56 protein-coding genes, 1 pseudogene and 1 riboswitch (2 of these 58 only partly in view) are annotated in these 56,756 nt (G+C 72.5%); of the genes and pseudogenes, 46 read left to right on the top strand and 11 right to left on the bottom strand.

Going from position 1 to position 56,756, the window contains the following annotated elements; all coding sequences use genetic code 11:
• Together P3T27_RS26965 and P3T27_RS26960 are read left to right on the top strand one after the other, a co-directional pair.
• A protein-coding gene (locus P3T27_RS26965) for an adenine phosphoribosyltransferase (protein ID WP_280682964.1) crosses the window boundary here: on the top strand, positions 1–236 show its end. The gene continues 316 nt to the left of window position 1, outside the view; 236 of the gene's 552 nt are visible here — the last part of the coding sequence; the start codon falls outside the window, past its left edge; the stop codon is at positions 234–236.
• Positions 237–540: 304 nt separating this feature from the next.
• Positions 541–2,844: pseudogene (locus P3T27_RS26960) on the top strand (bifunctional (p)ppGpp synthetase/guanosine-3',5'-bis(diphosphate) 3'-pyrophosphohydrolase); the annotation flags it as partial.
• 63 nt (positions 2,845–2,907) lie between these two features.
• Here the strand turns inward: P3T27_RS26960 and P3T27_RS26955 are convergent.
• A complete protein-coding gene (locus P3T27_RS26955; protein WP_280682962.1) occupies positions 2,908–4,137 on the bottom strand; it encodes a DUF349 domain-containing protein in 1,230 nt (409 codons plus the stop codon).
• Positions 4,138–4,400: 263 nt separating this feature from the next.
• Positions 4,401–5,225 carry a peptidylprolyl isomerase gene (locus tag P3T27_RS26950; protein ID WP_280682956.1) on the bottom strand — a complete coding sequence of 275 codons (825 nt, stop codon included), beginning with the start codon at positions 5,223–5,225 and terminating at the stop codon, positions 4,401–4,403.
• 273 nt (positions 5,226–5,498) lie between these two features.
• On the opposite strand from P3T27_RS26950, the gene P3T27_RS26945 reads away from it, so the two are divergent.
• The 4 genes from P3T27_RS26945 to P3T27_RS26930 all read left to right on the top strand — a co-directional run bounded on the left by P3T27_RS26945 (position 5,499) and on the right by P3T27_RS26930 (position 9,860).
• Positions 5,499–6,206, top strand: coding sequence for an MBL fold metallo-hydrolase (locus P3T27_RS26945; RefSeq protein ID WP_280682954.1), 708 nt, complete (start codon positions 5,499–5,501; stop codon positions 6,204–6,206).
• Positions 6,207–6,217: 11 nt separating this feature from the next.
• Complete coding sequence (gene hisS / locus P3T27_RS26940; protein WP_280682951.1) at positions 6,218–7,480, top strand: histidine--tRNA ligase; 1,263 nt, start codon at positions 6,218–6,220, stop codon at positions 7,478–7,480.
• Positions 7,477–9,258, top strand: a complete 1,782-nt coding sequence (gene aspS / locus P3T27_RS26935; protein WP_280682947.1) for an aspartate--tRNA ligase — start codon at positions 7,477–7,479, stop codon at positions 9,256–9,258. Before hisS ends, aspS begins: the two co-directional genes overlap by 4 nt.
• Before the next feature lie 152 nt (positions 9,259–9,410).
• Positions 9,411–9,860: an N-acetyltransferase gene (locus P3T27_RS26930; RefSeq protein ID WP_348534138.1), complete on the top strand. Its 450-nt coding sequence runs from the start codon at positions 9,411–9,413 to the stop codon at positions 9,858–9,860.
• A gap of 52 nt (positions 9,861–9,912) precedes the next feature.
• Here P3T27_RS26930 and P3T27_RS26925 read toward each other — a convergent pair whose 3' ends face one another.
• Positions 9,913–10,830 carry a LysR family transcriptional regulator gene (locus P3T27_RS26925; protein WP_280682944.1) on the bottom strand — a complete coding sequence of 306 codons (918 nt, stop codon included), beginning with the start codon at positions 10,828–10,830 and terminating at the stop codon, positions 9,913–9,915.
• A gap of 229 nt (positions 10,831–11,059) precedes the next feature.
• Here P3T27_RS26925 and ppk2 point away from each other — a divergent pair, with 229 nt between their 5' ends.
• From ppk2 to rpsD, 3 genes are all read left to right on the top strand, one after another.
• The gene (gene ppk2 / locus P3T27_RS26920) at positions 11,060–11,878 is read left to right on the top strand and encodes a polyphosphate kinase 2 (RefSeq protein ID WP_280682943.1); all 819 of its coding nucleotides are present in this window, start codon (positions 11,060–11,062) and stop codon (positions 11,876–11,878) included.
• A gap of 64 nt (positions 11,879–11,942) precedes the next feature.
• Positions 11,943–13,340 carry a replication-associated recombination protein A gene (locus tag P3T27_RS26915; protein WP_280682941.1) on the top strand — a complete coding sequence of 466 codons (1,398 nt, stop codon included), beginning with the start codon at positions 11,943–11,945 and terminating at the stop codon, positions 13,338–13,340.
• Between the two features lie 310 nt (positions 13,341–13,650).
• On the top strand, positions 13,651–14,265 hold the full coding sequence (rpsD, locus tag P3T27_RS26910) for a 30S ribosomal protein S4 (protein WP_218200264.1): 615 nt from the start codon (positions 13,651–13,653) through the stop codon (positions 14,263–14,265).
• 88 nt (positions 14,266–14,353) lie between these two features.
• Here rpsD and P3T27_RS26905 read toward each other — a convergent pair whose 3' ends face one another.
• Complete coding sequence (locus P3T27_RS26905; RefSeq protein ID WP_280682936.1) at positions 14,354–14,680, bottom strand: tetratricopeptide repeat protein; 327 nt, start codon at positions 14,678–14,680, stop codon at positions 14,354–14,356.
• 50 nt (positions 14,681–14,730) lie between these two features.
• Positions 14,731–16,959: a regulator gene (locus P3T27_RS26900; protein WP_280682933.1), complete on the bottom strand. Its 2,229-nt coding sequence runs from the start codon at positions 16,957–16,959 to the stop codon at positions 14,731–14,733.
• Positions 16,960–17,189: 230 nt separating this feature from the next.
• Here P3T27_RS26900 and P3T27_RS26895 point away from each other — a divergent pair, with 230 nt between their 5' ends.
• The 5 genes from P3T27_RS26895 to mltG (P3T27_RS26875) all read left to right on the top strand — a co-directional run bounded on the left by P3T27_RS26895 (position 17,190) and on the right by mltG (P3T27_RS26875) (position 22,676).
• The gene (locus P3T27_RS26895; protein ID WP_280682930.1) at positions 17,190–17,669 is read left to right on the top strand and encodes a DUF948 domain-containing protein; all 480 of its coding nucleotides are present in this window, start codon (positions 17,190–17,192) and stop codon (positions 17,667–17,669) included.
• A 4-nt stretch (positions 17,670–17,673) separates the two neighbouring features.
• Complete coding sequence (locus P3T27_RS26890) at positions 17,674–18,096, top strand: DUF6167 family protein (protein WP_280682927.1); 423 nt, start codon at positions 17,674–17,676, stop codon at positions 18,094–18,096.
• Positions 18,096–20,765, top strand: coding sequence for an alanine--tRNA ligase (alaS, locus tag P3T27_RS26885; RefSeq protein WP_280682924.1), 2,670 nt, complete (start codon positions 18,096–18,098; stop codon positions 20,763–20,765). The genes P3T27_RS26890 and alaS overlap by 1 nt, the downstream gene beginning before the upstream one ends.
• Positions 20,765–21,244 (top strand): Holliday junction resolvase RuvX, encoded by a 480-nt coding sequence (gene ruvX / locus P3T27_RS26880; protein ID WP_280682922.1) that lies wholly within the window; start codon positions 20,765–20,767, stop codon positions 21,242–21,244. The genes alaS and ruvX overlap by 1 nt, the downstream gene beginning before the upstream one ends.
• A gap of 94 nt (positions 21,245–21,338) precedes the next feature.
• Complete coding sequence (gene mltG, locus P3T27_RS26875; protein WP_280682920.1) at positions 21,339–22,676, top strand: endolytic transglycosylase MltG; 1,338 nt, start codon at positions 21,339–21,341, stop codon at positions 22,674–22,676.
• A 160-nt stretch (positions 22,677–22,836) separates the two neighbouring features.
• Here the strand turns inward: mltG (P3T27_RS26875) and P3T27_RS26870 are convergent, their stop codons facing one another.
• Complete coding sequence (locus P3T27_RS26870) at positions 22,837–23,385, bottom strand: hypothetical protein (protein WP_280682918.1); 549 nt, start codon at positions 23,383–23,385, stop codon at positions 22,837–22,839.
• A gap of 63 nt (positions 23,386–23,448) precedes the next feature.
• Between P3T27_RS26870 and mltG (P3T27_RS26865) the strand changes: the two genes are divergently transcribed.
• The 9 genes from mltG (P3T27_RS26865) (at position 23,449) to P3T27_RS26825 (ending at position 33,036) form a co-directional block, all read left to right on the top strand.
• A complete protein-coding gene (gene mltG / locus P3T27_RS26865; protein ID WP_280682912.1) occupies positions 23,449–24,801 on the top strand; it encodes an endolytic transglycosylase MltG in 1,353 nt (450 codons plus the stop codon).
• A 34-nt stretch (positions 24,802–24,835) separates the two neighbouring features.
• Entirely contained in the window at positions 24,836–25,666 is an 831-nt protein-coding gene (locus P3T27_RS26860) for a shikimate dehydrogenase (RefSeq protein WP_280682910.1), read from the top strand.
• A gap of 207 nt (positions 25,667–25,873) precedes the next feature.
• Positions 25,874–27,058 carry a chorismate synthase gene (gene aroC / locus P3T27_RS26855; RefSeq protein WP_280682908.1) on the top strand — a complete coding sequence of 395 codons (1,185 nt, stop codon included), beginning with the start codon at positions 25,874–25,876 and terminating at the stop codon, positions 27,056–27,058.
• The gene (locus tag P3T27_RS26850; RefSeq protein WP_280682906.1) at positions 27,055–27,576 is read left to right on the top strand and encodes a shikimate kinase; all 522 of its coding nucleotides are present in this window, start codon (positions 27,055–27,057) and stop codon (positions 27,574–27,576) included. Before aroC ends, P3T27_RS26850 begins: the two co-directional genes overlap by 4 nt.
• Positions 27,569–28,660, top strand: a complete 1,092-nt coding sequence (gene aroB / locus P3T27_RS26845) for a 3-dehydroquinate synthase (protein WP_280682904.1) — start codon at positions 27,569–27,571, stop codon at positions 28,658–28,660. Before P3T27_RS26850 ends, aroB begins: the two co-directional genes overlap by 8 nt.
• An 8-nt stretch (positions 28,661–28,668) precedes the next feature.
• Positions 28,669–29,097 carry a type II 3-dehydroquinate dehydratase gene (aroQ, locus tag P3T27_RS26840; protein WP_280683026.1) on the top strand — a complete coding sequence of 143 codons (429 nt, stop codon included), beginning with the start codon at positions 28,669–28,671 and terminating at the stop codon, positions 29,095–29,097.
• 85 nt (positions 29,098–29,182) lie between these two features.
• Positions 29,183–30,064 (top strand): AAA family ATPase, encoded by an 882-nt coding sequence (locus P3T27_RS26835; RefSeq protein WP_280683025.1) that lies wholly within the window; start codon positions 29,183–29,185, stop codon positions 30,062–30,064.
• Between the two features lie 83 nt (positions 30,065–30,147).
• Positions 30,148–30,957, top strand: coding sequence for a DNA-formamidopyrimidine glycosylase family protein (locus P3T27_RS26830; RefSeq protein WP_280682902.1), 810 nt, complete (start codon positions 30,148–30,150; stop codon positions 30,955–30,957).
• A 72-nt stretch (positions 30,958–31,029) separates the two neighbouring features.
• The gene (locus P3T27_RS26825) at positions 31,030–33,036 is read left to right on the top strand and encodes an ATP-binding protein (RefSeq protein WP_280682900.1); all 2,007 of its coding nucleotides are present in this window, start codon (positions 31,030–31,032) and stop codon (positions 33,034–33,036) included.
• 8 nt (positions 33,037–33,044) lie between these two features.
• Here the strand turns inward: P3T27_RS26825 and P3T27_RS26820 are convergent, their stop codons facing one another.
• Positions 33,045–34,736 carry a hypothetical protein gene (locus tag P3T27_RS26820; protein ID WP_280682898.1) on the bottom strand — a complete coding sequence of 564 codons (1,692 nt, stop codon included), beginning with the start codon at positions 34,734–34,736 and terminating at the stop codon, positions 33,045–33,047.
• A gap of 69 nt (positions 34,737–34,805) precedes the next feature.
• Entirely contained in the window at positions 34,806–35,189 is a 384-nt protein-coding gene (locus tag P3T27_RS26815; RefSeq protein ID WP_280682896.1) for a metalloregulator ArsR/SmtB family transcription factor, read from the bottom strand.
• An 81-nt stretch (positions 35,190–35,270) separates the two neighbouring features.
• Positions 35,271–35,485, top strand: a riboswitch (cobalamin riboswitch).
• Positions 35,486–35,516: 31 nt separating this feature from the next.
• Between P3T27_RS26815 and P3T27_RS26810 the strand changes: the two genes are divergently transcribed.
• Positions 35,517–36,629, top strand: coding sequence for a HoxN/HupN/NixA family nickel/cobalt transporter (locus P3T27_RS26810; protein WP_280682894.1), 1,113 nt, complete (start codon positions 35,517–35,519; stop codon positions 36,627–36,629).
• A 67-nt stretch (positions 36,630–36,696) separates the two neighbouring features.
• On the opposite strand, the gene P3T27_RS26805 is transcribed toward P3T27_RS26810, so the two are convergent.
• Together P3T27_RS26805 and rpmG are read right to left on the bottom strand one after the other, a co-directional pair.
• On the bottom strand, positions 36,697–36,945 hold the full coding sequence (locus P3T27_RS26805; protein ID WP_280682892.1) for a type B 50S ribosomal protein L31: 249 nt from the start codon (positions 36,943–36,945) through the stop codon (positions 36,697–36,699).
• A 26-nt stretch (positions 36,946–36,971) separates the two neighbouring features.
• The gene (rpmG, locus tag P3T27_RS26800) at positions 36,972–37,136 is read right to left on the bottom strand and encodes a 50S ribosomal protein L33 (protein WP_280682890.1); all 165 of its coding nucleotides are present in this window, start codon (positions 37,134–37,136) and stop codon (positions 36,972–36,974) included.
• 140 nt (positions 37,137–37,276) lie between these two features.
• Here rpmG and rpmB point away from each other — a divergent pair, with 140 nt between their 5' ends.
• The 10 genes from rpmB to P3T27_RS26750 all read left to right on the top strand — a co-directional run bounded on the left by rpmB (position 37,277) and on the right by P3T27_RS26750 (position 43,936).
• Positions 37,277–37,513 (top strand): 50S ribosomal protein L28, encoded by a 237-nt coding sequence (rpmB, locus tag P3T27_RS26795; RefSeq protein WP_280682888.1) that lies wholly within the window; start codon positions 37,277–37,279, stop codon positions 37,511–37,513.
• Positions 37,513–37,818, top strand: a complete 306-nt coding sequence (gene rpsN / locus P3T27_RS26790; RefSeq protein ID WP_280682886.1) for a 30S ribosomal protein S14 — start codon at positions 37,513–37,515, stop codon at positions 37,816–37,818. Before rpmB ends, rpsN begins: the two co-directional genes overlap by 1 nt.
• Positions 37,815–39,026 carry a GTP-binding protein gene (locus P3T27_RS26785; protein WP_348534137.1) on the top strand — a complete coding sequence of 404 codons (1,212 nt, stop codon included), beginning with the start codon at positions 37,815–37,817 and terminating at the stop codon, positions 39,024–39,026. Before rpsN ends, P3T27_RS26785 begins: the two co-directional genes overlap by 4 nt.
• Before the next feature lie 6 nt (positions 39,027–39,032).
• Positions 39,033–39,275: a 30S ribosomal protein S18 gene (rpsR, locus tag P3T27_RS26780; RefSeq protein ID WP_280683021.1), complete on the top strand. Its 243-nt coding sequence runs from the start codon at positions 39,033–39,035 to the stop codon at positions 39,273–39,275.
• Positions 39,276–39,357: 82 nt separating this feature from the next.
• Positions 39,358–39,489 carry a 50S ribosomal protein L32 gene (locus tag P3T27_RS26775; protein ID WP_280682884.1) on the top strand — a complete coding sequence of 44 codons (132 nt, stop codon included), beginning with the start codon at positions 39,358–39,360 and terminating at the stop codon, positions 39,487–39,489.
• 124 nt (positions 39,490–39,613) lie between these two features.
• A complete protein-coding gene (locus tag P3T27_RS26770; RefSeq protein ID WP_280682881.1) occupies positions 39,614–40,720 on the top strand; it encodes a M24 family metallopeptidase in 1,107 nt (368 codons plus the stop codon).
• 79 nt (positions 40,721–40,799) lie between these two features.
• On the top strand, positions 40,800–41,363 hold the full coding sequence (gene efp, locus P3T27_RS26765; protein WP_280682879.1) for an elongation factor P: 564 nt from the start codon (positions 40,800–40,802) through the stop codon (positions 41,361–41,363).
• 4 nt (positions 41,364–41,367) lie between these two features.
• Entirely contained in the window at positions 41,368–41,805 is a 438-nt protein-coding gene (nusB, locus tag P3T27_RS26760; RefSeq protein WP_280682877.1) for a transcription antitermination factor NusB, read from the top strand.
• 162 nt (positions 41,806–41,967) lie between these two features.
• Positions 41,968–42,795 (top strand): thioesterase family protein, encoded by an 828-nt coding sequence (locus P3T27_RS26755; protein WP_280682874.1) that lies wholly within the window; start codon positions 41,968–41,970, stop codon positions 42,793–42,795.
• 199 nt (positions 42,796–42,994) lie between these two features.
• Positions 42,995–43,936 (top strand): hypothetical protein, encoded by a 942-nt coding sequence (locus P3T27_RS26750; protein WP_280682872.1) that lies wholly within the window; start codon positions 42,995–42,997, stop codon positions 43,934–43,936.
• 133 nt (positions 43,937–44,069) lie between these two features.
• Here the strand turns inward: P3T27_RS26750 and P3T27_RS26745 are convergent, their stop codons facing one another.
• A complete protein-coding gene (locus tag P3T27_RS26745; RefSeq protein WP_031072501.1) occupies positions 44,070–44,573 on the bottom strand; it encodes a transcriptional regulator in 504 nt (167 codons plus the stop codon).
• Positions 44,574–44,901: 328 nt separating this feature from the next.
• On the opposite strand from P3T27_RS26745, the gene pyrR reads away from it, so the two are divergent.
• The 12 genes from pyrR to coaBC form a co-directional block, all read left to right on the top strand.
• Positions 44,902–45,525: a bifunctional pyr operon transcriptional regulator/uracil phosphoribosyltransferase PyrR gene (pyrR, locus tag P3T27_RS26740; RefSeq protein WP_280682866.1), complete on the top strand. Its 624-nt coding sequence runs from the start codon at positions 44,902–44,904 to the stop codon at positions 45,523–45,525.
• Positions 45,526–45,530: 5 nt separating this feature from the next.
• Positions 45,531–46,505: an aspartate carbamoyltransferase catalytic subunit gene (locus P3T27_RS26735; RefSeq protein WP_280682864.1), complete on the top strand. Its 975-nt coding sequence runs from the start codon at positions 45,531–45,533 to the stop codon at positions 46,503–46,505.
• Positions 46,502–47,806: a dihydroorotase gene (locus tag P3T27_RS26730; protein ID WP_280682862.1), complete on the top strand. Its 1,305-nt coding sequence runs from the start codon at positions 46,502–46,504 to the stop codon at positions 47,804–47,806. Before P3T27_RS26735 ends, P3T27_RS26730 begins: the two co-directional genes overlap by 4 nt.
• Positions 47,803–48,369 (top strand): hypothetical protein, encoded by a 567-nt coding sequence (locus P3T27_RS26725; protein ID WP_280682856.1) that lies wholly within the window; start codon positions 47,803–47,805, stop codon positions 48,367–48,369. The genes P3T27_RS26730 and P3T27_RS26725 overlap by 4 nt, the downstream gene beginning before the upstream one ends.
• Positions 48,366–49,556: a glutamine-hydrolyzing carbamoyl-phosphate synthase small subunit gene (gene carA, locus P3T27_RS26720; protein ID WP_280682854.1), complete on the top strand. Its 1,191-nt coding sequence runs from the start codon at positions 48,366–48,368 to the stop codon at positions 49,554–49,556. The genes P3T27_RS26725 and carA overlap by 4 nt, the downstream gene beginning before the upstream one ends.
• On the top strand, positions 49,549–52,857 hold the full coding sequence (gene carB, locus P3T27_RS26715) for a carbamoyl-phosphate synthase large subunit (protein ID WP_280682852.1): 3,309 nt from the start codon (positions 49,549–49,551) through the stop codon (positions 52,855–52,857). The genes carA and carB overlap by 8 nt, the downstream gene beginning before the upstream one ends.
• Positions 52,858–52,962: 105 nt before the next feature.
• On the top strand, positions 52,963–54,078 hold the full coding sequence (locus P3T27_RS26710; protein ID WP_280682851.1) for a quinone-dependent dihydroorotate dehydrogenase: 1,116 nt from the start codon (positions 52,963–52,965) through the stop codon (positions 54,076–54,078).
• Positions 54,079–54,112: 34 nt separating this feature from the next.
• Positions 54,113–54,946: an orotidine-5'-phosphate decarboxylase gene (pyrF, locus tag P3T27_RS26705; protein ID WP_280682850.1), complete on the top strand. Its 834-nt coding sequence runs from the start codon at positions 54,113–54,115 to the stop codon at positions 54,944–54,946.
• A 366-nt stretch (positions 54,947–55,312) separates the two neighbouring features.
• Positions 55,313–55,639 carry an integration host factor, actinobacterial type gene (gene mihF, locus P3T27_RS26700; RefSeq protein ID WP_030056187.1) on the top strand — a complete coding sequence of 109 codons (327 nt, stop codon included), beginning with the start codon at positions 55,313–55,315 and terminating at the stop codon, positions 55,637–55,639.
• Positions 55,640–55,687: 48 nt separating this feature from the next.
• On the top strand, positions 55,688–56,245 hold the full coding sequence (gmk, locus tag P3T27_RS26695) for a guanylate kinase (RefSeq protein WP_280682845.1): 558 nt from the start codon (positions 55,688–55,690) through the stop codon (positions 56,243–56,245).
• A 37-nt stretch (positions 56,246–56,282) separates the two neighbouring features.
• Positions 56,283–56,549 (top strand): DNA-directed RNA polymerase subunit omega, encoded by a 267-nt coding sequence (gene rpoZ, locus P3T27_RS26690; RefSeq protein WP_030240625.1) that lies wholly within the window; start codon positions 56,283–56,285, stop codon positions 56,547–56,549.
• 154 nt (positions 56,550–56,703) lie between these two features.
• A protein-coding gene (gene coaBC, locus P3T27_RS26685) for a bifunctional phosphopantothenoylcysteine decarboxylase/phosphopantothenate--cysteine ligase CoaBC (protein WP_280682841.1) crosses the window boundary here: on the top strand, positions 56,704–56,756 show its 5' portion. The gene runs 1,192 nt beyond the window's last position; only the first 53 of its 1,245 coding nucleotides appear in the window; the start codon lies at positions 56,704–56,706; its stop codon lies off the right edge, out of view.

The raw sequence follows: 56,756 nt of genomic DNA, 5'->3' as shown, positions 1-56,756 counted from the left end.
GCTCGGCGACGCTGGAGGTGCAGTGCGACGCCTTCGCCCCCGGTGAGCGGGTGCTGGTGGTGGACGACGTGCTGGCCACCGGTGGCACCATAGGCGCCTCGCTGGACCTGGTGAAGGAGGCCGGCGCCGAGCTGGTGGGCGTCGTGGTGCTGATGGAGCTGGGCTTCCTGGACGGCCGGGAGCGGCTGGCCGGGCACCTGAACGGCGCCCCGCTGGAGACGCTGGTCACGGTCTGAGGGACCTGAGCGCAGGGCGGTGGTCGGATCATCCGACCACCGCCCTTCCGTTTCCGGGCCGGGCGGATGAACACCGGGGCGCCCGGCTCGGTACCATGAAGATTCATCCCCTCCCGGTTGCGTCGCACCGTACGGGCCGCGGCAGGGGTCGGCCCCGGTGCCCCGAGGAGAGTCCTTGCCCGACGAGGTTGTGCCCACGGCCGAAGCGGCCGCCCCCGACGACCGTCCCACGCCCTCGGGGGCCACCCCGGCACGCCCGGCGCCGACCTCCTCGCGACCGATCGGCCCCACCGGCCGCGGCTCCTCCTCGGGCGGCATGCGCGCCCGCCTGGCCCGCCTCGGCGGTCAGCGCACCAGCGTGCTCAACCCCGTCCTGGAACCGCTGTTCCGGTCGATCCGGGCGAACGACCCGAAGGCCGACCCGGCGCTGCTGCGGGACATCGAGCGGGCCTACGCCGTCGCCGAGAAGTGGCACCGTGGGCAGAAGCGCAAGAGCGGCGACCCGTACATCACCCACCCGCTGGCGGTGGCCACCATCCTGGCCGAGCTGGGCATGGACGCCCCGACCCTGATGGCCGGGCTGCTGCACGACACCGTCGAGGACACCGACTACGGCCTGGAGACCCTGCGCAAGGACTTCGGCGACTCGGTGGCCCTGCTGGTGGACGGCGTCACCAAGCTCGACCGGGTCAAGTTCGGCGAGGCCGCGCAGGCCGAGACCGTCCGCAAGATGGTCGTCGCGATGGCCAAGGACCCGCGGGTCCTGGTGATCAAGCTGGCCGACCGCCTGCACAACATGCGCACGATGCGCTACCTCAAGCGGGAGAAGCAGGAGAAGAAGGCCCGCGAGACGCTGGAGATCTACGCCCCGCTGGCGCACCGGCTGGGCATGAACACCATCAAGTGGGAGCTGGAGGACCTCGCCTTCGCGATCCTCTACCCCAAGATGTACGACGAGATCGTCCGGCTGGTCGCCGAGCGCGCCCCCAAGCGGGACGAGTACCTGGCGACCGTCATCGACCAGGTCCAGGGCGACCTGCGCGGCGCCCGGATCACCGCCTCCGTCACCGGGCGGCCGAAGCACTACTACTCGGTCTACCAGAAGATGATCGTCCGGGGCCGGGACTTCGCCGAGATCTACGACCTGGTGGGCATCCGGGTCCTGGTCGACACCGTCCGCGACTGCTACGCGGCGCTGGGCACCATCCACGCGCGGTGGAACCCGGTGCCGGGGCGGTTCAAGGACTACATCGCGATGCCCAAGTTCAACATGTACCAGTCGCTGCACACGACGGTGATCGGCCCCGGCGGCAAGCCCGTCGAGCTGCAGATCCGCACCTTCGACATGCACCGCCGGGCCGAGTACGGCATCGCCGCGCACTGGAAGTACAAGCAGCGCGCGGTGGCCGGCGCGTCCAAGGTCCGCACCGACACCCCGACCCAGGTCCGCAAGGACGACAAGGCCGGCGCCGTCAACGAGATGGCCTGGCTGCGGCAGCTGCTGGACTGGCAGAAGGAGACCGCCGACCCGGGCGAGTTCCTGGAGTCGCTCCGCTTCGACCTGGCCAGCAACGAGGTCTTCGTCTTCACGCCCAAGGGCGACGTGATAGCCCTGCCGGCCGGTGCGACCCCGGTCGACTTCGCCTTCGCGGTGCACACCGAGGTCGGCTACCGGACGATAGGGGCCCGGGTCAACGGGCGGCTGGTGCCGCTGGAGTCGACGCTGGAGAACGGCGACACCGTCGAGGTGTTCACCTCCAAGGCGGAGAATGCCGGCCCGTCCCGGGACTGGCTGGGCTTCGTCAAGTCGCCGCGCGCCCGCAACAAGATCCGCGCCTGGTTCTCCAAGGAGCGCCGCGAGGAGGCGATCGAGCGCGGCAAGGAGGCGATCGTCCGGGCGATGCGCAAGCAGGGCCTGCCGATCCAGCGGATCCTGACCGGCGACTCGCTGGTCACCCTGGCCCACGAGATGCGCTACCCCGACATCTCCTCGCTCTACGCCGCGATCGGCGAGGGCCACGTCGCCGCGCAGAACATCGTCCAGAAGCTGGTCCAGGCACTCGGCGGCGAGGAGGGCGCCACCGAGGACCTCGCCGAGACCGCGACCCCGACGCACGACAACCGCCGGGCGGTGCGCCGCCGGGCCAAGGGCGATCCGGGCGTGATCGTCAAGGGCGTCGAGGACGTCTGGGTCAAGCTGTCCCGCTGCTGCACCCCGGTGCCGGGCGACCCGATCGTCGGCTTCGTGACCCGCGGCAACGGCGTCTCGGTGCACCGCGCCGACTGCGTCAACGTCGAGTCGCTGAGCCAGCAGCCGGAGCGGATGATCGACGTCGAGTGGGCGGCCACCCAGTCCTCGGTCTTCCTGGTGGCCATCCAGGTCGAGGCGCTGGACCGCTCCCGGCTGCTCTCGGACGTCACCCGGGTGCTCTCGGACCAGCACGTCAACATCCTGTCGGCGGCGGTGCAGACCTCCCGCGACCGGGTCGCGATGAGCCGCTTCACCTTCGAGATGGGCGACCCGAAGCACCTCGGCCACGTGCTCAAGGCCGTGCGCGGCGTCGAGGGCGTGTACGACGTCTACCGCGTGACCTCGGCCCGCAAGTAGCACCGCACGCGAAAGGCCCCCGGGGAGCCCCGGGGGCCTTTCGCGTTCAACGGGCCCGGACGGTCAGCCGCTGAACTCCTCCTGGCTCTTGTGCGCCTGCTCCAGCAGGGTCTGCACGCCGGCCAGCTCGTTCTCCAGCTTGGCGATCCGGCCGGCGTTCCCGGCGGCGCGGGCCTTGGCCAGGTCGGCCTGGATCTTGTCGGCCTTCGCCTGGAACAGGCCGACCATGCCGGCGGCACGGGCCTTGGCCTCCGGGTTGGAGCGCTTCCACTCGGCGTCCTCGGCCTCGCGGATGGCCCGCTCGACCGTGTTCAGCCGGCCGTCCAGCTTCGGACGGGCGTCGCGCGGCACGTGCCCGATCGCCTCCCAGCGCTCGTTGACCTCGCGCAGCGCGGCCTTGGCGGCCTTCAGGTCGGTGATCGGCAGGATCGCCTCGGCCTCGACGGCCAGCGCCTCCTTGAGCTTCTGGTTGGCCACCTGCTCGGCGTCCCGCTCGCTGAACACGGCGGAACGGGCCTGGAAGAAGACGTCCTGCGCGCCGCGGAACCGCGCCCACAGCTCGTCCTCGACGTCCCGCTGGGCCCGGCCGGCGGCCTTCCAGCGCGCCATCAGGTCGCGGTAGCCGGCCGCGGTGTCGCCCCACTCGGTGGACGAGGACAGCGCCTCGGCCTCGGCGACCAGCGCCTCCTTGGTCTGCCGGGCCTGCTCGCGCTCGGCGTCCAGGGTCGCGAAGTGCGCCTTGCGGTGCTTGGAGAAGACCGAGCGGGCGTGCGAGAAGCGGTGCCACAGCTCGTCGTCGCTCTTGCGGTCCAGCCGGGGCAGGCCCTTCCAGGTCTCCACCAGGGCGCGCAGCCGGTCGCCGGCCTCCCGCCACTGGGTGGACTCGGCGAGCTGCTCGGCCTCGGAGACCAGGGCCTCCTTGGCGGTGCGGGTCTCGTCCTGGGCCTTGGCGCGGGCGGCCTTGCGCTCCTCGCGCCGGCTCTCGATCTCGCCGGCGAGCGTGTCCAGCCGCTTGGCCAGGGCGTCCAGGTCGCCGACCGCGTGCCCCTCGGTCACCTGCGCGCGCAGGTGGTCCAGCGCGGCCTGGGCGTCCTTCGCGGCCAGGTCGGTGGTGCGCACCCGCTTCTCCAGCAGGCCGATCTCCACCTCGATGCCCTGGTACTTGCGCTCGAAGTAGGCGAGGGCCTCCTCGGGCGAGCCGGCCTGCCAGGAACCCACGACGCGTTCGCCGTCGGCCGTCCTGACGTAGACCGTGCCCTGCTCGTCGACACGGCCCCACGGGTCGCTGCTCATAGCGCGTCCTCCACATGACGTCGCGCCCGCGCCGGGGCGGCGCGCGTCCGTCGTCCACAGTTGATGTGCGGCGGACCGATGAGTCCGCCGTCCCCGTCCGCCGTGTCTTGCTGCCGAGGGTGACGGCTAGGCGGGTCCGGGCACCCTATACAACGCCAACATAGGCGACCAGCCCCGGTGCTGTCCGCATCCGGGCCGGGCGATTTCGGGCCGGGGCCGCGCGAAGGCGCCGCGGGCGCCTTCGCGGGCGGCCCCGGGATCGGTCAACCCTTCGTGGTGGTCACCGAGTTGAAGGTGACGTCGGCCATCGGGTGGCCGTCCGGGGCGCCCTCCAGGGTGCCCGCGGCGGCGATCTTCTGGACCACGTCCAGGCCGCCGGTGATCTTGCCGAAGGGGGTGTAGCTCGGGGGCAGACCGGTGTCCTTGTAGACCAGGAAGAACTGGCTTCCGTTGGTCCCCGGACCGGAGTTGGCCATCGCCACGGTGCCCGCCGGGTAGGTCGCGCCGGTCAGGTTCTCGTCCGCGAACTTGTAGCCGGGGCCACCGGTGCCGCCCGGGACGGTCGCGCTGGCGGTCGGGTCGCCGCACTGCAGCACGAAGATGCCGTCGGTGGTGAGGCGGTGGCACTTGGTGTGATCGAAGTACTTCTCGCCGGACAGGAAGGCGAAGGAGTTCACCGTGTGCGGGGCCTTGGCCGCGTCGAGCGCGATCGTCACCTTGCCGCAGTTGGTCTCCAGCGTCGCGGTGTACGAGGCGCCCGGGTCGACCGACATCGCCGGCTCGGCCTGCCACTGCTTGCCGTTCGGCGCGCCCGGCGCCGGGTCGGCGCAGCCCGCTACCGGCTTGCGGGTCGGGGTGGTCGGCTCGGTGCTCTGGGACGCGGCCTGGGCGGACTTGTCCTTGCCGTCCGAGCTGAACGCACCGGTGCCGACCAGCGCGCCGCCGCCGGCCAGCACCACGACGGCGAGCGAGGCGCCCAGGATCGTGTTGCGGCGCCTGCGCGCGGTCCGTGCCGCGTTCCGGCGCTCCATCTGGCGCTCGTACTTCTCGCGGGCGAGCTGCCGCCGCCGCTGTTCGCTGCTGACCACCGGCCGTGTCTCCTACGGATGTGCTGGAAAAGTGGATGGGATACCGAAGCGGATCATCGCATCCATCGGCGGCCAAGTGTAGGGACCGGGCCTGTAAGAACGCGGTGAACCTGCCGGTGCGAACCGCGCCCGCCACCGGCATCTGGTTCGCAACCGGACCCGCACCGCCGGTAGGCTGCCCCTACATCACTGGTAGCCGCACCACCGGCCGGCCGCATCGCCGGCAGTCACACCCCGTAGCCGCCACTGCCGACCGCATCACGAAGGACGCGCGTGTTCATCGCCGGATTCCCCGCTGGAGCCTGGGGCACCAACTGCTACCTGGTCGCTCCGGCGGCGGGCGAGGAGTGCGTCATCGTCGACCCCGGCCACCAGGCGGCGCGCGGCGTCGAGGAGATGGTCCGCGAGCACCGGCTCAAGCCGGTCGCCGTGCTGCTCACGCACGGCCACATCGACCACGTGGCCTCGGTGGTCCCGGTCTGCGGCGCCCGCGGTGTCCCGGCCTGGATCCACCCCGAGGACCGGTACATGATGTCCGACCCGGAGAAGGCCCTCGGCCGCTCGCTGGGCACCCAGCTGATGGGCGAACTCACCGTCGGCGAGCCCGACGACGTGCGCGAGCTCACCGACGGCGGCGTGCTGGAGCTCGCCGGCCTGCAGCTCACCGTGGACCACGCCCCGGGCCATACCGGGGGGTCGGTGACCTTCCGGACGCCCGGTGCCGAGGACCTCCCCCCGGTGCTGTTCTCGGGCGACCTGCTGTTCGCCGGCTCCATCGGGCGTACCGACCTCCCGGGCGGGGACAGCGAGGCGATCATGCGGTCGCTGGCCCGGGTGTGCCTGCCCCTCGACGACACCACCGTGGTCCTCTCCGGCCACGGCGGACAGACCACCATCGGCCGCGAGCGCGCCACCAACCCCTACCTCCGACAGGCAGCGGGGGCGGCCGGCGCCCCGGCTTTCCCGCGACGAGGAATGTGACGGAAGAGAAGTTGAGCACCTTCACCGCCCCCAAGGGCACCTACGATCTGCTGCCCCCCAGCTCCGCGACCTTCCTGGCGATCCGCGAGCGCATCGCCGCGCCCGCCCGCCGGGCCGGGTACGGCTACATCGAGACCCCGGTCTTCGAGGACGTGAAGCTCTTCTCCCGCGGCGTCGGCGAGTCCACCGACATCGTCAGCAAGGAGATGTACAACCTCACCACCCGCGGCGGCGACGAGCTCGCGCTGCGTCCGGAGGGCACCGCCTCGGTGCTGCGCGCCGCCCTCCAGGCCAACCTGCACAAGCAGGGCAACCTGCCGGTGAAGCTCTGGTACTCCGGCTCGTACTACCGCTACGAGCGGGCCCAGAAGGGCCGCTACCGCCAGTTCTCCCAGGTCGGCGCCGAGGCGATCGGGGCCGAGGACCCGGCGCTGGACGCCGAGCTGATCATCCTCGCCGACGACGCCTTCCGCTCGCTCGGCCTGAGCGACTACTCGCTGCTGCTCAACAGCCTCGGCGACAAGCAGTGCCGTCCGGTCTACCGCGCCGCCCTGGTCGAGTTCCTGGCCGGACTGGACCTGGACGAGGACACCCGCCGCCGCGCCGAGATCAACCCGCTGCGCGTCCTGGACGACAAGCGCGAGTCGGTGCAGGCCCAGCTCGTCGAGGCGCCCAGGCTGCGCGACTACCTGTGCGAGGAGTGCAAGGCGTACGACGAGAAGGTGCGCGAGCTGCTCACCGCGAACGGCGTCGCCTTCGTCGACGACCCGAAGCTGGTCCGCGGCCTGGACTACTACACCCGTACCACCTTCGAGTTCGTGCACAACGGCCTCGGCGCCCAGTCCGCGATCGGCGGCGGCGGCCGCTACGACGGCCTGTCCGAGATGATCGGCGGCCCGGCGCTGCCGTCCGTCGGCTGGGCCCTCGGCGTGGACCGCACCTTCCTGGCGATGGAGGCCGAGGGCGCCGCCCTCGACCTGCCCGCCGCCACCTCCGTGTACGCCGTCGCGCTCGGCGAGGAGGCCAAGAACGTCCTGTTCGCCAAGGTCGTCGAGCTGCGCCGGGCCGGCGTCGCCACCGACCTGGCCTTCGGCGTCAAGAGCATCAAGAACGCCATGAAGTCCGCCGACCGATCCGGCGCCCGCTTCGCCCTCGTCGCCGGGGAGCGGGACCTCGCCGACGGCGTCGTCCAGCTCAAGGACCTGACCACCGGCGAGCAGAACCCCGTCGCCCTCGACGCGCTCGTCACCACCCTGAAGGAGAAGCAGCTGTGATCCGCACGCACGACGCGGGCACGCTCCGCCCGGAGCACGCAGACACCACCGTCACCCTGGCCGGCTGGGTCGCCCGCCGCCGCGACCACGGCGGTGTCGCCTTCATCGACCTGCGCGACGCCTCCGGCACCGTGCAGATCGTGGTCCGCGACCTGGACTCGGTGCACGGCCTGCGCGCCGAGTACTGCGTCAAGGTCGTCGGCGACGTCCGGGTGCGCCCCGAGGGCAACGAGAACCCCGACATCCCGACCGGTGCGGTCGAGGTCGTCGTCAGCGAGATCGAGGTCCTCTCCGAGGCCGCCCCGCTGCCGTTCCCGGTCGCCGAGTACGAGCCCGGCACGGTCAACGAGGAGGTCCGGCTGCGCTACCGCTACCTGGACCTGCGCCGCGAGGGCCCGGCCAAGGGCCTGCGGCTGCGCTCCAAGGTCAACAACATCATCCGCCGGGTGATGGAGGAGAACGACTACCTCGACATCGAGACGCCGTACCTCACCCGCTCCACCCCCGAGGGCGCCCGCGACTTCCTCGTCCCGGTCCGCCTGCAGCCCGGTCACTGGTACGCGCTGCCGCAGTCGCCCCAGCTGTTCAAGCAGCTGCTGATGGTGGCCGGCATGGAGCGCTACTACCAGATCGCCCGCTGCTTCCGTGACGAGGACTTCCGCGCCGATCGGCAGCCGGAGTTCACCCAGCTCGACATCGAGGCCTCGTTCGTCGACCAGGAGGACATCCTGGCCCTCGGCGAGAAGATCGTCGGCTCGATCTGGCGCGAGGTGCACGGCTACGAGCTCCCCAACCCGCTGCCCCGGATGACCTACGCGGACGCCATGGCCCGCTACGGCTCCGACAAGCCGGACGTCCGCTTCGGCCAGGAACTCACCGACCTCACCGAGTACTTCACGGGCACCGAGTTCCGCGTCTTCCAGGCCCCGTACGTCGGCGCCGTGGTGATGCCCGGCGGCGCCTCGCAGCCCCGCAAGGCGCTCGACGCCTGGCAGGACTGGGCCAAGGCGCGCGGCGCCCGCGGCCTGGCCTACGTCGTCATCGACGCCGAGACCGGCGAGCTGCGCGGCCCGGTCGCCAAGAACCTCTCCGCGGAGCACCTGGCCGGCCTGGCCGCCGCCGCGGGTGCCAAGAACGGCGACGCGATCTTCTTCGCGGCCGGCAAGCAGCGCCCCTCGCAGGAGCTGCTGGGCGCCGCCCGCCTGGAGATCGGCCGCCGCTGCGAGCTGATCGACGAGTCGCAGTGGGCCTTCCTCTGGGTCGTCGACTTCCCGATGTTCGAGCCGATCGAGGACGACAAGGGCGAGTTCCAGGGCTGGCACGCGGTGCACCACCCGTTCACCGCCCCGACCGCCGAGTCGCTGGCCACCTTCGACACCGACCCGGGCTCGGCCCTGTCCAACGCCTACGACCTGGTCCTCAACGGCTCGGAGCTGGGCGGCGGTTCGATCCGTATCCACCAGCGCGAGGTGCAGAAGCGGGCGTTCGACGCGATCGGCCTCTCCGAGGAGGAGGCGGCCTCGCAGTTCGGCTTCCTGCTGGACGCCTTCAACTACGGCCCGCCGCCGCACGGTGGCGTCGCCTTCGGCCTCGACCGGATCGTCACGCTGCTCGGCGGGTACGACACCATCCGCGACGTCATCGCCTTCCCGAAGACGTCCACCGGCGGTGACCCGCTGACCGGCGCCCCGACCCCGATCACCCCGGCGCAGCGCCGGGAGGCCGGCGTGGACGCCAAGCCCAAGGTGCGCGAGGACGCCGCCAAGTCCGAGTCCTGACACCGGATCCGCTAACCTTCAACGGCCCCGGACGGTCCACCCACCGTCCGGGGCCGGTCCACGACGACGTGTGACACAGGGAGGGTTGACTCATGCAGGTGACGACAAGGGTCGAATGTCCGGACGACGCCCCGGCGACCAGACGCGTTCACATGGCCGCGTTCCCCGGCCCGGACGAGGCGGACCTGGTGGACGCGCTGCGCCGCGATCCGGCCTGGCTGCCCGCGCTGTCGCTGGTCGCGGTCGACGAGGCCGGGCTGGTGATCGGGCACGCGCTGCTGACCCGGCTGCGGGTCGGCGAGGACGGCGAGGGCCTCGCGCTCGCGCCGGTCGCCGTCGCGCCCGAGTGGCAGCGCAAGGGCGTCGGCGAACTCGTCGTCCGGGCCGCGCTGTCGGCGGCCGAGGAAGCGGGCGAGCGGCTCGTGGTCGTCCTCGGTGACCCGGACTACTACGGACGGTTCGGCTTCAGCGCGGCCGGGCGGCACGAGGTCAGCGGCCCGTTCGAGGTGCCGGACGCCTACTTCCAGGCGCTGCCGCTGCCCGCGTACGACGGCGCTCCACGCGGGCTCTGCCGCTATCCCGAGCCCTTCGTGGCGGTCTAGTTCCCCCGGTTCGGTTCTCCCGGCCTGGTTCCCCTGGTCCAGGCCGCCCGGTCTACACCGACTCCGCGCCGACCCGACCGAACGGCACCGTGCTCCGGCAGCTGCGCACGAACGCGGCCATCGCCGGCGTGAGTTCACGGTCCTTCGGCCAGTACAGCCCGACCTGGCTCGGGCTGAGCCCCCGCACCGGCCGGTACGCGACGTCATCCCGTACGGCCAGCCGGCTCATCGCCTCCGGTGCGAAGCCGACGCCCTGACCGCACACCACCGCGGCCAGCCACTCGTCGGTGTTGTGCGCCACCGCGCCGATCCGCACCGGACGCCCGCCCCGCTCCCGGGCCGCCAGCCAGTACTCGCGCCAGTGCCCGGCCTCGTGCGGTATGGCCACGAACGGTTCGTCCACCAGGTCCTCGACGCACAGCTCGGCCCGGGCCGCCAGCCGGTGCCCGGCCGGCAGCGCCGCGACCCGCGCCTCCTGGCCGAGCACGGCGACGTTGTAGTGCTCGGACAGCCACGGCGGGCCGTGCCAGAGCGTCAGGTCGATCTCGCCGGTGGCCAGGCCCGAGGTCGGATCGAACCAGTTGTTCTGCCGCAGCTCCACCTGCCAGCCGGGCATCCGCCGGGCGAAGTCGGAGACGGTGCTCCGGGTCATCAGATTGATGATCCCGCCCTCGAATCCCACCCGCAGCACCGAGCCCTGCGCGGCGGCCGCCGCCCGGGTGGCGCGCAGCGCGTCCTCCCAGCCGGCCAGCATCGGCCCGGCGTACTCCGCCAGCGCCCGCCCGGCCGGGGTGGGCGCCATGCCGCGCCGCGAGCGCTCGAACAGCTCCACCCCGAGCAGCGCCTCCAGCTGGCGGATCTGCTTGGTGAGCGTCGGCTGGGAGACGAACAGCCGGGCCGCCGCGGCGGTCAGCTGTCCCTCGTCGCAGACCGCGGCGAAGCTGCGCAGCAGGCGGGTGTCGACATCCATGCCCCAAGGTTATGGAACGGGATATTGGACCCGGTTGGCAGGTGTGGGCCAAGGTTGATCGTTCGGCGTCAGCGCCGAGCCGACGGGGGAGCGTGGCAGCGGCGGTTCAGGGGGCCGCCGCTGCCGCGCCGGGCCGGCCGGCCACCCCCGTCCCCGCTCCGACCTGCGCGACCGGCGCCCAGCGCCTACGGTGAGTGCTCATCAGCATCAGCCGGACGGAGGACCCCAGGTGGCCAAGGAGCAGCGGACCGCGGAGCCGGAGCGACTGGCGAGGAAGCCGTACGAGCGGGAACTGCTGCGGCTCCAGGAGGAGCTGGTGAAGCTCCAGGAGTGGGTGCGGGTCGAGGGCGCCCGGCTGGTGGTGGTCTTCGAGGGGCGCGACGCGGCGGGCAAGGGCGGCGCGATCAAGCGGGTGACGGAGTACCTGAACCCGCGCATCGCCCGGGTCGCGGCGCTGCCGACCCCGACCGAGCGGCAGAAGACCCAGTGGTACTTCCAGCGGTACGTCGAGCAGCTGCCCGCCGCCGGGGAGATCGTGCTCTTCGACCGCAGCTGGTACAACCGGGCCGGCGTCGAGCGGGTCATGGGCTTCTGCACGGACGAGGAGTACTGGCAGTTCCTGCACCAGTGCCCGACCTTCGAGCGGATGCTGATCGAGGCGGGCATCCTGCTGCGAAAGTACTGGTTCTCGGTGAGCGACACCGAGCAGGAGCGGCGGTTCCGGGATCGGCTGGAGGACCCGATGAAGCGCTGGAAGCTCTCCCCGATGGACGTCGAGTCGATCACCCGCTGGGAGGACTACTCGCGGGCCAAGGACGAGATGTTCGTCTACACCGACACCCCGGACTCGCCGTGGCACGTGGTGGAGAGCGACGACAAGCGCCGGGCCCGGATCAACATGATCGCCCACCTGCTCTCCACCGTGCCGTACCACGAGATCACCGCCCCGCAGGTCGACCTGCCGCCCCGCCCGGCTCCGCGCGGCTACCAGCGGCCGCCGCGCGACCTGCAGAAGTACGTGCCGGACCACGCGGCCGGGCTCGACTAGGGCCCGTCCGGTGGGCCTGCCCCGGCCGGGTGGGTGTGTCGGCGGCCTCGCATAGGCTTCCGGTGTGGACGAACCGGACCTCTTCACCGCCGCCGCCGAGGAACGCCAGACCAGGGAGCCCGGCCGGGCGCCGCTGGCCGTACGGATGCGCCCGCGCACCCTGGACGAGGTGGCCGGGCAGCGGCAGTTGCTGAAGCCCGGGTCGCCGCTGCGGCGCCTCGTCGGGGGCTCGCGCGGGCCGGCGGCGACCAGCTCGGTGATCCTGTGGGGCCCGCCCGGCACCGGCAAGACCACCCTGGCGCACGTGATCAGCCAGGCCGTGGAGGGCCGCTTCGTCGAGCTGTCCGCGATCACCGCCGGGGTCAAGGAGGTCCGGGCGGTGATCGACGGTGCCCGGCGGGCGGTCGGCATGTCCGGCCGGGAGACGGTGCTGTTCCTGGACGAGATCCACCGCTTCTCCAAGGCCCAGCAGGACTCGCTGCTGCCGGCCGTGGAGAACCGCTGGGTCACCCTGATCGCCGCGACCACCGAGAACCCGTACTTCTCGGTGATCTCCCCGCTGCTGTCCCGCTCGCTGCTGCTCACCCTGGAGTCGCTGACCGACGAGGACATCCGTGCCCTGCTGCGCCGCGCGGTGGCCGACGAGCGCGGCCTGGACGGCGCGCTGGAGCTGACCGCGGAGGCCGAGGACCACCTGGTGCGGCTGGCCGGCGGGGACGCCCGGCGGGCGCTCACCACGCTGGAGGCGGCAGCCGGGGCGGCGCTGGAGAAGGACGAGGCGGCCATCACGCTGGCCACCACGGAGACGGCCGTCAACCAGGCGGCGGTGCGCTACGACAAGGACGGCGACCAGCACTACGACGTGGCGAGCGCGCTGATCAAGTCGATCCGGGGCAGCGACGTGGACGCCACCCTGCACTACCTGGCCCGGATGATCGAGGCGGGGGAGGACCCGCGGTTCATCGCCCGCCGGCTGATGATCTCGGCCAGTGAGGACGTCGGCCTGGCCGACCCGACGGCGCTGCAGACGGCCGTCTCGGCGGCCCAGGCGGTGGCCCTGATCGGCTTCCCGGAGGCGCGGATCATCCTGTCCCAGGCGGCGATCGCGCTGGCCCTGGCGCCCAAGTCCAACGCGGCCTACCTGGCGATCGACGCGGCGCTGGCGGACGTCCGGCAGGGTCTGGCGGGCGCGGTGCCGCCGCACCTGCGGGACGCGCACTACGGCGGTGCGGGCAAGCTCGGCCACGGCCAGGGCTACCGGTACCCGCACGACCTGCCGGAGGGCATCGCGGCCCAGCAGTACGCGCCGGACGCGGTGCACGGCAAGGACTACTACCAGCCGACCCGGCGCGGTGGCGAGGCCCGGTACGCGGACGTCGTGGAGTGGACGCGGGGCCGGCTCAGGGGGGAGCGCCGGAGCGAGCGGAAGCCTGAGCAGGAGCCCGAGCACAAGGGCGGGTGATCCACCGGTATACTCGGTCGGAGTGCCATGTCCCGGGACGGCGGCGGGGGAGACCCCACCGACCGGCCGCACCAGCGGGGCATCGGCCGTAGGCCCCTTCCGAGGGGCCCGCACCAGGAGCGTCGCGCACCGTTATCGGTGTCGCGGGCGGCCCGGATTCCGGGTCGTCCGTGTGACCAGCACTTTCGTGCCCGGCTCCGGAGAGCGGCTGATTCCACTGCGCAAGCGGCGGGGTTTTCTCCGGGTCGCGACGTGCGACCTCCGTCAACACCTGGTGAAGCCGTATTCGTAAGCAAGGAAGGTTTGGTTCATGGCGAACCAGAAGCGTCCCAAGGTCAAGATCGCGCGTGCGCTCGGCGTGCCGCTGACCCCGAAGTCCGTCAAGTACTTCGAGGCCCGCCCGTACCCGCCCGGCCAGCACGGCCGTGGTCGCAAGCAGAACTCGGACTACAAGGTCCGTCTGCTCGAGAAGCAGCGTCTGCGCGCCCAGTACGACCTGAGCGAGAAGCAGATGGCGCGCGCGTTCGACCGCGCGAAGAAGGCCGAGGGCAAGACCGGTGAGGCGCTCGTCGCCGAGCTGGAGACCCGTCTGGACTCCCTGGTGCTGCGTTCGGGCATTGCCCGCACCATCTACCAGGCCCGCCAGATGGTCGTCCACGGCCACATCGAGGTCAACGGTGGCAAGGTCAACAAGCCGTCGTACCAGATGAAGCCGGGCTACGTGGTGACCGTCCGCGAGCGCAGCAAGGAGAAGGTCCCCTTCCAGGTCGCCCGTGAGGGTGGCTACGCGGGTGAGGGCCAGACCCCGAAGTACCTCGAGGTCAACCTGAAGGCCCTGGCCTTCCGCCTGGACCGTGCGCCGCAGCGCAAGGAGGTCCCGGTGATCTGTGACGAGCAGCTGGTCGTCGAGTACTACTCGCGCTGACCCGCGACGGTTCCGCACCTGCGGTACCTCAGCGAGCCCCCGTCGCCTTTCGAGGCGGCGGGGGCTCGCCGTTTCCGCTGCCCCCGGTCTACCAGTCCTCGCCGGTCATCGCGGCGGCCAGCCGCAGGTGCGGGCGGGCCTCCTCGTGGCGGCTCTGGCGCTCCAGGGTGCGGCCGAGCATCAGCCGGGCGTAGTCCTCGACCGGGTCGATGTCGAGGATCCGGCGCAACTCGGCCTCGGCGCGGTGGAGTTGGGCGGAGTGGTAGTAGCTGCGGGCCAGCAGCAGCCGGACGGAGAGGTTGGCCGGCTCCTCGGCCAGTACGCCCTCCAGCATGCGGGCGGCGTCGGTGTACGCCTTGGACTCGAAGTAGAAGGTCGCGAGGCGGTACTCGTCGGCGGCGGTGTTCACGGCCACGGGGTGCTCCTTCCGGGTGGTTCCTTGCCTCCTCAAGCAATGGACAAGTTTCAACTATTCCGGGCCGGCGAGGGCGCCGGCGCGGGCGGCACCGAGCACGGCCCGGCCCCCGGCTCCGGGCCGTCCGCCGACTCGCCGCCGCCGAGCGCCCGGGAGACCGCGGCGTCCAGGTCGAGCCGGGCCCCCGCCTCGTAGTGCTCCTCGTACTCCTGCTCGGTCAGCCCCGTCCGGGCCCGCTCCGCGCACTCCTGGTGCGGGCCGAAGAAGCACCGCGAGCCCAGGAAGGGCATGCCGACCGTGCGCCAGATCCGGTGTGAGGCGCCCTGCAGCACCCGGGCCTCGCACAGGTCGCCCGGCGCGTCGGGGCCGTTCGGCTCGGTCTCCAGCAGTGCCAGCAGGTCGATCGCCAGCACGATGCCCAGCAGGTCGTGGAACAGGTGGTTCAGCCGCAGGCTCTCCCGGGCCAGCGCGCGGGCCTGCCGGACGGCTCCGTCCAGCCAGTGCGCGTACGCCATCGCGTACAGCACGTACGCGTACGCCCACTGCTCGCCGTGCTCCTCGCACAGCTCGCGGGCCTGGCCGAACCAGAGCTCGCCGCTCTCCAGGTCGCCCTGGAACAGGCAGGCGAGGCCCAGCTCGAACATGGCCATCACGACGTTGCTGTTGAGCTCGCCGATGGTCCGGTAGTGCCAGAGCGCCTCCTCGAAGAGTTCGGCGGCGCGGTCCGGGTCGTCGCCGATCAGGGCCACGCAGCCCTGCCGGTGGACGGCGTAGGCGAGCGCCCGGTCGTCGCCGGTGGTCAGGGCCTGGCGGCGGCACTCCTCCAGCGCCGGGCGGGCCGTCTCCAGGTCGCCCTGCAGGGTGGCCGTGTAGCCGGTCACCCAGAGGGCCTTGGCGCGGGCCTGGGTCGGCTCACGGTCCAGGGCGAGCGCGCGCTCCAGCCAGTGCCGGCCCTCGCCGAGGTGGCCGCAGCCGACCCAGTAGAACCACAGCGTGCCCGCCAGCAGCAGGGCGATCTGCTCCTCGCCGGGCTCGGTCAGGCAGAACTCCAGCGCCGCGCGGAGGTTGGTGTGGGCGAGCCCGGTGCGCTCGGCGGTCTCCGCCTGTCGGGGACCGAACCACTCGACCTCGCCCCAGGTGGCCACGCCCAGGTACCAGTCGCGGTGGCGGTGCAGCAGCCGCCGCTCCTCGCCGGCGGCGCGCAGCCATCGGCCGCCGTACTCGCGCAGGGTGTCCAGCAGCCGGAAGCGGACGCCGAAGGCGCTGTCCTCGCGCAGCACCACGGACTTGCCGACCAGCTCGTCGAGCAGGTCGAGCACGTCCTCGGACTCCAGGCCCTCGCCGGCGCAGACGTACTCGGCGGCCTCCAGGTCGAAACTGCCGGCGAAGATCGACAGGCGGGCCCAGAGTAAACGTTCCTGCACGGTGCAGAGCTCATGGCTCCAACCGATCGTCGTGCGCAGCGTCTGGTGCCGTGGCAGGGCCGTCCGGGAGCCGCCGGTGAGCAGCCGGAACCGGTCGTCCAGCCGCGCGGTGATCTGCTCCACCGACAGCGCCCGCAGCCGCCCGGCCGCCAGTTCCACCGCCAGCGGGATGCCGTCCAGACGGCGGCAGAGCAGGCTCACCGCCTCGGCGTTGGCCTCGGTCACCGCGAAGGACGGCAGCACCGCCCTGGCTCGGTCGGCGAACAGCCGCACCGCGTCCGGCAGCGCGTCGGGCCCTACCGGGCGGTCCGGTAGTGGGCCGACCGGCAACGGGGCCAGGGTGAGCAGGTACTCGCCCGTGGCCCGCAGCACGGCGCGGCTGGTGGCCAGCACCCGCAGCCCGGGCAGTGCCCGCAGCAGCGCGTCCGCCAGCTCCGCGCAGGCCTCCACCAGGTGCTCGCAGCCGTCCAGCACCAGCAGCAGGCGCCGACCGGACAGCCGCTCGGTCAGGACGTCCAGCGGCGGGCGGGCGGTGCCGTCGGTCAGCCGCAGTGCCTCCAGCACCGCGTGGCCGAGCAGCAGCGGGTCCTGCACCGGGGCCACCTCCACCAGCCAGGTGCCGTCCGGGAAGGCGCCGGCCGCCCGGGCCGCCGCGCGCAGCGCCAGCCGGCTCTTGCCGACCCCGCCCGGGCCGGTCACCGTCACCAGCCGGGCGGCGGCCAGCAGGCCCGCCAGCTCGGCCAGCTCCCGCCGCCGTCCGACGAAGCACGTCACCTCGGCCGGCAGCCGGCCGGGCTCCGGCTCGCGCGGCCACGCCCCGGGCTCCCCGGGCGGTGTTGTCCAGTCGCCGGCCAACCGCTGCTCCCCGTGTTCCTGGCCCGGACCGACACGGCCCGGACGTGCGTCGGGCCGTACGGGCGACGGCCCGCCTGGCAGAACGAGGTGACCGGCCGGTAGGTTACGCGCGCGGTTCGCACACCCGACCGGATCCACCGGGCGGGCCCGCCGATAACCCGGTCCGGAAACCGGGCGTCGGCGCGATAGGGTTCCGTTTGGAGAACAGCAAGGCGAGGGAGCGCGCAAAGGTGTCCGTGGGAGAGCTGGCCGGGTTGCTCGTCGCCGTGTTCTGGGCGGTCCTGGTCACCCTGCTCGCCGTGGTGCTGGTCCGCCTCTCGCGGGTGCTGAAGGAGGCCACCGTCCTGGTCTCCGCCGTCACCGAGCAGGCCGTCCCGCTGTTGAGCGACGCGGGCGCCGCCGTGCGCAGCGCCAACGAGCAGTTGGAGCGGGTGGACGAGATCACCGCGAACGTGCAGGACGCCGCCGCCAACGCCAACGCGCTGTCCTCCACCGTCGCCGCGACCCTGGGCGGGCCGCTGGTGAAGGTCGCGGCCTTCAGCTACGGCGTCCGCAAGGCCGTCGCCAAGCAGCAGGGCGGCCAGCCGTCCGTGCCGTCGCAGAGCGGCGAGCGCGAGGAGCTGGCCCGGCTGATCCGGGCCGAGGTGCGCGCCGCGACCGCGCCCAGGAACGGCCTGCTCTCCCGGGTCCGGCGCGCGGTGAGGGGCTGACGGCATGGTGCGACGCGTCTTCTGGATGGCGGTCGGTGCCGGTGCCACCGTCTGGGCCATGAACAAGGCCAACGAGGCCGTGCACCGGCTCACCCCGGACAGCCTCTCCGGCACCGCCACGCGCGGTGCGCTGCACCTGGGCGACCTGGCCAAGCAGTTCGCCCAGGACGTGCGGGCGGGCATGACCGAGCGCGAGGAGCAGCTGCGCGACGACCTCGGACTGCACGGCACCGCCGTGGTCGAGCCCCGGCGCCGCCGGGTGGCCAGGGGCGAGCCGCAGTACCGAGCTATCTCGGCGGCGCCCGGCAGCCCGGCCGCCGCCCTGCCTTCGTCCAGCAGCGCCCGCACCACACCCCAAGCCACTGAAGAAACGCCCCGCCGCGCACTGCCGCAGCGGGGCGGCACCCCGAACCGGAAGGACCAATAATGGAGTCGGCTGAGATCCGCCGCCGCTGGCTGCGCTTCTTCGAGGAGCGCGGCCACACCGTCGTTCCGTCGGCGTCCCTGGTCGCCGACGACCCCACCCTGCTGCTGGTCAACGCCGGCATGGTGCCGTTCAAGCCCTACTTCCTGGGCGAGGTCAAGCCGCAGTTCTCGCGCGCCACCAGCGTCCAGAAGTGCGTGCGCACCCTGGACATCGAGGAGGTCGGGAAGACCACCCGGCACGGCTCCTTCTTCCAGATGTGCGGCAACTTCTCCTTCGGCGACTACTTCAAGGAAGGCGCCATCACGTTCGCGTGGGAGCTGCTCACCAGCTCCGTCGCGGACGGCGGCTACGGCCTGGAGAAGGAGAAGCTCTGGATCACCGTCTACCAGGACGACGACGAGGCCGAGCAGATCTGGCGTGACGTCATCGGCGTCCCCTCCGAGCGCATCCAGCGCCTCGGCATGAAGGACAACTTCTGGTCGATGGGCGTCCCCGGCCCGTGCGGCCCGTGCTCGGAGATCAACTACGACCGCGGCCCCGCGTACGGCGAGGAGGGCGGCCCGGCCGTCAACGGCGAGCGCTACCTGGAGATCTGGAACCTGGTCTTCATGCAGTACGAGCGCGGCCACGGCGACGGCAAGGACGGTTTCGAGATCCTCGGCGACCTGCCGAGCAAGAACATCGACACCGGCCTCGGCCTGGAGCGCCTGGCCGCCATCCTGCAGGGCGTCGACAACCTCTTCGAGATCGACACCAGCCGGATGATCCTCGACCGCGCCGCCGAGCTGACCGGCCACACCTACGGCGCCGACCACAAGTCGGACGTCTCCCTGCGCGTGGTCACCGACCACATCCGCACCGCGCTGATGCTGATCGGCGACGGCGTCACCCCCGGCAACGAGGGCCGCGGCTACGTGCTGCGCCGCATCCTGCGCCGCGCCATCCGCAACATGCGCCTGCTGGGTGCCACCGGTCCGGTCGCCAAGGACCTCACCGACATCGCCATCAAGGCGATGGCCCCGCAGTACCCGGAGCTGGAGAGCGACCGCAAGCGCATCGAGACGGTCGTCGTCGGCGAGGAGGGGGCCTTCCTGCAGACCCTGAAGGCCGGCACCAGCCTGCTGGACGCCGCGGTCACCGAGACCAAGCAGGCCGGCGGCGCGGTGCTCTCCGGTGACCAGGCCTTCAAGCTGCACGACACCTACGGCTTCCCGATCGACCTCACCCTGGAGATGGCCGAGGAGCAGGGCCTCCAGGTGGACGAGGCCGGCTTCCGCCGCCTGATGCAGGAGCAGCGGGACCGCGCCAAGGCGGACGCCAAGGCCAAGAAGATGGGCCACGCCGATGTCGCCGCGTACCGCGAGGTCGCCGACAAGTCCGGCGCGAGCGTCTTCACCGGCTACAGCCTCACCGAGGGCGAGGCCACCGTGGTCGGCCTGCTGGTGGACGGCGTTCCGTCGCCGGCCGCCTCCGAGGGCGACGAGGTCGAGATCATCCTCGACCGCACCCCGTTCTACGCCGAGGGCGGCGGCCAGCTCGCCGACCACGGCCGGATCCGGCTGGAGTCCGGCGCGGTGGTGGAGATCCGCGATGTGCAGCAGCCCGTCCCGGGTGTCATCGTGCATTCCGGCGGGGTGCTGTTCGGCGAGGTCGTGCTCGGCGCCTCGGCGTACGCCACGATCGACGTCGACCGCCGCCGGGCGATCGCCCGCGCCCACTCGGCCACCCACCTGACCCACCAGGCGCTGCGCGACGCGCTCGGCCCGACGGCCGCCCAGGCCGGCTCCGAGAACGCGCCCGGCCGCTTCCGCTTCGACTTCGGCTCGCCCGCCGCCGTCCCGGGCAGCGTGCTGGTCGACGTCGAGCAGAAGATCAACGACGTGCTGGGTCGCGAACTCGACGTCACCGCCGAGGTCATGACGATGGATCAGGCCCGCAAGGCCGGCGCCATCGCGATGTTCGGCGAGAAGTACGGCGACGAGGTCCGGGTCGTCACCATCGGAGACTTCTCCAAGGAGCTGTGCGGTGGCACGCACGTCGGCAACACCGCCCAGCTGGGTCTGGTGAAGCTGCTCGGCGAGTCCTCGATCGGTTCCGGCGTGCGCCGCGTCGAGGCGCTGGTCGGCGTCGACGCGTACAAGTTCCTGGCCCGCGAGCACACCGTGGTCTCCCAGCTGACGGACCTGGTCAAGGGCCGCCCGGAGGAGCTGCCGGAGAAGATCTCGGGCATGCTCGCCAAGCTCAAGGACGCCGAGAAGGAGATCGAGCGCTTCCGCGCCGAGAAGGTGCTGGCCGCCGCGGCGGGCCTGGCCGACTCGGCCGAGGACGTGCACGGCATCTCCGTGGTCGCCGCCCAGGTCGCCGACGGCGTGGGCGCGGACGAGCTGCGCAAGCTGGTGCTGGACGTGCGCGGCCGGCTCGGCTCGCGCCCGGCCGTGGTCGCCGCCTTCACCGTGGCGAACGACCGTCCGCTGACCGTGATCGCCACCAACGAGGACGCCCGCGCCCGCGGCATCAAGGCCGGCGAGCTGGTCCGGGTCGCCGCCAAGACCCTCGGCGGCGGCGGTGGCGGCAAGGACGACGTCGCCCAGGGCGGCGGCTCCAACCCGGCCGCGGTCGGCGAGGCCGTCGCCGCGGTGCGCGGCCTGGTCGCGGAGCGCGCCAGCTGATGGAGCAGGTGGAAAGACCCTTCCGGCGCGGGCGGCGGATCGCCGTCGACGTCGGTGACGCCCGGATCGGGGTCGCGTCCTGCGACCCCGACGGGGTGCTCGCCACCCCCGTGGAGACCGTCCCGGCCGGAGCGAAGTCGCAGGCCAGGATCGCCGCCATCGTCGACGAGTACGAGGCGATGGAGGTGATCGTCGGGCTGCCGCGCTCGTTGAGCGGCAAGGAGGGCCCGGCGGCGGAGAAGGTCCGCGGGTACGCCGCCCGGCTGGCCAACCGGCTCTACCCGGTGCCGGTCCGGCTGGTCGACGAGCGGATGTCGACCGTCACCGCCACCCACGGGCTGCGCGCCTCGGGCGTCAAGGCGAAGAAGGGTCGCTCGGTGGTCGACCAGGCCGCTGCGGTGGTGATCCTGCAGACCGCCCTTGAGTCCGAACGGGTGAGCGGACGCCCGCCCGGTGAGAGCGTCGAGGCGGTCGGCTGACCGGCCTGATCTAACGTCCCGGTGAGGGGTCCGTGCGGACGCGTCCGCACGGACCCTTTTCGTTCGTTCCGGGACCGCCGAGGGGACGCGAGCCATGACCGACCAGGACTTCCACCCGGGGCTCACGCCCGGGCACCTGGGTGCGCCGGTGCTGGAGCCGGAGGGTCGCCCGCCGGGCGCGCCCCGTACGCGCTCCGATGCACCGGATCCGCACCGACGGCGTAACGGGCTGGCCTGCGCGCTCACCGCGCTCTCCCTGATCGGGGTGTTCGGCGGGGTGGGCCTCACCGGCTACGCCTGGTGGCAGGAGCAGCGCAAACCCCCGGTCGCCGCCGACTACGCGGGGCAGGGCACCGGCAGCGTCCAGGTCTCGGTGCCGGAGGGGGCGGGGCTGTCCCAGATCGCGTACGCGCTGGTGCGCAACGGGGTGGTCGCCAGTTCGCTCGCCTTCACCCGGGAGGCCAAGGGCAGCGCCGCGGCGGCCGGGCGGATCCAGCCCGGCACGTACACGATGAAGCAGCGGATGTCGGCCGCGGCCGCGCTGGCCGTACTGATCGACCCGGCCAACGCCAACGGCTTGACCATCCCCGAGGGCTGGCGCGGTTACCAGATCTACGCGGCGATCGACCGGAAGCTGGGCCTGCCGGACGGCACCACCCAGCGCACCGCCCAGGAGCAGGGCGCCGAACTGGGCCTGCCGGACTTCACCAAGGGCAGCCCCGAGGGCTACCTGTTCCCCGCGACGTACAGCGTCACCGACGGGACCACCGCGATCGAGCTGCTGAAACAGATGGTGGACCGGGCCGGCAAGGAGTTCAGCCGGGATGACGCGAACGTCGTCGCGCAGAACCTCGGGCAGAGCCTGTACGGGCTGGTGACGGTGGCCAGCATGGTCCAGGGCGAGGCCGACAACACCGAGGACATGGGCCGGGTGGCGCGGGTGATCTACAACCGGCTGGCCAGGGCGATGCCGCTGCAGCTCGACTCCACGATCAACTACGCGCTCGGCCGGTCGACCCTGAACACCACGGTGACCGACACCAGGCTGGACTCCCCGTACAACACCTACCTGCACCCCGGGCTGCCGCCCACGCCGATCTCCAATCCGGGGCGGCAGGCGATCATGGCGGCACTGGACCCGGTGCCGGGGGACTGGCTCTACTTCGTCACCGTGAAACCGGGGGACACCCGCTTCACCGACAGCTTCGAGGTGCAGCAGCGCAACGTCGCGGAGTTCAACGCCAACCGGGCGTCGGCGAAGCCGAGCGACTCGGCCGCGCCGTCGGGGTCGCCCTCCGGGTCGCCGTCGGGCTCGCCGTCGGGGGTGCCCTCGGCGTCGCCTGCGGGTTCCGCCGCCGCGTCGGCGGCGGCCTCCGGGTCGGCCGCCGCCTCCGCTCCGCCGGCGCCGACGGACGGCGCCACCGGTGGGTGAGGTCGGACACCGGTGGCACATCCGCCCTGCCAGGGGCACGACTGCGGTACGGTAACGTCTCCTCCCAGGCGCTGCGCTAGCACGCCGGTTCGAGAATCAGCCGGGACCGCGTCCCGGACGGCCGGTCCGATCCTCCGGCCGTCTTCGTCGGTTAAGGGGATCAATGACCGATCTGGGTCGGGGCTACGGCCCCCAGGGCTCCGAGCCGTGGCACCCCGGTGACCCCGGGTACGGCGGCCAGCAGCCGGTCCCCGGCCAGCAGGACGGCCAGTGGCAGCAGCAGTATCCCCAGCAGGGCCAGCCGGTCCAACAGCCGTACGGGGACGGGCAGCAGCAGGGGTATCCGCAGCAACAGATGCCGCAGCAGATGGCGCAGCAGGGGTACCCGCAGGGGTATCAGCAGCAAGGGTTCCCGGGCGAGCAGCAGCAGTATCCGCAGCAGCAGATGCCCCAGCAGATGCCGCAGCAGGGCTACCCGCAGCAGCAGGGGCAGCAGGGGTACCCGCAACAGCAGCAGATGCCGCAGCAGCAGATGCCGCAGCAGGGGTATCCGCAGCAGCAGATGCCCCAGCAGGTGCCGCAGCAGGGGTACCCGCAGGGGTATCAGGAGCAGGGGTTCCCGGGCGGACAGCCGCAGCCGGGCATGGGGCAGCAGCCGGGGATGTCCCCGCAGCAGCCCGGTGTGCAGCAGCAGCCGGGGATGCCGCAACAGGGCGCGCAGCCCGGGCAGCCGCGGGGCCGGCGGCGGGCGGCGCCGGAGCCGGAGCCGGTCGTGCCCGCGGGCCCCGGCCCGGACGGCATCGACTGGGAGGCCGAGGCCGCCGCGCTGGAGGCCGGCGCCGACCCGGTGGGCGGGCACGGGCCCGAGACCGACGAGTGGGACGGCCACGAGGAGGGCCCTCATGGGGATGGCCGGTACGAGGACGGTCGCCACGAGGACGCCGAGTACCGGGACGAGGACGGCGACCCCGAGCAGGCCGGCTTCCTCGGCGAGGAGGACGACTCCCGCGACGCGAAGAAGAAGCGCAAGGAGAAGGGCAAGAAGTCCGGCCGCCGCAACGGCGGGGCCTGCCTCCTGGTCGCGCTGGTGCTGATCGGCGCGCTGGGCGGCGCCGGCTGGTGGGGCTACGGCTTCTACCAGGACCACTTCGGCCCGGCGCCGGACTTCCAGGGCGAGGGCACCGATTCCGTCCAGGTCGAGGTCAAGTCCGGCGCGGTCGGCGGGCAGATCGGCCTCGCGCTGAAGACCGCCGGCGTGGTCAAGAGCGTCGACGCGTTCAGCAAGGCCTGCAGCGCCGAGCCCAAGTGCACCACCATCCAGCCGGGCTTCTACGCGCTGAAGAAGGAGATGCCGGCCGCGGCCGCGCTCCAGGGCCTCCTCCAACAGGCCGGTGGCGAGGGGCTGGTCATCCCCGAGGGCAAGACCGCCGCCGACATCTACACCATCATCGACGGGAAGCTGAAGCTGTCGCCGGGCACCACGGCGGGCGTCGCCAAGGCCCAGGTCGCCAACCTCGGCCTGCCCGCGTACGCGAACGGCAACATCGAGGGCTTCCTCTGGCCGACGCGTTACAACATCGCCGAGGGCATGAAGCCCGAGGACCTGCTCAAGCAGATGGTGAAGAACGCCACCGACAAGTACGCGAACCTGGACGCCGACGCCTCCAAGGCCGGTCTCAAGACCGCGTACGAGGTGGTCATCGAGGCGAGCATCCTGCAGCGCGAGGGCAACAACACGGACGACTTCGCCAAGATGGCGAGGACCATCCAGAACCGCCTCTCCAGCGACGCGACGCAGCACACCCTCGGCATGGACACCACGCTGCAGTACTCGCTCGGTCGCACGCAGCTCGACAAGAAGGAAATCGACGACGCGTCCAACAAGTACAACACCTACCGAAACCCGGGCCTGCCGCCCACACCGATCTCCAACCCGGGTGACGCGGCGATCAAGGCGGTGCTCAACCCGGCGGACGGCAAGTGGCTGTACTTCATCGCGATGGACCCGACCCATACCCTCTTCGCGGAGACGGACAAGGAGCACGCGGCCAACGTCGAGAAGTACTGCAAGGCGGCCGGCCAGGGCTTCGACAAGGTGCGCGTCCACTGCACCACCGCCAAGTAGCCTGCTCGGGCGAGTCGTTCAGGGAGAAGCAGCGTTGACCAGCAAGCACCGGGCGGCCGTTCTCGGCTCGCCGATCGCCCACTCGCTCTCGCCGGACCTGCACCGGGCCGCCTTCGCGGCGCTCCGGCTGGACGGCTGGCGCTACGACCGCTTCGAGGTGGACGAGGCCGGTCTGCCCGGCTTCCTCGCCGGGCTGGACGAGGCCGAGTGGGCGGGGCTGTCGCTGACCATGCCGCTGAAGCGGGCGATCATCCCGCTGCTGGACGAGGTGAGCGCGACGGCCCGCTCGGTGGACGCGGTCAACACCGTGGTGTTCACCGCCGACGGGCGGCGCACCGGGGACAACACCGACGTCCCCGGGCTGGTGAACGCGCTGCGCGAGCGCGGCATCACCGAGGTGCCGGGCGCGGCCGTGCTGGGCGCCGGGGCCACCGCCTCCTCGGCGCTGGCGGCGCTCGCCCAGGTCTGCACCGGTGAGGTGACCGTCTACGTGCGCAGCGCGGAGCGGGCCCGGGAGATGGCCGAGCTGGGCGAGCGGCTGGGCGTCGTCGTCCGCACCGCCGACTGGGAACGCGGGGCCGAGGCGCTGGCGCAGCCGCTGACCGTCTCCACCACGCCCGTCGGCGCGACCGACGCCTTCGCCGAGGCGGTGCCCGCCGTGCCGGGGGCGCTGTTCGACGTGCTCTACCACCCGTGGCCGACGGCGCTGGCCGCCGCGTGCGCGGAGCGCGGGGCGACCGTCCTGGGCGGGCTGGACCTGCTGGTGCACCAGGCGGTGCTGCAGAGCGAGGCCTTCACCGGGCGGGCGCCGGGGCCGCTGGCGGCGATGCGCGAGGCGGGCGAGCAGGCCCTCGCCGGGCGCTGAGGCCGCGCCGGTGACCGGATCTCGCCGACCACCGCCGCGCCGGGTGGCCGGAATCGCGCCGACCACCGTCCCGCCGGGTGGCCGGTAGCCGTCCGTCACGCGGACTCCGCTCCCGGGTGCCGCCGGGGCATGAAAGGATTCAGTCACAAGGCACGTCCGGGCGGGCCCCGGCGGTGCCGTGGCCGGTCCGCTGATGAAGGAGCTCCGTTGGGTACGTTGCGCTGGCTGACGGCGGGGGAGTCGCACGGCCCCGCACTCGTCGCGACGCTGGAAGGCCTGCCCGCCGGTGTACCGGTCACCACCGCGGTGGTGGCCGACGCGCTGGCGCGCCGCCGGCTCGGTTACGGTCGCGGCGCACGGATGAAGTTCGAGCAGGACGAGGTGACCTTCCTCGGCGGTGTTCGGCACGGCGAGACCATGGGCAGCCCGGTCGCGGTCATGGTCGGCAACACCGAGTGGCCGAAGTGGGAGCAGGTCATGTCGGCCGACCCGGTCGACCCCGAGGTGCTGGCCGGCCTGGCCCGCAACGAGGCGCTCACCCGCCCCCGCCCCGGCCACGCCGACCTGGCCGGCATGCAGAAGTACTCGATCGACGAGGCCCGCCCGATCCTGGAGCGCGCCAGCGCCCGCGAGACGGCCGCCCGGGTCGCGCTCGGCGCCGTCGCCCGTGCGTACCTGAAGGAGACCTGCGGGATCGAGATCGTCAGCCACGTGGTCGAGCTGGCCGCCGCCAAAGCCCCGGCCGGCGTGCTGCCGCTGCCCTCGGACGAGGCGAAGCTGGACGCCGACCCGGTCCGCTGCCTGGACGCCGACGCCTCGAAGGCGATGGTCGCCGAGATCGACCAGGCCCACAAGGACGGCGACACCCTCGGCGGTGTGGTCGAGGTGCTGGCGTACGGCGTGCCGGTGGGCCTCGGCTCGCACGTGCACTGGGACCGCCGACTGGACGCCCGGCTGGCCGCCGCGCTGATGGGCATCCAGGCGATCAAGGGCGTCGAGGTCGGCGACGGCTTCGAGCTGGCCCGGGTGCCCGGCTCCAAGGCGCACGACGAGATCGTCCCGACCCCCGAGGGCGTCAAGCGCACCTCCGGCCGCTCCGGCGGCACCGAGGGCGGGCTGTCCACCGGCGAGGTGCTGCGGGTGCGTGCGGCGATGAAGCCGATCGCCACCGTGCCGCGGGCGCTGCAGACCCTGGACGTGCGCACCGGCGAGCCGGCCAAGGCGCACCACCAGCGCTCGGACGTCTGCGCCGTGCCGGCCGCGGGGATCGTCGCGGAGGCGATGGTCGCGCTGGTGCTGGCCGACGCGGTGAACGAGAAGTTCGGCGGTGACCACGTCTCCGAGACCCGCCGCAACGTGCAGAACTACCTCGACAACCTGATCATCCGATGACTATTCCGGTCGTTGTGCTGGTCGGTCCGCCCGGCAGTGGCAAGTCCACCGTCGGGCGGGCCCTGGCCGAGCGCCTGGGCGTCGCCTTCCGGGACACCGACGCCGACATCGAGGCGCTGGCCGGCAAGCCCATCCCGGAGATCTTCATCGACGAGGGCGAGCCGCACTTCCGCGAGCTGGAGGTCCGGGCCGTGCGCGCGGGCGCCACGGAGCACGGCGGCGTCCTGGCGCTCGGCGGCGGCGCGGTGATGGCCGAGGCCACCCGCGCGCTGCTGCGCGAGCTGCCGGTGGTCTTCCTGGAGGTCCCGCTGGCGGACGCGGTCAAGCGGGTCGGCCTGGACGCCCCGCGCCCGCTGCTGGCCGTCAACCCGCGGGCCCGCTGGCGCGAGCTGATGGAGGCCCGCCGCCCCCTCTACCTGGAGGTGGCCACCGCCGTCGTCGACACCGCCGGCCGCACCCCGGAGCAGGTCGCGGACGCCGTACTGGAAGCACTGGAGCTGAAGACCCCCCATGACTGACCCCATCGTCAGGATTCACGTCGGCGGCAGCGCCGGCCACGACCCGTACGACGTGCTGATCGGGCACCAGCTGCTCGGCGAGCTGGCGCCGCTCATCGGCACTCGCGCCAAGCGGGTCGCGATCATCCACCCCGAGGCGCTGGCCGCCACCGCCGACGCCATCCGCGAGGACCTGCTCGGCGAGGGCTACGAGGCGATCGCCCTCCAGGTGCCCAACGCCGAGGACGCCAAGAGCGCCGAGGTCGCCGCGTACTGCTGGTCGGTGCTCGGGCAGACCGGTTTCACCCGCAGCGACGTCGTCGTCGGCCTGGGTGGCGGCGCCACCACCGACCTGGCCGGCTTCGTGGCCGCCACCTGGCTGCGCGGCGTGCGCTGGATCTCCATGCCCACCACGCTGCTCGGCATGGTCGACGCGGCCGTCGGCGGCAAGACCGGCATCAACATCGCCGAGGGCAAGAACATGGTCGGCGCCTTCCACCCGCCGGTGGGCGTGCTGGCCGACCTCGACACCCTGGCGACCGTGCCCAAGCACGACTACGTCTCCGGCCTCGCCGAGGTCATCAAGTGCGGCTTCATCGCCGACCCGGCCATCCTCGACCTGATCGAGGCCGACCCGGAGGGCGCCAAGACCCCGGACGGCCCGCACACCGTCGAGCTGATCCGCCGCGCCATCCAGGTCAAGGCCGACGTGGTCTCCGGGGACCTCAAGGAATCCGGCCGACGCGAGATCCTCAACTACGGCCACACCCTCGGCCACGCCATCGAGCGCAACGAGCGCTACAAGTGGCGGCACGGCGCCGCGATCTCCATCGGCATGGTCTTCGCCGCCGAACTCGGCCGCCTGGCCGGCCGGTTGGACGACGAGACGGCCGACCGGCACCGCGCCGTGCTGGCCTCCGTCGGCCTGCCGCTGCGGTACCAGGCGGACGCCTGGCCGAAGCTGCTGGACGCCATGAAGATCGACAAGAAGTCGCGCGGCGACCTGATCCGCTTCATCGTCCTGGACGGCCTCGGCAAGACCTCCGTCCTGGAGGGCCCCGACCCGTCCCTGCTGGTCGCCGCCTACGCGGAGGTCTCGGCGTGACCCGGGTGATGGTGCTCAACGGCCCCAACCTCGGGCGGCTCGGCAGCCGCGAGCCGGACGTCTACGGCGCCACGTCCTACGCCGGGCTGGTCGAGCGCTGCACCGCGCTCGGCCAGGAGTTCGGCTTCGAGGTCGAGGTCCACGAGACCAACTCCGAGCAGCAGATGGTGGAGTGGCTGCACGAGGCGGCCGACGGCAAGGTGCCCGTGGTGATCAACCCGGGCGCGTTCACGCACTACTCGTACGCCATGCGGGACGCCGCCGCGCAGCGCACCGCGCCGCTGATCGAGGTGCACATCTCCAACCCGTACGCGCGGGAGACCTTCCGGCACACCTCGGTGATCGCCGCGGTGGCCTCCGGCACCATCGCCGGGTTCGGGCTCGGCTCGTACGAGCTGGCCCTGCGCGCCCTGGCCGAACAGCTCACCACGCGCTGACGCCTGGTCAGCGGCCCGGCGGCGGACTGTGCCCGCCGCCGGGCCGCCGTGTAGTGTCCCCGCTGAGAGGTGTCGGGAGGTGACCGTGACGCAGTACGCCGGGGGTGGGCAGGTCCCGCCGCGTCCCGTCGCTCCGCCGGGGCCGCAGCCGTCGGGGAGCCGGTCGTCAGGGGCGCAGTCGTCGAGGGCGGTCGGTCCGCCGCCGGTGCCGCCGGCGTCCGCTCCGGTCGCTCCGGCCCCTGTGCCGACAGCACCGGTGCCCGCTCCGCCCGTGCCCGCTCCGCCCGCGCCCGTCCCTCCGGCCCCCGCGCCGAGCGCGCCCGTCCCCGCCGGGGCCACCGGGCACTTCGTGCTGCCCTCCGGCATGCCCGTCCAGCTCCCCACTCACCCGCCCCAGCGGCACGCGCCCTCCGGGCCGATCGCCGTCCTGCTGATCGGACCTGCCGGAGCCGGCAAGACCACCGTCGCCCGGTACTGGGCCGAGCGCCGGCCCACCCCGACCGCGCACATCAGCCTGGACGACGTCCGCGAGTGGGTGCAGTCCGGCTTCGCCAACCCGCAGTCCGGCTGGAACAACGCCTCCGAGGCGCAGTACCGGCTGGCCCGCCGCACCTGCGGCTTCGCCTGCCGCAACTACCTCGCCAACGGCATCTCCTGCATCATCGACGACGCGGTCTTCCCGGACCGCCCGGCGATCGGCCTCGGCGGCTGGAAGCGGCACATCGGCCCCGGCATGATCCCGGTCGTGCTGCTGCCCAGCCTGGACTCCGTGCTGCGCCGCAACGCCCGGCGCGGCGGCACCCGGCGGCTCGGCGACGAGGAGGTGGCGCGGATCCACGGCCGGATGGCCGGCTGGTACAACTCCGGGCTGCCGATCATCGACAACTCCCACCTGGACGTCGCCGGCACCGCCGCCGAGCTGGACCGCGTCATCCTGGCCCGGCTGATGGGCATGCCGGTCCGCTGACCCGGGGTGTGTCGGTCCCGGCTGCGATGATGGACGAGTCCTTGGACCCGTCCTGTCGAACCACCCCGGGGGAGCTGACGCCCGTGCCGGAAGGCCACATCATCCACCGCCTCGCCGCCGAGAACCGGAAGGCCTTCGGCGGCCGCCCGGTCGAGGTGTCCAGCCCGCAGGGCCGGTTCGCCGACGAGGCCAAGGCGATCGACGGGCAGCTGTTCACCGGAGCCGAGGCCACCGGCAAGCACCTGTTCCTCGGCTTCGAGGAGGGCGCCTGGGTGCACGTCCACCTCGGCCTCTACGGCGGCTTCACCTTCGGCGCCGGTCCCGCGCCCGAGCCGGTCGGTCTGGTCCGGCTGCGGCTGGCCAACGACGACGGCTACGCCGACCTGCGCGGCCCGAACACCTGCGCGCTGGTGACCGGCGCCGAGAAGGCCGCCGTCGCCGCCCGCCTCGGGCCCGACCCGTTGCGCGCCGACGCCGATCCGGAGGCCGCCTGGCGGCGGATATCGGGGAGCCGGACGACCGTCGCCGCGCTGCTCATGGACCAGAAGGTGCTGGCCGGGGTGGGCAACGTCTACCGGGCCGAGGTGCTGTTCCGACACGGGATCAACCCGCACCGGGCCGGTCGCGACCTCACCCGGGGCGAGTGGGACGCGATCTGGGCCGACCTGGTCGCCCTGATGCACGAGGGCGTCGGCGCGGGCCGGATCGACACCGTACGCCCCGAGCACACCCCCGAGGCGATGGGCCGCCCGCCGCGGGTCGACGACCACGGCGGCGAGGTCTACGTCTACCGCCGCGCCGCGATGCCCTGCCTGGTCTGCGGCACCGACGTCCGCACCGAGCAGCACGCCGCGCGCAACCTCTTCTGGTGCCCGCGCTGCCAGGCGGCCTGAGGCCCTGATCCGCCCTCCGGCCCGGCGCCCAGCCCGTAGGCTGGGGCCGACCGGCCGGAGGGAGCAGGCAAGATGGAGCATCACCGGGTGGCCAACACCGTGTCAGGGACGGTGGGCGGCCATGTGGTGCAGGCCGAGAACATCGGGTCGGTGCACATCCACCCCCGTCCCGAGCCGCCGCCGAGGCCTCATCAGGTCCGGTCGCCGTACGGCCCGTTCGTCAACCGTGAGCCGGAGTTCGCCGCGCTGAGCGCGGCCTTGGGCCGAGTCGAGACGGGCGGACTGGGGATCGTGGTGTTCACCGGCCTCGGTGGGGTCGGGAAGACCGAACTGATCGCCAAGTTCACCGAGGAGCACCGGGCGCGCTTCCCCGACGGGGACCTCTACGCGGACCTCCAGGCGTACCGCCACCAGGGTGGGGTGGACCTCCCCGCGCTGCTGGCCGGCTTCCTGCGCGCCCTCGGCACGGAGCCCCCGGCGGTGGAGACGGAGCGGTTCACGACGTTCCGGACGGTCACCGCCGAGCGCCGGTGCCTGTTCTTCCTGGACAACGTCGAGCACGCCGCCGAGGTCCGGGCGCTGCTCCCGTCCTGCGGGCTGGTGGTGGTCGCGAGCCGGCGGCGGCTGCCCGCGCTGCGGACGGTCGGCGCCGAGGTGCGGCAGCTCGGGCCGCTGAGCGCGACGGCCGGCGCCGATCTGGTGCGGGCCTGGCTGGGCTCCGAGCGGGGCACCGACGGGGAGCTGGCGGCGCTGGTCGAGCTGTGCGGCGGGTTGCCGCTGGCGCTGAACGCGGTCGGCAGCCAGCTGCTGGACCGCGACAACCTGCCGCTCGGTCGGGTGGTGGCCGAACTGCACGACCGCGAGGGCAGGGTGGCCGTGCTGCACGACGAGGAGAGCGACCTCGGCCCGACCTACGACCTGGTCTACGAGCGGTTGTCGCCGCAGGGCCGGGCGCTCTACCACCTCATCGGCGTGCACCCCGGCCCCTTCGTGTCCGCCGAACTGGCGCGCGCGGCGGGCGTCGAACAGGCCGGGGCGGCGCTGACCGAGCTGCGCGCCGTGCACCTGCTGGACGAGGTGGTGGACGACGGCCTCGACGATCGCTTCCGGGCCCATGACGTGGTGCGGCTGCACGCCTATGACCGCACCCGCGAGCTGCCCGGCCGGGTCGAGCTCCTCGCCCGCGTCGTGGCGTACTTCCGGGGCCGGGCGTCGCTGGCGGACCGTGCGATGGGGGCGAGGCTGCGGTTGCAGGACCCGAGCGGCGAGGGGCTGCCCGGCTTCGCCTCGTACCCGGAGGCACTGGAGTGGCTGCAGGCCGAACGGGCCAACCTGCGCGCGGCGGTGGAGGCGGCGGCCAAGCAGAAGTGGCACGGCGAGGTGTGGCGGCTCTGTGAGTCGTTGTGGCCGCTGTACCACGGCCGCAAGCACTACCAGGACTTGATCGCCACGCACCGGCTCGGCGTGACGTCGGCCCAGTGGGACAACCGGCCGGACGCCGTGGTCCGGATGCGCAACCAACTGGCCCGCGCCCACTTCGAGCGCAAGGAGTACGCGCTCGCCGCCGAGCAGCTGGAGGTCGCCTCCGAACTGGTGCCGCTGGTGACCGACCAGCGCGTCGTGGGCGTGCTGTACGAGACGGACGGCCTGCTCTGCCTGGCCGACGGCCGGTCGGCCCGGGCGGCGGAGCGGTTCGCACTGGCCCGCGAGGCCAACCGGGGCGACCGGCACGGCGAGATCGTGCAGAGCTACAACCTGGCGCAGGCGCTGATCGCCGACGACCGCCCGGAGCAGGCGCTGGCCGTCCTGGACGAGGCCACGGCACGAGCCGAGGAGCCCGAGCGGGACACCGCCATGCTGGTGAAGCTGCCCTTGGTCCGTGCCCGGGCCTACCGGGCTCTGGGACGGCTTGACCTTGCCGTCGCCCAAGCCGAGGAGTGCGCCCGGCTGGCGTCCGGTCAGCGCGAGTACGCGAAGGCGGCGCAGGCGTACACCCTGCTGGTCGCCCTCGCCGAGGAGCTGGAGGACGCGGAGCTGGCGGAGCACACCCGCGAGCGGCTGCGACAGCTGCGGGGCTAGGGCCTGTCCTAGGGTCCGCCGGGCAGGCCCTGAGGCCCGGTGCTGAAGGAGACCCGGGTGTGGTGGTCGCCGGTGCGGATGGTGAGGCCGTGCCCGGGGAGGCAGGTCGGGTCGCCGCCGTCGGCGAGCCAGGACGCCACGGCGGAGCCGAGCAGCAGCGGGTCGAGGGTGGGGTCGGGGCGGTCCCAGTCCGGTTCGGCGCGGGCTTCGAGCAGCAGGCCGGTGTGCAGTCGGAGCAGGTGGCGGGCCGGGCCGAGGGCGGCCACCGCGACGGCGAGGCCGGGCAGTTCGGCGGCGGTGTCGGCGAGCCAGCGGGTGGCGGGGCGTTCGGCGTGGGTCTCGGTGCGGGCGAGCACTTCGGCGGTGTAGCGCAGGGCGTCGTCCGGGTGTTCGTCGGTGAGGGCGTGGAAGCCGCGCGGGGTGTGGTCGTCGGGATCGAAGGGGTAGCGTCGCAGGCTCACCTCCGTCCCCTCGCTCTTGCCCTCGACGTCGTAGGCGGTGGGCCGGTCGGTGGCCCCGGGGCGGGGGACGGGCTTGGGGTAGGGCGGCAGGACCGGTTCGTCCCGGGGTTCGTCCAGCCCGTCCAGGAAGGAGTAGAGCAGCGGGCGCAGCACTTGGGCGGACTCGCCGCGGTGGGCGAGCGAGCGGTCGGTGATCGGGCGCAGGCCGGCCGGGTCCTGGTGCAGGGCCTGTTCGAGCTGGGCGAGCAGATCCCCGTCGGGGTCGAGGGCGGGGGCGGTCTGGCCGAAGGCGTAGCTGGGGGAGTGCGGGTCGAGTTCGGCGGCGCCGGTGGCGACCAGCAGGGTGGGGCGTTCCAGGGCGGCGCCGTAGACGGACACCGAGCCGTGGTCGCCGATCAGGCAGTCGGCGGCGACGAGGGCGGCCTGCCAGCCCTGGTGGGGCGGGATGAGGCGCAGGCCCATCCGGCGGGCGTCGTCGAGCAGGGCCTCGGGGTCGTGCCGGTTCCAGATGTTGGGGTGCAGGACGACGGCCACCGTGTACTCGTCGGCGGGGAGTTGGCGGACCAGCCGCTGGGGCAGGTCGGGGTGGCGGCCGAATAACGAGTGCCCGCTCCAGGTGGAGTTGACGACGACGAGCCGCCGGCCGTCGACGGCGCCGAGGGCGGCGCGGTAGCCGTCGCGGGAGCGGCGGCTGCGGAGCATCCGGTCGAAGCAGGGGTCGCCGACGACCTGGGCGACGTCGAGGGCCTCGGGGCAGGAGATCCGTAGCCGGTCCAGCTGTTCGGGGTGGGAGAGGCCGAGGACGTCGACGAACACCCGCCCGTGGTAGGTGAGTTCGTTGCGGGAGAGGCCTGCGGAGCTGACCGTGTCGCCGGTGGACTCGGTCACCAGGCGGTTGTAGCCGGCGCCGTGCGGGAGGACGACGAGCCGGGCGTCGAGGCGGTGCATGGAGGCGTGGACGGCGCAGGCGACGGCCAGGTCGAAGCGGCGCCGGACGGCGTCCTCCCAGTCCAGCACGGTGATGCCGGGCAGGTCGCGCAGGTAGTCGTCGAGGCCGTCGGCGAACGCGGAGCCGGGGTTGATGGTGAAGTACCGTTCGATGCCGTCCCGGCGGAGCAGGGTGAGGACGTCGAGGACCCGGGTGGCCGAGGTGAGGGTGCGGGCGACCGCCAGCACGTGGGCGGCGACCGGTCTGGTGTTCCAGCGGTCGGCGGGCCAGGCGTGTTGGTGGGGTGGCACGTCATGATCGTACTCATCAGGCCGTGTCGTGGCGCGCCGTTCGCGGGAGTCGGTCGGCCCGGGTGTCGGTCAGCCGGTCGCCGCGGTGGGCTCGTGGTGCTCGGCGGCGGCGCACTCGTCGAGGAGGGGGCGCAGGGTGTCGTCCACGAGCCGGTAGCGCACGACGCGGCCGTCCCTGTCGCCGGTGACGACGCCGGCCGTCCGGAGCAGCCGCAGGGCCTGGGAGACGGCGGGGTCGCGCATGCCGGTGGCGACGGCGAGGTCGGTCACGGCGAGCGGGCCGGCCCGGTGGAGGGCGAGCAGGAGGGCGAGCCGTCCGGGGTCGGCGAGCAGGGAGAACCGCTCGGCCCAGGAGCGGACGTGCGCGGTGTCGCCGATCGCGGCGATGGCCTCGCAGACCCGGTGTCCGTCGATGGTGCGGTGGCCCGCGCGGTCGGCCGGTACGAGATGCATGCGCTCATTGTCGCAGGCGGGGGCGTGTGATCCTGGACACCTGCGCAGGTGCGCAGCCTTGCAAGGGTGGGGCCTGGCCCCTACGGTGTTCCCCGCCGTGGTGCTCGGGAAGACCGGTGACGGATCCTCAGGGATCCCAGCCCGGAGCGGCCCTCGCCACTGTGATCGGGCCATCGCGATCGTCGTCGATGGAGAGTCGTCCGTACCCACGACGCCACTGGGAGCCTCGCGCGCCTGGGAAGGCGGGTACGGAATCCCCGTAAGCCAGGAGACCGGCCACGGCATCTCACGAACTGTTTCCACGAGGTGCTGGAGCGTGACCCGAAGATGACCGTGCCCGAAACCGCCGCCGCCGAGCCGACGGCGACACCGCCCGCGCTGCCCACGTTCCGCTGGAGGCGCGAGGACACCATCCGTACGGCCGGGCTGATGGGGGTGATCGTGGCCATGCACGTGGTGGCCTTCGGGACGCTCGTCTTCCTGGTGGCGCCGCACAAGTACGAGGTCGGTACCCAGGTCTTCGGGGTGGGCCTGGGGATCACCGCGTACACCCTCGGGATGCGGCACGCCTTCGACGCCGACCACATCGCGGTGATCGACAACACCACCCGCAAGCTGATGGCGGACGGCAAGCGGCCGGTCTCGGTCGGCTTCTGGTTCGCCCTCGGGCACTCCTCGATGGTGGTGCTCATGGCGGCCCTGGTGGCGGGCGGCGCCCAGCTGGCCAACATCCTGATGGACGACGAGTCGGCCACCCACAAGTGGCTCGGGGTGGTCGGGACGACGACCTCCGGCGTGTTCCTCTACCTGATCGGCGCGCTCAACCTGGCCGCGCTGCTCGGCATCCTCAAGGTGTTCCGGTCGATGCGGGCCGGGTCGTACGACGAGGCGCAGCTGGAGGAGCACCTCAACTCGCGGGGGTTCATGGCCCGGGTGCTGAACCGGGCGACCCGGTCGATCACCCGGCCCGGGCAGATGTTCCCGGTGGGCATGGTGCTGGGGCTCGGCTTCGACACCGCGACCGAGGTCACCCTGATGGTGATGGCCGGGTCGGGCGCGGCGGCCGGGCTGCCCTGGTACGCGATCGTCTGCCTGCCGCTGCTGTTCGCGGCCGGGATGAGCCTGTTCGACACGCTGGACGGGACGTTCATGAACTTCGCGTACCAGTGGGCCTTCGCCAACCCGGTCCGGAAGGTGTACTACAACCTGACGATCACCGGGCTGTCGATCGCGGTGGCGTTCGTCATCGGCACCATCGAACTGGTCGGCGTGCTGCACGAGAAGCTCGACCTGACCGACCCGGTCACCGGCTGGATCGCGGACATCTCGCTGGACAACGTCGGCTACGCGATCGCCGGGCTGTTCGTGGTGGTCTGGGCCGCGGCGATCGCGTACTGGAAGCTGGCCCGGGTGGAGAAGCGCTGGGTGGCGGCCGAATAGGGGCCACCGGTGGTCCGACGGCGCCTCCCTCGCGGGTTCGGGGGAGGCGCCGTCGCGTTGCCGCGGGTCAGTGCCGGTCGCCGTAGCGCTGACGGAAGCGCTCGACCCGGCCGGCGGTGTCCAGGACGCGCGACTGACCGGTGTAGAAGGGGTGGCTGGCCCAGGAGATCTCGACGTCGATCACCGGGTAGGTGGTGCCGTCCTCCCACTCGATCGTGCGGTCGCTGGTGACCGTCGAGCGGGTGAGGAAGGCGAGGCCGCCGACCTTGTCGCGGAAGACGACCGGGCGGTAGGCGGGGTGGATGCCGGGCTTCATGGGTGGGCTCCTTTTCGGGCGGGGGGTCAGCGCTCTTCGCGGAAGTCGACGTGCCGGCCCGCGACCGGGTCGTACTTGCGCAGGACCATCCGGTCCGGGTCGGTGCGGCGGTTCTTGCGGGTCACGTACGTGTAGCCGGTGCCGGCGGTGGAGCGGAGCTTGATGACGGGGCGCAGTTCGCTGCGGGCCATGGGTGTCCTCCCGGGTGGTCGGGGTGTTCGGGGCCGGGGTGTTCGGGGCTGGGGCGAAACCGTACACCGAAATGGAAGTCATTTTCATCTGGTGTAACGTGAGCTCCGTCCTGCCCATTCCCGGACGCCAGGGAGCATCCATGTCCGCCCACTGCCAACTCACCGGCCGTCGACCCGGCTTCGGCAACGCGATCTCGCACTCGCACCGCCGCACCCCCCGCCGCTTCGACCCCAACATCCAGCACAAGCGCTACTGGCTGCCCGGCGAGGGCCGGTACGTCCGGCTCACGCTCAGTGCCAAGGGCATCCGCACCATCGACACGATCGGCATCGAGGCCGCCGTCGCCCGCATCCGCGCCCGAGGGGGGAAGGTCTGATGGCCAAGCGGAGCAAGATCGCCAGGAACGAGCAGCGGCGCGCCGTCGTGGCGCGCTACGCCGAGCGCCGCGCCGAACTCAAGCGGATCATCGCCCACCCCGGCACCGCCCCCGCCGAGCGAGAATCCGCGCAGGCCGAACTCGCCCGCCAGCCCCGTGACGCCAGCGCCACCCGGATCCGCAACCGCGATGCCGTCGACGGCCGCCCGCGCGGCTACCTGCGCGCCTTCGGCCTCTCCCGGATCAACCTCCGCGCCCACGCCCACGCCGGCCACCTGCCCGGCGTCCGGAAGGCCAGCTGGTGAGCGGCGTCGACGGGCCGGACCGCCCGGCCGGAATGGGCGGCATGGACGGGATCAAGCTGCCGGTGGTGGTCGTCGCCGGGCTCCACAGCGCCGAACGCCGCCTGGCGGTGGACGAGTTGATGCACGGCGCGGTGGACGCGGTGGTCCTCCACCACGACCTGCGGGAGTCCTCGCACGGCCTCGTCCACCGAGAGCTGCGCGACGGGGGAGGCGGGTTCGACGTCGCCGCCGTCCCGCTGGTGAACGACTGCCCCTGCTGCGCCCTGCGCGAGGACCTGGTGCCCCGGCTGGTGCGGATCGCCGACGAAGGCCGGTACGGGCTCGCGATCGTCGAACTGTGGGGCGGCAGCGACCCGCACCCGGCCGTCGAGGTGATCGCCGGGGGAGCGGCGGACGGCCGCCACCTGGAGGACGTCGTCGAACTCGCCGGCGTGGTCACCGCCGTCGACCCGGACCGGCTGATCGGCGAACTCTCGGTATCCGACGACCTGGTGGAGCACGGCGAGCACACCGCCGCCCAGGACGAGCGGACCCGCGCGGAGGCGCTCGCCCACCAGGTCGAGTACGCCACCACTCTGGCGGTGCCGCGCGCGACGGCGCACGCGCCCGGGCTCGCACTGCTCCGCCAGCTCCACCCCACCGCCCGGGTCGTCCGGCTCGGCACCGGCGCGCTCACCCGGGCCGCCCTCGGCGGCTTCGACGTCGCGGCCGCCCGCGACCGGGTCAACCCGGCGATAGCGCTGCTCCCGCAGGAGAGCGACGAGGCCGGCGTCACCACGCTGGTCTGGGAGCGCCGCCGGCCGCTGCACCCCGAGCGGCTGCACCGGGCGCTGGAACTGCTCGTCCCCGCCGCACAGCGCAGCCGCGGCCGCTTCTGGCTGGCGAACCGGCCCGACCTGATGCTCGCCTGGGACGCGGCCGGGGCCAACCTCGCCGTCGAGGAGTGCGGGCCCTGGCTCACCTCCCTGCCGGACGCCGCCTGGGACCGCTACCCGCCCGCCCGCCGGGCCGCCGCCGCCCTCGACTGGCACCCGCTGCACGGCGACCGGGTGCAGCAGCTCTGCTTCACCGCGGAGGGCCTGGACGTCGACGGCGTCACCGGGCTGCTCGATTCCTGCCTGCTCACCGACGCCGAGCTCGCCGCCGGCGAACCCGGCTGGAAGGCCCTGCCGGACGCCTTCCAGGACCTGCTCGACCCCGTTCACTGAGGAACCATCACTGTGCGTAAACGACCGAACGTGCCCAAGGCCCGGCCCAACCCGCTGCTGGCCGCCGGCATCGAGTACGTCGACTACAAGGACACCGACCTGCTGCGGCGGTTCGTCTCCGACCGCGGCAAGATCCGAAGCCGCCGCGTCACCCGCCTCACCGTCCAGCAGCAGCGGGCCACGGCCCGGGCGATCAAGAACGCCCGCGAGATGGCCCTGCTCCCGTACGCCTCCGGCGCCACCCGGTAGGAGCCCCCGATGGCCGTCCCCGAGCGCAAGACCTCCCGCGGCAACACCCTCCCTCCTGCCCGCCGGCGGGCAGGAGGGGCCCATGCGCCGAGCCCGGTGGAAGGCCGAGGCCCCGAAGCCGGTCCCGATCACCCTGAACGGCCGCGAGCTGCCGGTCCCGCCGAACCTGGTCCCCGCCTACCGCCGCGGCCTGCTCGATCCGGAGGGGGAGTAGGCGCCTCCGGGGGCGGCCGAGCCGAGGGAGCGCAGGCGTCGGCTTGGGGCGTGCGAGGGTGCGGGCGCGCCCCGTCGGGGGTGCTCGGCGGGCGGATCGGGGTGGGGGTTCGTAGGCTCGACGCATGTCTGATGCGTACGCGGGTCGGCGGGAGCGGGTGAGGGAGCACTGCAGTGCGGCCGGGGCCGATGCGGCGCTGATCACCCGGGCGGCGAACGTGCGGTATCTGACGGGCTGCGCGCCCTGCGGGGCGACGCTGCTGCTGACCCGGGAGCGGACGTTGCTGGCGCTGCCGGACGACCTGCCGCCGGACGACACCGGGGAGCACTTGATCGCCGCGGACGTCCCCCAGGCGCCGGTGGCGGCCGGGGCGGACACCGCCCTGGCGGCCGCGGCCGCCGCCGCCCGGATGGGGGTGGCAGACCTGGCGGTGGAGGAGCACGACCTGACCGTCACCCGGCACCGGGCGGTGGCGAGCCTGGCGGAGGGGGCTCGGCTGGCCGACCTGGGGCAGGTGGTCGAGCGGCTGCGGGTGGTCAAGGACGAGCACGAGATCGCCGACCTGCGGATCGCCGCCGAGATCGCCGACCAGGCGCTCGGCGAGCTGCTGGAGTCGATCCTGGTCGGCCGCACCGAGCGGCACCTGGCGATGGAGCTGGAGCGCCGGATGATCGACCACGGCGCGGACCGGGCGGCCTACCCGGTGTCGGTCGGCACCGGCAGCCACTCCGGCCAGCCCGCCCACCAGCCGACCGACCGCCGGGTGGAGGAGGGCGACTTCCTCACCGTGGTGATGGGCGCCCAGTACCGCGGCTACGGCGTCTCCACCGCCCGGACCTTCGTGATCGGCGCCGCCCCCGCGCCCTGGCAGGTGGAGCTGCACCGGCTGGTCTTCCGGGCGCAGCGGGCCGGCCGGGAGGCGCTCGGGCCGGGCGTGGAGCAGTACGTGCCCGACCGGGCCGCGCGGCAGATCCTGGAGGCGGCCGGCCACGGTGAGGCGTCCCCGCACCCGGTGGGCCACGGCATCGGGCTGGAGATCCGGGAGGCGCCGCGACTCGGTCCGTCGGACATGGGTAAACTGGACAGCCGCGTGCCGGTCACCGTCGGCCCAGGGGTCCACCTCCCGGGCAAGGGCGGCGTCCGGATCGAGGACACGCTCGTCGTCCGCCCCCTCGAGGAGGGCGGGCCCGAGCTGCTCACCATCACCACCAAGGAGCTCCTCGCCCTGTGACCGCGGCCTATCGACGGCCGTCGGCGACGGGACGCAAGCCTTGGTTCCTTGACAGCTATATCCAGGAGTAAGTGCGCCCGTGGCTTCCACGAACGATCTCAAGAACGGCATGGTCCTCAAGCTGGAGGGCGGCAAGCTCTGGTCCGTCGTCGAGTTCCAGCACGTCAAGCCCGGCAAGGGCCCGGCCTTCGTGCGCACGAAGCTCAAGGAGGTCCTGACGGGCAAGGTCGTCGACAAGACCTTCAACGCCGGCACCAAGGTCGAGACCGCCAACGTCGACAAGCGCGGCATGCAGTTCTCGTACAAGGACGGCGAGAACTTCGTGTTCATGGACACGGACACCTACGACCAGGTGACCGTCGAGCCCGCCGTCGTCGGCGACGCCGCCAAGTACCTGCTGGAGGGCTTCGACGCCCTGGTCGCCATGTACGAGGGCGCCCCGCTGTACATCGAGCTCCCGGCCTCGGTCGAGCTGGAGATCTCCCACACCGAGCCGGGCGTCCAGGGCGACCGCTCCACCGGTGGCTCCAAGCCGGCCACGCTGGAGACCGGCGCCGAGATCGCCGTCCCGCTGTTCATCGTGACGGGCGAGAAGATCAAGGTCGACACCCGCGACGGCAGCTACCTCGGCCGGGTGAAGTAAGTCCGTGTCGGCCGCACGTAGCAAGGCCCGTACCCGGGCCTTCCAGATCCTCTTCGAGGCCGACCACCGCGGGGTCGACCCGCAGGCCGTCCTCGCCGACTGGGTGGCCCGCGCCCGCGAGCCGAAGCCCGACGAGGGCACCCCGCAGGTCGGCGAGTACACCATGGAGCTGATCGAGGGATACGTCCAGCACGCCCGCCGGATCGACGACCTGATCTCGCAGTACGCGGTGGGCTGGACGCTCGACCGGATGCCGATCGTGGACCGCAACGTCCTGCGGCTCGGCGCGTACGAGCTGATCTGGGAGGACGGCGTCCCGGACGCGGTCGTCCTGGACGAGGCCGTCGAGATCGCCAAGGAGTTCTCCACGGACGACTCCCCGGCCTTCGTCAACGGTCTGCTCGCCCGCTTCCTGGAGCTGAAGCCCAGCATCCGCCGGTAGGTCCTGTTCCGCCGGCGGGGGTGGCACCCCGCAGAACGGCCGCCGAACCCGGATCCCGGGTCCGGCGGCCGTCGCGGGTTTCACCCGGTCGGCGTAAGGTGGTCCCTACTCGCCAGTAACTTGGCGTTCGGAACCCCCGCAGTGAAGGGCAGGCCACCCCCCATGACCACCGCGACCCGCAGCGAGTTCGACCAGGGCATCGCCCTGACCAGGCACCCTGACGAGCCCGGCCGCTACGAGGCCGAACTCGGCACCGGCTGGCAGATCGGCGGCGGGGTCAACGGCGGACTGCTGCTCGCCGTCGCCGGACACGCGCTGTCGCTGGAGCACGGCGACCACCCTGACCCGGTGTCGATCAGTGGTTACTACCTGTCCGCCTCCACCCCCGGCCCGGCCACCGTCCGCACCGAGGTGCTGCGCACCGGCCGCGGGCTCTCCACCGGCACCGCCTCGCTCAGCCAGGACGGCGTGGAGCGGCTGCGCGTGGTGGCCAGCCACGGCGACCTCGCCACCGCGGACGGCGAGGTGCGCACCAGCGCCGAGCCGCCGCGGCTGCCGCCGCCGGACCAGTGCATCGGCGTCGAGCACGCCCCCAAGGAACTGATCGCCCAGGCCGAGCTGCTGGAGCGCTTCGACCTGCGGCTCGACCCGGCCACCATCGGCTGGGCGCTCGGGCAGCCGTCCGGCAACGGCCGGATCCAGGGCTGGTTCCGGCTCGCCGACGGCCGCGAGCCCGACCCGCTGCTGCTCCTGCTGGTCGCCGATGCGCTGCCGCCGGTCACCTTCGACCTGGGCCTGCCCGGCTGGGCCCCGACCGTCGAGCTGACCGTCCACCTGCGGGCGAAGCCGGTCCCGGGCTGGCTGCGGGTCACCCACGCCACCCGCAACCTGGCCGGCGGGTACTTCGAGGAGGACGCCGAGGTCTGGGACGAGGCCGGCCGCCTGGTCGCGCAGTCCCGCCAGCTGGCGCGGGTGCCGCGCGGGGCCTGAATCAGACGATTTACCGTCGGTTACATTCCTGTGACACGCCGTACGTGTGCGGCGCGCGGTGGTGGGGAGGAAGACGGTCAGCGGCGAGCCCGCCGCTGACCGTCACCCGCCGATGCCAGGAGCCACGCGTGAGCGAGCGCAGCGAGCGAACCGTCGAAGTGTGGGCGAACGCCCCTGCCGAGCGTGTCGAGGTGGGCGCATGAGCCGACACGGCCGCGCCCGCCGCAACTCCGACTGCACCGCCGGCGGCCCGCGACCCACGGTGCGGGCGCCGCGTCAGCGGCAGCGGGTCGAGGGGGCCGAGCAGGCCTTCGTCATCGGGATCCTGACCAGCGCGGCGGACTTCGCCCGGGCCCGTGCCTGGGGCGTGTCGAACGCCGCCGACTTCGAGAGCTACCTGGCCGACACCGCCGAGTTGCTGGCCGACGTGGCGGAGCGCTTCGACGTCGTGCGGGCCCGGATGTTCCACCCGCAGGACTTCGAGGAGTTCTGCGTCCTGCACGGGCTGGACCCGGCCGAGCCGGCCGCCCGCGACCGCTACCTGGTCAACCCGCCGCTGCGGACCCAGCTGTTGGCCTATCAGGGCGAGGAGCTGGCCGGGGACTTCGTGCCGCGCCTGGTCCGGGCCCGGGAGAACGGGCTGACGCTCTGCCACGCCGACCTGGTGCTGGACGGCGGCCTGTACGGGGGTGCGGGCGGGGCCGACGAGGACCACACCCGGTGGGTGCGCGCCGCCCACCAGCGCGGCGGCGAGGTGTTCCGCCGGATGCTGGTCGGTGCGGGTGCCGGGGTGTACGAGCTGCGGCTGCGGGTGGACGCGCCGGGCGGGCGGCTGACCGCCGCGGCCCGGGTGCTGCAGTGGGAGGACGGCGTCGTACGGATCAACGACGAGGACCTGGAGCTGGTCTGCGCGGTGCTGTGCGCCGGGCTGGCGCTGGAGCTGCCGGGCGTGGCGGTGCTGCACGGCTCGCAGGGCTCGGCGGCGGCCGGCGGGGCCCGCGGCGGAGCCGCGGACGAGCACTTCCGGCCGGCCTCCTGGGCCTGGTCGAGCAGCGGGCAGGACTGGGCGCCGGCGGCCCGGCCGGTACGGCTGGACGGCGTGGCGGCGCAGCCCGGCTACAGCCTGGGGGCGGTCGGCTGAGGCGCGCCCTTCGGCACGGCGGTGGCCACCGCACGCGAAACGGCGCGGCCCCCGGGGTGCGGGGTGCCGCGCCGTGACGTTTCTGCTTGGCCCGGAAGGCGGACCGAGCCGGCCGGAGCCGGTGCGGCGAACGTCAGCTCGCCTCCTCCTCGCGCACCGCGCGGCGCGCGTCGGGGTTCAGCACGCCCCAGGAGATCAGCTGTTCGGTGAGGATCGACGGCGACTGGTCGTAGATGACCGCCAGGGTGCGCAGGTCGTCCTGGCGGATCGACAGCACCTTGCCGTTGTAGTCGCCGCGCTGGCTCTGGATCGTCGCAGCGTAGCGCTGCAGCGGGCCGGCCTTTTCGGACGGGACCTGGGTCAGTCTCTCCAGGTCGAGGACCAGCCGCGGCGGCGGCTCGGCCGCGCCACCGGGGGTGCCGCCGGGCAGCAGCTCCTGCACCGGGACGCCGTAGAACTCCGCCAGCTCGGCCAGCCGCTGCACGGTGACCGCACGGTCGCCGCGCTCGTACGAGCCGACGACGACTGCCTTCCAGCGCCCCTGGGACTTCTCCTCGACACCGTGCAGGGAGAGACCCTGCTGAGTGCGGATCGCTCGGAGCTTGCCTCCGAGTTGCTTCGCGTAGTCGCTGGACATTGATCTCCCCGGACGAGATTGCTTCGCGTTCAGTGGTGGGTCACGGGCGATTGCCGACGCCGTTACCGGTGGGTTCGACGTCCGTCTCGTAACTCACTGTGAGGTTACGTAGAGTGAGGTAGCTGCGTCAAGCCGAATGGGGCAGTCGTGCGAATGGACCGCATCGGTGACGCATCCGGGGCGTTAACCCGGTGAAGCGGAATGGTGGGCGTCCGGTTGCCTCCCGGCCCGCTGATAGGATGACCCGAAGCCCACGCCAGGTGGCGGGGCTGTCCCCGACATCCTTTAAGACCCGTCCCGTGAGGCGGGGAAGGAGGTCCGCTTCGGCATGACCACACACCAAGATTCGACGCCGCGACCGCCGCACCAGGTGCTGGACGGCACGGACATCGCCCGGGTCGTCACCCGGATAGCGCACGAGATCGTCGAGCGCGCCAAGGGCGCGGAGGACGTCGTGCTGCTCGGCATCCACACCAGGGGCGTCCACCTCGCCCGCCGCCTGCACGGCCGGCTGGCCCAGATCACCGGGCGCGAGATCCCGCTGGGCACCCTGGACATCACCATGTACCGGGACGACCTGCGGCTCAAGCCCGCCCGCGCCCTGGAGCACACCGAGATCCCGCCCGGCGGCATCGACGGCAAGCTCGTCATCCTGGTCGACGACGTGCTCTTCTCCGGCCGGACCATCCGCGCCGCGCTCGACGCGCTGAACGACATCGGCCGCCCGCGCGCCGTCCAGCTCGCCGTCCTGGTCGACCGCGGCCACCGCGAGCTGCCGATCCGGGCCGACTACGTGGGCAAGAACCTCCCCACCTCGCTGCGCGAGGCCGTGCAGGTGCGCCTGTCCGACAGCGACGGCGTGGACGCCGTGCTGGTCGGCGACCGCGACTACACCGCGCGCTCCTCCCAGGCCCTGGCCTCCCAGCCGTCCGAACCGCACCTCCCGGAGTAACCCGCGTGAAGCGCCACCTCGTCTCCGCCGCCGATCTCACCCGCGACGACGCGCTGCTGATCCTGGACACCGCCGAGGAGCTGGCCCAGCTCTCCGGACGGGCCGTGAAGAAGCTGCCCACGCTGCGCGGCCGCACCGTCGTCAACCTCTTCTTCGAGGACTCGACCCGTACCAAGACCTCCTTCGAGGTCGCCGAGAAGCGGCTCTCCGCCGACGTCATCAACTTCTCCGCCAAGGGCTCCTCGGTCTCCAAGGGCGAGAGCCTCAAGGACACCGCGCTCACCCTGCAGGCGATGGGCGCCGACGCGGTCGTCATCCGGCACCACGCCTCGGGCGCGCCGGCCCGCCTCGCCCAGTCCGACTGGCTGCACGGCAGCGTGATCAACGCCGGTGACGGCACCCACGAGCACCCCACCCAGGCGCTGCTCGACGCCTTCACCATGCGCCGCCACCTCAACCCCGGCCTGGGGCAGGACCTGGCGGGCCGCCGGGTGACCATCGTCGGCGACGTCCTGCACAGCCGGGTCGCCCGCTCCAACGTCCACCTGCTGACCACCCTCGGCGCCCAGGTCACCTTCGTCGCCCCGCCGACGCTGCTGCCGATCGGCATCGAGAACTGGCCCTGCGAGATCAGCTACTCCCTGGACAGCGTGCTGCCCAAGACGGACGCGCTGATGATGCTGCGGGTGCAGCGCGAGCGGATGAACGCCGCGTTCTTCCCGACCGAGCGCGAGTACAGCCGCCGCTACGGCCTGGACGGCACCCGGATGGCCCAGCTGCCCGGCCACGCCATCGTGATGCACCCCGGCCCGATGGTGCGCGGCATGGAGATCACCGCCGAGGTCGCGGACTCGCCGCGCTGCACCGTGGTCGAGCAGGTCGCCAACGGCGTCTCGGTCCGGATGGCCGTCCTGTACCTGCTGCTCGGGGGAGCCACCCTCAACGACGCCCGCACCGACTCCGTGGAGACCGCTCAGTGACCACCTACCTGATCCGCAACGCCCAGATCCTCGGCGGTGCCCCGCAGGACCTCCACCTCGCCGACGGCGTGATCAAGGCGATCGGCACCGACCTGGCGGTCGAGGCGGACATCGAGATCGACGCCCGCGGCCTGATCGCGCTGCCCGGCCTGGTCGACCTGCACACCCACCTGCGCGAGCCCGGCCGCGAGGACGCCGAGACCGTGCTCACCGGCACCCAGGCCGCCGCGATGGGCGGCTTCACCGCCGTGCACGCGATGGCCAACACCACCCCGGTGGCCGACACCGCCGGCGTGGTCGAGCAGGTCTGGCGGCTCGGCCAGGAGGCCGGCTACTGCGACGTGCAGCCGGTCGGCGCCGTCACCATCGGCCTGGGCGGCAAGAAGCTCGCCGAGCTGGGCGCGATGCACGAGTCCGCCGCGAACGTGCGGGTCTTCTCCGACGACGGCAAGTGCGTGGACGACGCGGTGCTGATGCGCCGCGCCCTGGAGTACGTCAAGGCCTTCGACGGCGTCGTCGCCCAGCACGCCCAGGAGCCGCGGCTCACCGAGGGCGCCCAGATGAACGAGGGCCAGGTCTCCGGCGAGCTCGGGCTCGGCGGCTGGCCGGCCGTCGCCGAGGAGTCGATCATCGCCCGGGACGTGCTGCTCGCCGCGCACGTCGGCTCCCGGCTGCACGTCTGCCACGTCTCCACCGCCGGCTCGGTCGAGATCATCCGCTGGGCCAAGGCCAAGGGCTGGGACGTCACCGCCGAGGTCACCCCGCACCACCTGCTGCTCACCGACGAGCTGGTCCGCTCCTACGACCCGGTGTACAAGGTGAACCCGCCGCTGCGCACCGCCGAGGACGTCCAGGCGCTGCGCAAGGCGCTGGCGGACGGCACCATCGACGCCGTCGCCACCGACCACGCGCCGCACCCGGACGAGGACAAGGACTGCGAGTGGGCCGTCGCCGCGATGGGCATGGTCGGCCTGGAGACCGCGCTGTCGGTCGTGCAGCAGACCATGGTCGACACCGGCCTGCTGAACTGGGAGGGCGTCGCGGACCGGATGTCGCACCGCCCGGCCCGGATCGGCCGTCTCGCCGGACAGGGCCGGCCCGTCTCGGTCGGTGAGCCGGCCAACCTGGTGCTGTTCGATCCCGCGTACCGTGGTGCCGTGAACCCGGACAGCTTCGCCACCCGCAGCCGCAACACTCCCTACAAGGGCCTTGACCTGCCCGGACGGGTGCACGCCACCTTCCTGCGCGGGCGCGCCACCGTGCTGGCCGGAGAGCTCGCCGAGCAGGGCGGCGCGGCGTGACCGGCCTGGCCCAACTCGCCCAGCAACAGGCGAAGGTCACCAACTGGCCCGGGTACATCGGCTGGGCCGTCGGCCTGCTGATCGTGATCGGCCTCGTCTACTGGCTGATGCGGCAGGGCTGGAACTGGCGGCGCACCCTCCAGTCCGGCATCCCGCCGCTGCCCGCCGTGCCGGCCGGCGCCGGACGGAAGATCCTGGAGACCAGCGGGCGGTACCACGGCACCACCACGGCCGGGAACTGGCTCGACCGGGTCGTCGCGCACGGCCTGGGCACCCGCAGCCGCGCCGACCTCACCCTCGGCGAGGACGGCCTGCTGGTGCAGCGCCCCGGCGACGTCGACCTCTGGATCCCGGCCGGGTACCTGACCGGTGCCCGCACCGACTCCGGGATCGCCGGAAAGGTCGTCCCGGCCGGACTGCTCGTCGTCACCTGGACGCACGAGGGCACCGAGCTGGACTCGGGCTTCCGGGCCGACCACCCCGACGAGCACGCCGCCTGGGTCGAGGCGATCGCTCAACTCGCAACACGTACGAAGACGAAGACGGAAGAGGCCGCTCAATGACCGCACCTGCCCCCACCACGCAGCGCCGACGGCGGGAGCGCATGCCCGCTGTGCTCGTCCTGGAGGACGGCCGGACCTTCCGCGGCCAGGCCTACGGCGCGATCGGCGAGACCTTCGGCGAGGCGGTCTTCAACACCGGCATGTCCGGCTACCAGGAGACCCTGACCGACCCGTCGTACCACCGCCAGGTGGTCGTGATGACCGCCCCGCAGATCGGCAACACCGGCTGGAACGACGAGGACGACGAGTCCAAGCAGATCTGGGTCGCCGGCTACGTCGTGCGCGACCCCGCCCGGGTGGCGTCCAACTGGCGCTCCACCCGCTCGCTGGACGAGGAGCTCGTCCGCCAGGGCGTCGTCGGCATCAGCGGCATCGACACCCGGGCGCTCACCCGGCACCTGCGCGAGCGCGGCGCGATGCGCTGCGGCATCTTCTCCGGCCAGGAGCTGGCCGACCCGGCCACCCTGCTCGCCCGGGTGCAGCAGTCGCCCGAGATGAAGGGCGCCGACCTGTGCGCCGAGGTGGCCACCACCGAGGCGTACGTCGTGCCCGCGATCGGCACGAAGCGGTTCACCGTCGCCGCGCTGGACCTCGGCATCAAGGGGATGACCCCGCAGCGGATGGCCGAGCGCGGCATCGAGGTGCACGTGCTGCCGGCCAACTCCACCCTGGAGGACCTCTACGCGGTCAACCCGGACGGCGTCTTCTTCTCCAACGGCCCGGGCGACCCGGCCACCGCCGACCACCAGGTCGCCGTCGCGCAGGGCGTGCTGGAGCGCAAGACCCCGTTCTTCGGGATCTGCTTCGGCAACCAGATCCTCGGCCGCGCGCTGGGCTTCGGCACCTACAAGCTCAAGTACGGCCACCGCGGCATCAACCAGCCGGTGCAGGACCGCACCACCGGCAAGGTCGAGGTGACCGCGCACAACCACGGCTTCGCCGTGAACGCACCGCTGGACAAGGTGAGCGACACCCCCTACGGCCGGGTCCAGGTCTCCCACGTCTGCCTCAACGACGACGTGGTCGAGGGCCTCCAGGCGCTGGACGTCCCCGCCTTCAGCGTGCAGTACCACCCCGAAGCGGCTGCCGGCCCGCACGACGCGGCCTACCTCTTCGACCGGTTCGTCGAGCTCATGCGAGGCGACGACAAGCACAGTGTTGAGCTCATGGAGGGCCAGCGTGCCTAAGCGCACTGACATCAAGTCCGTCCTGGTGATCGGGTCCGGCCCGATCGTGATCGGCCAGGCCGCCGAGTTCGACTACTCGGGCACGCAGGCCTGCCGCGTCCTCAAGGCCGAGGGCCTGCGGGTCGTCCTGGTCAACTCCAACCCGGCCACGATCATGACCGACCCGGAGATCGCCGACGCCACCTACGTCGAGCCGATCACCCCGGAGTTCGTCGAGCGGATCATCGCCAAGGAGCGCCCCGACGCGCTGCTGCCGACCCTCGGCGGGCAGACCGCGCTCAACACCGCGATCTCGCTGGACGCCAACGGCGTGCTCGCCAAGTACAACGTCGAACTCATCGGCGCCAAGGTCGAGTCGATCCACAAGGGCGAGGACCGCGAGCTCTTCAAGGGCGTCGTCGAGGCCGTCAACGCCAAGATCGGCCACGGCGAGTCCGCCCGCTCGGTCATCTGCCACACCATGGACGAGGTGCTGGCCGGCGTCGACACGCTCGGCGGCTACCCGGTCGTCGTCCGCCCCTCCTTCACCATGGGCGGCGCCGGCTCCGGCTTCGCCCACGACGAGGAGGACCTGCGCCGCATCGCCGGCCAGGGCCTGGCGCTCTCGCCGACCACCGAGGTGCTCCTGGAGGAGTCCATCCTCGGCTGGAAGGAGTACGAGCTGGAGCTGATGCGCGACAAGAGCGACAACGTCGTGGTCGTCTGCTCCATCGAGAACTTCGACCCGATGGGCGTGCACACCGGTGACTCGATCACCGTCGCCCCGGCGATGACCCTCACCGACCGCGAGTACCAGATCCTGCGCGACATCGGCATCGCCGTGATCCGCGAGGTCGGCGTCGACACCGGCGGCTGCAACATCCAGTTCGCCGTCAACCCCGACGACGGCCGGGTCATCGTCATCGAGATGAACCCGCGCGTCTCCCGCTCCTCGGCGCTCGCCTCGAAGGCCACCGGCTTCCCGATCGCCAAGATCGCCGCCAAGCTGGCCGTCGGGTACACCCTGGACGAGATCCCCAACGACATCACCGAGCAGACCCCGGCCTCCTTCGAGCCGACCCTCGACTACGTCGTGGTCAAGGTCCCGCGCTTCGCGTTCGAGAAGTTCCCGAGCGCCGACGCCACGCTGACCACCACCATGAAGTCGGTCGGCGAGGCCATGGCCATGGGCCGCAACTTCCCCGAGGCGCTGCAGAAGGCGCTGCGCTCGCTGGAGAAGAAGGGCTCCCAGTTCTCCTGGACCGGCCCGGTCGGGGACAAGGCCGAGCTGCTGGTCAAGGCGGTCGTGCCGACCGACGGCCGGATCAACACCGTGATGCAGGCCATCCGGGCCGGCGCCACCCCGGAGGAGGTGTTCGAGGCCACCAAGATCGACCCGTGGTTCGTCGACCAGCTCTTCCTGCTCGACGAGATCACCGGGGAGCTGACCGAGGCCGCCGAGCTCACCCCCGAGCTGCTGCGCCACGCCAAGCGGCACGGCTTCTCCGACCAGCAGATCGGTGAGATCCGCGGCCTGAAGCCGGACGTCGTCCGGGAGGTCCGGCACGCGCTCGGCATCCGCCCGGTGTTCAAGACCGTCGACACCTGCGCCGCCGAGTTCGCCGCCAGGACCCCGTACTTCTACTCGTCCTACGACGAGGAGAACGAGGTCGCCCCGCGCACCAAGCCGGCCGTGATCATCCTCGGCTCCGGCCCGAACCGCATCGGTCAGGGCATCGAGTTCGACTACTCCTGCGTGCACGCCTCCTTCGCGCTGGCCGACGCCGGGTACGAGACCGTGATGGTCAACTGCAACCCGGAGACCGTCTCCACCGACTACGACACCTCCGACCGGCTCTACTTCGAGCCGCTCACCCTGGAGGACGTGCTGGAGATCGTCCACGCCGAGCAGCAGGCCGGCCCGCTCGCCGGCGTGATCGTCCAGCTCGGCGGCCAGACCCCGCTCGGCCTGGCCCAGGCGCTCAAGGACAACGGCGTGCCGATCGTCGGCACCCAGCCCGAGGCGATCGACCTCGCCGAGGAGCGCGGCGCCTTCGGCCGCGTGCTGCGCGACGCCGGCCTGCCCGCCCCCAAGCACGGCACCGCGTTCTCCTTCGCGGAGGCCAAGGCGATCGCCGACGAGATCGGCTACCCGGTGCTCGCCCGCCCGTCGTACGTGCTCGGCGGCCGCGGCATGGAGATCGTCTACGACGAGGCCTCGCTCGCCTCCTACCTGGAGCGCCACGCCGGCCTGATCTCCGAGCACCCGGTGCTCATCGACCGCTTCCTCGACGACGCGGTGGAGATCGACGTCGACGCGCTGTACGACGGCACCGAGCTCTACCTCGGCGGCGTCATGGAGCACATCGAGGAGGCCGGCATCCACTCCGGCGACTCCGCCTGCGCGCTGCCCCCGATCACCCTCGGCGGCTTCGACATCAAGCGTCTGCGCACCTCCACCGAGGCCATCGCGCGCGGTGTCGGCGTCCGCGGCCTGATCAACATCCAGTTCGCGCTGGCCGGGGACATCCTGTACGTGCTGGAGGCCAACCCGCGCGCCTCCCGCACCGTGCCGTTCACCTCCAAGGCGACCGCGGTGCCGCTGGCCAAGGCCGCCGCCCGGATCTCGCTCGGCGCCACCATCGCCGAGCTGCGCGCCGAGGGCCTGCTCCCGGCCGAGGGCGACGGCGGCACGCTGCCCGCCGACTGCCCGATCTCGGTCAAGGAGGCCGTGATGCCGTGGAGCCGCTTCCGCGACGTCCACGGCCGCGGCGTGGACACCGTGCTCGGCCCGGAGATGCGCTCGACCGGTGAGGTCATGGGCATCGACAAGGTCTTCGGCACCGCCTACGCGAAGGCCCAGGCCGGTGCGTACGGCGCGCTGCCGACCAAGGGCAAGGTCTTCGTCTCGGTCGCCAACCGGGACAAGCGCAACCTGGTCTTCCCGGCCCGCGCGCTGGTCAGCCTCGGCTTCGAGGTGCTCGCCACCGCCGGCACCGCCGAGGTGCTGCACCGCGGCGGCATCCCGTCCACGCTGGTGCGCAAGCACAGCGAGGGCGAGGGCCCGAACGGCGAGCGGACCATCGTCCAGCTGATCCACGACGGCGAGGTCGACCTCATCATCAACACGCCGTACGGCACCGGCGGGCGCCTCGACGGCTACGAGATCCGCACCGCCGCCGTGTCCCGCGGCGTGCCCTGCCTGACCACCGTCCAGGCGATGGGCGCGGCCGTCCAGGGCATGGACGCGCTGCTGCGCGACGAGGTCGGCGTGATGTCGCTCCAGGAGCACGCCGAACTGATCAACGCCGGCCGCAAGTAGCACCACCGCAGTGGGGGGCACCGACGCCAGACGGGTGCCCCCCACTTCCATGCCCTGGTCCGGGTGCTCACGCTCAGATCCGGGCCCTGATCCGGGAGTTGGGTTTTGTACAAGCTGCTGTTCGATCTCGTCTTCAAGAAGCTGGACCCGGAGAAGGCCCACCACCTCGCCTTCTTCTGGATCCGGCTGGCCTCCTCGGTGCCCGGCCTGCGCACGCTGGTGCGGCTGGTGCTCGCCCCGCGCGACCGGGCGCTGCGCACCACCGCCCTCGGCCTCGACCTGCCCGGCCCGTTCGGCCTGGCCGCGGGCTTCGACAAGAACGGCGTCGGCATCGACGGCCTGGCGATGCTCGGCTTCGACTACGTCGAGATCGGCACCATCACCGGCGAGCCCCAGCCGGGCAACCCGGCGCCCCGGCTGTTCCGCCTGGTCGAGGACCGCGCGCTGATCAACCGGATGGGCTTCAACAACCAGGGCTCGGCCCGGGTCGCCGCGCGCCTCGCCGCCCGCCCGCACACCAGCTCCACCCCGGTGATCGGCGTCAACATCGGCAAGACCAAGGTGGTCGAGGAGGCCGACGCGGTCGCCGACTACGTCAAGTCCACCGAGCGGCTGGCCACGTACGCCGACTACCTGGTCGTCAACGTCAGCTCGCCGAACACCCCCGGGCTGCGCAACCTGCAGGCCGTGGACCACCTGCGTCCGCTGCTCGCCGCCGTCCGCGAGGCCGCCGACCGCACCACCGCGCACCGTGTCCCGCTGCTGGTCAAGATCGCCCCCGACCTGGCCGACGAGGACGTCGACGCGGTCGCCGACCTCGCCCTGGAGCTGGGCCTGGACGGCATCATCGCCACCAACACCACGATCGGCCGCGACGGCCTGCTCGCCGACGCCGCCCGGGTCGAGGAGATCGGCATGGGCGGCCTGTCCGGCGCCCCGCTCAAGGCCCGCGCCCTGGAGGTGCTGCAGCGCCTGCGCGCCCGCACCGAGGGCCGGCTGACGCTGGTCTCGGTCGGCGGCGTGGAGACCGCCGAGGACGCCTGGCAGCGGATCATCCACGGCGCGGACCTCGTGCAGGGCTACAGCGCCTTCATCTACGAGGGCCCGTTCTGGTGCCGCCGGATCCACCAGGGCCTCTCCGCCCGGGTCCGGGCCGCGGGCTTCCGCAACCTGGCCGCGGCCGTCGGCAGCGCCGTCGGTGGCACCAGGGCCGCCTCCTGAACCTCCCACCCCACGACCCTTCGGAAAGGACGACATGACCCTCGCCCCGTTCGGCGCCCGGCTGCGCCAGGCCCTCGACACCCGTGGCCAGCTCTGCGTCGGCATCGACCCGCACGCCTCCCTGCTCGCCGCCTGGGGGCTCGGCGACGACCTCGCCGGCCTGGAGACCTTCAGCCGCACCGTCGTCGAGGCGCTGGCCGACCGGGTGGCCGTGCTCAAGCCGCAGGCCGCCTTCTTCGAGCGCTTCGGCAGCAAGGGCGTCGCGGTGCTGGAGAAGTCCGTCGCGGAGGCCCGGGCGGCCGGTGCGCTGGTCCTGATGGACGCCAAGCGCGGCGACATCGGCTCCACCATGGCCGCCTACGCCGAGGCCTTCCTGTCGCCCGGCAGCCCGCTGTTCTCGGACGCCCTCACGGTCAGCCCGTACCTGGGCTTCGGCTCGCTGCGCCCGGCCCTCGACCTGGCCCGCGCGCAGGGCTGCGGCGTGTTCGCGCTGGCGCTCACCTCCAACCCGGAGGGCGGCGAGGTGCAGCGCGCGGTCGGCCCGGACGGCGAATCGGTCGCGGCGGCGGTGCTGCGGCAGCTGGCGGCGGAGAACGCCGGTGCCGAGCCGCTGGGCTCCTTCGGTGCGGTCGTCGGCGCGACGCTCGCCGACGCGGGCGTGGAACTGGCCGTCAACGGCCCGCTGCTGGCCCCCGGGATCGGCGCCCAGGGCGCGACCATGGCCGACCTGCCGCGGGTGTTCGGCGCCTCGGTGATCAACGTGGTGCCGAGCGTGAGCCGCGACGTGCTCAAGCACGGCCCCTCGGTGGCGGCCCTGCGCTCGGCGGCCGAGCGGTTCGCCGGCGAGTACGCGGACGCGGTGAAGTAGCGGCGATCGCGGGCGCGAACGCGTAGCGGGGCGATGACCCTGCGCAGTGTGCGCAGCCCGGTGCGGCCTCCCCGAGGCTCCCCGGAGTTGACGTGAGCGCCGTCACATTGGCGGTGTCAAAGTCTCGCAATCGCGGTCATTTTGCCCTGGAAAGTCCTGGTCGGCCTTGGCTGACCAGGACTTTTCGTGTTCTTTTCCTGACGCGGCGCCGCAATCCGGGTAGTGTCCGGCGATAGGTCATCGGCGAGCCGCGAATCTCGTAGCTCCCGCAGGTCAAGGGCCCTGTGGTTCTCCTTGCGGACGGTGTCCTGAGAACCAAACCAGTCATAGCTCAATCCCTTCCTTCCACACCCTGAGGTGAACGGCGTGGCTCTTCCGCCCCTTACCCCTGAACAGCGCACCGCCGCGCTCGCCAAGGCCGCCGAGGCTCGCCGGGAGCGCGCCGAGGTCAAGAACCGGCTCAAGCACTCCGGCGCCTCCCTGCACGAGGTGATCAAGGCCGGAAAGGCCGACAACGACGTCATCGGCAAGATGAAGGTCTCCGCCCTGCTGGAGTCCCTTCCGGGCGTCGGCAAGGTCCGTGCCAAGCAGATCATGGAGCGCCTCGGCATCAGCGAGAGCCGGCGCGTCCGCGGCCTCGGTACGAACCAGATCGCCTCCCTGGAGCGGGAGTTCGGCGGCGGTGCCGCCTGACCGTGCCCCGTGGTCCCGGGATCGTCCGCGATCCGGGATAATCGGTGCATGAGTGAGCGTCCGCGGCTGACCGTGCTCTCCGGCCCTTCGGGGGTCGGCAAGAGCACGGTCGTCGCTCATATGAGGAAGCAGCACCCCGAGGTCTGGCTCTCGGTGTCGGCGACGACCCGCCACCCGAGGCCGGGCGAGCAGAACGGGGTCCAGTACCACTTCGTCGACAACGACGAGTTCGACAAGCTGATCGCCAACGGCGAGTTGCTGGAGTGGGCCGTCTTCGCCGGCAACCGCTACGGCACCCCGCGCTCGGCGGTGCTGGAGAAGCTGGACCGCGGCGAGCCCGTCCTGCTGGAGATCGACCTGCAGGGCGCCCGCCAGGTGCGCGAGTCGATGCCCGAGGCGCAGCTGGTCTTCCTGGCTCCGCCGAGCTGGGACGAGCTGGTCCGCCGGCTGACCGGCCGGGGCACCGAGCCGCAGGACGTGATCGAGAAGCGGCTGGAGGCGGCCAAGGTCGAGCTCGCGGCCGAGACCGAGTTCGACACGACCCTTGTCAACACCTCGGTCGAGCAGGTAGCGGCCGAACTGCTAGCCTTGCTCGGTGTAGCCTGACCTGTCTGTCTTTTCCACCCTTTCGGAAGGTTTTCGCGTGTCCTCTTCCATGACCGCGCCCGAGGGCATCATCAACCCGCCGATCGATGAGCTGCTCGAGGCCACCGACTCCAAGTACAGCCTCGTGATCTACGCCGCCAAGCGCGCGCGCCAGATCAACGCGTACTACTCCCAGCTCGGTGAGGGTCTGCTGGAGTACGTCGGCCCGCTGGTCGACACCCACGTGCACGAGAAGCCGCTGTCGATCGCGCTGCGCGAGATCAACGCCGGCATGCTGACCGCCGAGGCGATCGAGGCCGCCTGAGGCGGTGCTCCGGGATTTCCCGTGGAAGGGCCTGGCGGAATCGTTTCCGCCGGGCCCTTCGGCGTACCCGGGGGCTGTGGGCGCGACCACGGTGCGCGCGACGGCTGAGGGGCCGTAGGGTGTGCACGTCCCAGACGTGGAGGAGAGCGGGAGTATGAGCGCGACTTCGGACCGGAGCGGGGCCGACGCGCCGCGCGTCGCCCTCGG

Source organism: Kitasatospora sp. MAA19 (assembly GCF_029894125.1).
Classification (GTDB): Bacteria; Actinomycetota; Actinomycetes; order Streptomycetales; family Streptomycetaceae; genus Kitasatospora.
Note: the sequence above shows the minus strand (reverse complement) of the source record. Positions and strands in the feature narration are given on the sequence as shown.

Coding starts and splice junctions, on each gene's coding strand:
- P3T27_RS26755 (WP_280682874.1), top strand. CDS start 41,968: ATGACCACCGCGACCCGCAGCGAGTTCGACCAGGGCATCGCCCTGACC.
- P3T27_RS26925 (WP_280682944.1), bottom strand. CDS start 10,830: ATGGATGTCGACACCCGCCTGCTGCGCAGCTTCGCCGCGGTCTGCGAC.
- aroB (WP_280682904.1), top strand. CDS start 27,569: ATGACTGACCCCATCGTCAGGATTCACGTCGGCGGCAGCGCCGGCCAC.
- pyrR (WP_280682866.1), top strand. CDS start 44,902: ATGACCACACACCAAGATTCGACGCCGCGACCGCCGCACCAGGTGCTG.
- P3T27_RS26805 (WP_280682892.1), bottom strand. CDS start 36,945: ATGAAGCCCGGCATCCACCCCGCCTACCGCCCGGTCGTCTTCCGCGAC.
- P3T27_RS26745 (WP_031072501.1), bottom strand. CDS start 44,573: ATGTCCAGCGACTACGCGAAGCAACTCGGAGGCAAGCTCCGAGCGATC.
- rpmB (WP_280682888.1), top strand. CDS start 37,277: ATGTCCGCCCACTGCCAACTCACCGGCCGTCGACCCGGCTTCGGCAAC.
- P3T27_RS26810 (WP_280682894.1), top strand. CDS start 35,517: ATGACCGTGCCCGAAACCGCCGCCGCCGAGCCGACGGCGACACCGCCC.
- mltG (WP_280682920.1), top strand. CDS start 21,339: ATGACCGACCAGGACTTCCACCCGGGGCTCACGCCCGGGCACCTGGGT.
- P3T27_RS26850 (WP_280682906.1), top strand. CDS start 27,055: ATGACTATTCCGGTCGTTGTGCTGGTCGGTCCGCCCGGCAGTGGCAAG.
- P3T27_RS26775 (WP_280682884.1), top strand. CDS start 39,358: ATGCGCCGAGCCCGGTGGAAGGCCGAGGCCCCGAAGCCGGTCCCGATC.
- P3T27_RS26955 (WP_280682962.1), bottom strand. CDS start 4,137: ATGAGCAGCGACCCGTGGGGCCGTGTCGACGAGCAGGGCACGGTCTAC.
- P3T27_RS26750 (WP_280682872.1), top strand. CDS start 42,995: ATGAGCCGACACGGCCGCGCCCGCCGCAACTCCGACTGCACCGCCGGC.
- pyrF (WP_280682850.1), top strand. CDS start 54,113: ATGACCCTCGCCCCGTTCGGCGCCCGGCTGCGCCAGGCCCTCGACACC.
- P3T27_RS26930 (WP_348534138.1), top strand. CDS start 9,411: ATGGCCGCGTTCCCCGGCCCGGACGAGGCGGACCTGGTGGACGCGCTG.
- rpsD (WP_218200264.1), top strand. CDS start 13,651: ATGGCGAACCAGAAGCGTCCCAAGGTCAAGATCGCGCGTGCGCTCGGC.
- P3T27_RS26825 (WP_280682900.1), top strand. CDS start 31,030: ATGGAGCATCACCGGGTGGCCAACACCGTGTCAGGGACGGTGGGCGGC.
- ruvX (WP_280682922.1), top strand. CDS start 20,765: ATGGAGCAGGTGGAAAGACCCTTCCGGCGCGGGCGGCGGATCGCCGTC.
- rpsN (WP_280682886.1), top strand. CDS start 37,513: ATGGCCAAGCGGAGCAAGATCGCCAGGAACGAGCAGCGGCGCGCCGTC.
- P3T27_RS26815 (WP_280682896.1), bottom strand. CDS start 35,189: ATGCATCTCGTACCGGCCGACCGCGCGGGCCACCGCACCATCGACGGA.
- gmk (WP_280682845.1), top strand. CDS start 55,688: ATGAGTGAGCGTCCGCGGCTGACCGTGCTCTCCGGCCCTTCGGGGGTC.
- P3T27_RS26770 (WP_280682881.1), top strand. CDS start 39,614: ATGTCTGATGCGTACGCGGGTCGGCGGGAGCGGGTGAGGGAGCACTGC.
- alaS (WP_280682924.1), top strand. CDS start 18,096: ATGGAGTCGGCTGAGATCCGCCGCCGCTGGCTGCGCTTCTTCGAGGAG.
- P3T27_RS26890 (WP_280682927.1), top strand. CDS start 17,674: ATGGTGCGACGCGTCTTCTGGATGGCGGTCGGTGCCGGTGCCACCGTC.
- carA (WP_280682854.1), top strand. CDS start 48,366: ATGACCGCACCTGCCCCCACCACGCAGCGCCGACGGCGGGAGCGCATG.
- aroQ (WP_280683026.1), top strand. CDS start 28,669: ATGGTGCTCAACGGCCCCAACCTCGGGCGGCTCGGCAGCCGCGAGCCG.
- rpmG (WP_280682890.1), bottom strand. CDS start 37,136: ATGGCCCGCAGCGAACTGCGCCCCGTCATCAAGCTCCGCTCCACCGCC.